This is a genomic window from Brucella pecoris (assembly GCF_006376675.1).
In the GTDB taxonomy this organism is placed as follows: domain Bacteria; phylum Pseudomonadota; class Alphaproteobacteria; order Rhizobiales; family Rhizobiaceae; genus Brucella; species Brucella pecoris.
Map to the genome: position 1 here is coordinate 114,864 of NZ_VEWK01000001.1, position 56,657 is coordinate 171,520.

The window sequence follows — 56,657 nt, forward strand, 5'->3', positions numbered from 1 at the left end:
GGAATTCCGAGCCGCGCCCGGATCTGCTTTTTTGAGGCACATAGGCCTGTGAAATATCCATAAAATTCCCGTTGGCCAACCGGTAACTGGTTGCCCCTTGCTCAGTCTCTTGCGTGTTTGCTTGAGAAGTTTCGCGACTATAACCAATCCCGTGAGCAATTTGGTTGCGAATTATGCCTCTTTGCATCAATGTTTGGCAGGGAATGCCAATAAGAGTGGCATAAATGGAATTGAGCGCTAATGAAGCTGGATGAGATTGACAAACGGATTCTGCGCGTGCTGCAACGCGACGGCCGCATCGCCAATAACGATCTCGCGCGCGAGGTCGGCCTGTCGCCGTCTCCGTGCCTGCGGCGGGTGAAGCTTCTGGAAGAAGCGGGCGTGATCGACCGCTATGTCGCGGTGCTGAACCCGGCCAAGGTTGGTAAAGGGCTGACTTTCTTCACCCGTATCCGGCTGGACAAGCAGGACGAGGAAACGCTTCAGACCTTCGCCAAGGAAATACTGAAGTTGCCGCAGGTACTCGAATGCTATTTCATGCTCGGCGATTATGACGCGATGATCCGGGTGGTTGCGGCGGATATCGAAGATTACCGCCGCTTCCAGTCGGAATATCTGAGCCGGATCAAGGGCGTTCAGAACCTGAAGACCGACGTGCCGAGCCAGACGGTCAAGCAGACTTCCGAAATGCCCCTGTAACCTCCTCTGCGGCAATGAGCGGATTGGGCCGCGCCAGTTCCGCATTGACCCGATCTGCCAGTTCAAAGAAACGCCTGCGCACCTGCGGAGCATAGGGATTGGCATGCTCGATGGCCTGAAACACTTCCGGCGCATCATGGCGGACCATGCCGATGGCCTGCATCAGAAGGTCGAAGCTTTTCGTTGTCATACGGGCGGGGAGCGGCTCCATCTGCACCAGAACCTTGGCGATCAGATGCGTCAGGCCCTGAACCATTGCCGCCTCGCGGTCATGGTCTTCTGGTGTTGTGACAATAACATCAAGGGCAAGGTGCTTTTTCAGGAAGGCCGCAACGCGGTGAAACCGCGTGCCGCGCACGGGGCAGACGGCGATTTTCAGACCAGCAATGCCGTCGCGCGCGCTCTGAGGGCCGAAGAGCGGATGTGTGGCGACAATATCGACATGCACAGGCAGGCCGCGTCGCATGATATCGGCAGGGCCGACCTTGACCGAGCCGACGTCGAGAATAAGCGCACCGGGGCGCAAATGCGGCGCGATCGTTTTCACCACGCGGTCAAGCGTCGCGACCGGCGTTGCAAGGATGACGATATCGCAGAGGGCGACCTGTTCCAGAGAGGTCAGGGTGACGCCATGCGTCTGGGCCGTCAGTTCCAAGCCCGCTGCGGGATCGTATGCATATAACAGGAAATACGGGTTCAGGTGACGGGCAATAAGCTGCCCGAATGCACCAAAGCCGATAATGCCAATTTTCATATGCTGATTGTTGTCGCGAGACATGGACTGACCTCTTTGTGGCCGCATGGCCAGAGGTGCTGTCCTTCAAACTCAACCGCTGGCAATGCAGCGGTTGAACTATGACAAAGCAAACCCGCCGCTATATGAGCGGGGCGTAATAAGACCGGGTGCTGATAAGTGCTTTGTTCATGCCGTCTAGCTATTCCTGCTTCATGCGGATGTCAACAGCCCGTCTATTTCATATAGGCGCGAACCACGTCGACCAGTTCGCCTGCACCTTCGTCGCGCTCTTTTTGCGGAAGGGAGCCATCGGCAACATGCATCAGAATATGGTCTTCAATCACCTCCGCCATCAGCCCGTTGACCGCGCCGCGTACGCCCGCGATCACTTGCATGACTTCCGCGCAGCCCTTCTCTTCTTCGAGCATCCGTTCAACACCCTCAAGCTGGCCGCGAATACGGCGCACGCGGTTGATGAGCTTCTGCTTTTCGCGGATCGTATGGGTCATGGGAGCCTTGGTCCTTCATGGCACTGTTGCTGGCATTCACGCATGTCTTTATACCAAAACCGGGTTCCCACTTTTGGGAGACATGCTCCATATTCAGGCGGCGCGCGCTTCCACCTCTACGGTCACATGCGACAAATCATGGATCGCTGCAAGCTTGTTCCGGTAATAGGAGGGGGCTCTCGGCTCTTCCGCTATAATCGAAACAATGGCCCCGTGATGACCCGGTCCGAGTTGCCAAACATGCAGATCGGCGATCTCTCCGCCTTCGCGACTGATGATTTCAGCGATCTCTTCCGGCAGGTCTTCACCTTCCGGCAGATAGTCCAGCAGTGTTGAACCGGTGTCCTTTATCAATCCCCATGACCAGTGCGCGATCACCGCCGCGCCGACGATACCCATTGCCGGATCAAGCCAGAGCCAGTCGTAAAGACTGCCCAGCAGAAGCGCTGCGATGGCAAGCACCGACGTCAGAGCATCGGCAAGCACATGCATATAGGCTGCACGCAGGTTCTGGTCGTGGCTTCCCTCATGACCATGACCATGACCATGACCATGACCATGATCATGGTGCCCGTGGTGGTGCGAATGATCATCCTTGAGAAGCCAGGCACAGACGAGATTGACGATAAGGCCGATGACGGCAACCAGAATGGCCTCGTGAAAATTTATGCTGACCGGCATGCTGAAGCGCCAGAAGCTTTCCCAGCCGATCAAGAGGGCGATCAGCGCCAGAACGATGGCACTGGCAAAGCCGGCCAGATCGCCGAGTTTGCCGGTGCCGAATGTGAACCGCGAATTATGTGCGTGCTTGCGTGCATAGAGATAGGCAAGGGCCGCGATCAGCATTGCCGCTGCATGGGTGGACATATGCCAGCCGTCGGCGGTCAGCGCCATGGAGCCATAAAGGTTTCCAGCAACGATTTCGATGACCATCATCGTTGCCGTGATGGCGATCACGATCCAGGTGCGCTTTTCGTTGCGCCGGTGATTTTCGCCCAGGAAGACGTGCTCATGTCTGGAATTCAGGTGATGGCCGGAATGGTTCGTATGATGATGCACGCTCATTGAAACAGCCTTTCTATTAAAATAGGGGGGTATACTATTTTATAGAGAGTTACAAATCACGCCTACAGGAGCGGGCTTAACCTCGATCAGCACGAACGCCCGCGGGCAACGCCTTTCAAGGGCCGAAAAACTCACCATTCGGCTGAGGGTCTACGCCTATTCGAGAAGGCTTTTGACCTGATTGCGGCAATTTTTTCGGAGTTGCGATCAGATAAGATCGGAATCGTTAGCGTACATCCCGAAAAGTGTGAAACGATGTTGGGACAAGATGTGCGTCAAACAAGACAATGAGCGCGGCGATCTGATTCAATCAGATCGAAATGCGCTCTGAATTGGGGCAAAGCATTGAAGCGCCGCTGATCCGCGCAACACGGAACGACGCTTCAGTTTTTGAAGCTGTGCATCGTGCTTTGCTAGAAATCCACGCTGATTTTCAGGCCGGTGCCGTAACGAGAAGAGCGGAGGGATTCATGTCTTCAGAAAAGAACGGGCATTCGCCGCGCAGTCGTGCGCGACGGCATTTTCTGGGTCTTACGGCAGCCACTGCCGCCAAGGTTGCGGCACTCGGGGTCCTGGCTTCAACGGTGTCGTCACGCCCGTCACAAGCCTTGGGCACCAAATGGTGGCATGGTGGTCACGGCGGCGGCGGTTCCGGCGCTAACTGCCTTTTGAAAGGCACACTCATCGAGACCCCAACCGGCCTGGTGGCGGTGGAGACATTGTCCGTCGGCGATCTTGTGACAACGGCTCGGGGTGAAACGCGCCCGGTCAAATGGGTGGGCTGGCAGAACCATAGAAAAGGCGGCACGCAATGGAATGAGAGCGTGATGCCGATCCGCGTCAAGCGCTATGCCATCGACAGCAAAACACCGCAGCGCGACCTTTATCTTTCACCCAACCACGCACTGCTTATCGACGGCGTGCTGATCCGCGCGAAGGACCTGGTCAATGGTCAAAGCATAGCGCGCGTATCGATGGACAAAACGATCGACTATTACAATATCGTTCTCGACAGTCATGAAGCCGTGCTGGCGGAAGGGGCAGCAGTCGAAACCTATCTGATGCGTGGCGACAGCTATAAGAGTTTCACCAATTTCTCCGAGTATCAGGAACTCTATCCGGAGGAAGCCAACATCATCATGCGGCCCTATGCGCCGCTCATGGGCTATGAGGGTGCCCGCCAGCACTTGCACGCATTGTTGTGCATGAGCGGCATTCTTCCGCTGCGTGACGTGGTTGAGGAAACCTATCAGCGTCTGGCCGCAAAAACCGGCGAGAGCGTAGCCTAGAATAGTGAATAGTACCGGGCGGTGGTAAGAAAGGCGGGGTGCCGAAGGGTGCTCCGCCTTTCTCTTGTGAAGCAGTTTAGCCAGCTTCCGCAGCGCGCAGGAAAGACTTTCGTTCCGTTTCACTGCCGATGATCTGGCCTCTCAGTTGCAGGAGATCTTTTCGGCTGACCAGTCCGCAGAGCTTTCCTTCGCGTGTCACAATGGGGATGCGTCCGCAATCGGTCGCGATCATCATGTCGGTGATGAAGGCTACGCTATCATCCTGATGGCCCACCGGAGTGGATGTGTCGGAAATCGAGTCTGCAAGCGTTTGGCCCGACAGTTCCGTCTTTCTCTGCCATTCCAGCGCATCCGCGCGTGTAACCACGCCGACAAGGACACGGTCGTTGTCAATGACCGGATAAAGCCGATGTCGCGCTGCCTCCGAGGCAAAGAAGGCGGAAGCTTCCTGCACGGTCATGCTTGCCGGTAACGTGTCCACATTCGTCACCATGACTTCATGCACGCGGACGGATTCAAACGGGCTGACGCCATATTCGCGCGTGATGTGCTGTCCGCGCCGTGCAATTTTCTCGGTCAAGATGGAGCGCTTGAGCAGAAGAACCGTCACTGCATAGGCGGTCACCGTTGCGACGAAAACCGGAACGATCTGGCCGAAATCGCCGGTAACCTCGACGGCAAAGAAGGTGCCGGTCAGCGGCGCGCGCATCGTTCCGCCCATCATGGCAGCCATTCCGAGAAGCGCCCAGAAACCCGGTTCTCCACCCGGCATGATCAGGCCAAGCAGCCAGCCCATTGCTCCGCCGAAGATCAGAAGCGGAGCCAGAACGCCCCCGGAAGTACCCGATGCCAGAGCGCAAAGCCAGATCGCGCTTTTGACGAGCAGAACCACCAGCACCGTGGTTGCCAGGAATTTATCGTTGAGGAAACCGTCGATGAGGTCATAGCCGACGCCAAGCGCACGCGGTTCGATCAGGCCGCCAATGCCGATGGCGATGCCGCCGATTGCCGGCCACCACATCCAGTGAATGGGCAGCCGCTCGAACGCATCCTCCAGCTTGTAGAGGAGTGTCGTGAGCAACCCTGATTGGAGCCCGGCAACGATGCCGACCAGTGCACATGCTGCTATTCCCCACCAGGGCAGGACCAGATGAAAATGGGTCTGAAACAGCGGACCTGTCTCGAAAAACAAGGGGCGGTTCGTGTTGGCAACTGCTGCGGCAGCCGCAACGGGAATGAAGCTGCGGGGCTTCCATTCGAAGAGCAGCAATTCGACGCCCAGCATCACGGCAGCAATGGGCGTGCCAAAAATGGCGGTCATGCCAGCGGCGGCACCGGCGACGAGCAAGGTTTTCCGCTCGGCTGAGCTCATCTGGAACAATTGCGCAAAGAGCGATCCGATCGCTCCGCCCGTCATGATGATCGGACCTTCGGCGCCGAACGGACCGCCCGTACCGATCGAAATCGCCGATGAGAGCGGCTTTAGTATCGCCACTTTAAGCGACATGCGGCTGCCACCGATCAGGATGGCTTCAATCGCTTCGGGAATACCGTGTCCGCGAATTTTCTCCGAGCCGTAACGTGCCATCAGCCCGATTGCCAGACCGCCCAATATGGGGATGAGAACGATCCAGACGGACGGTGAAAGATGCGCCAGCGTTGCCGGGTCAATGCTGACGCGGCCAAACCAGACCAGATTGGTGACGAAGGCGATCAGGCTTACGAGCACCCATGCGGCAGCGGTACTGACAGCGCCGATGACAATCGCCATCGCGATCAGGAGCAGCATTCGCCTGTCGGCGGTAAAATCGCCCGCAACGCGGCGCGCCACGCCTCCGGTGAAATCGTGGGGTCTTCGAAACTCGTTTTGCCGGGCCATAGCGAACTCCTTTTTTCCCTGGCAAGGAGGCAGATAGGGGGAAAAGCATCCTCAAACGGCTGGCTAGATATATCGTAATACGATATAAATCAATCGCACATCTTTGTGTTTGAGTAAGGGGCTTGCTATTGGGGAAGGGATTGCTGCAAAGCGTCTATGGAAAGACCCGAGCAGTGCGGCTTTGCAGATAGAAGGCGCAGGGGAGAAGCCTGTTGTGAAAAGAAATCCGGATGCTTTGACACAAGCCGACTATCAGGCGCTTGCGGAACTTCGCTATCGCTTGCGCCGGTTCATGAGTTTCAGCGCGACGGCTGCGGAAGCGGAAGGGCTTCCGGCGCAACAGCATCAGGCGTTGCTTGCGATCAAGGCCCATGCGGCTGATACGCCGATGACGGTTGGTAACCTTGCGGAGTGGCTTGTCATTGCTCCGCACACGGCAACAGAGTTGGTCGGCAGGCTGGCGGATGCCGATCTGGTGGTGCGGATGGTCGATCCTTCGGACCGTCGCCGCCACATATTGGCTTTGACCGACAAGGCCGAGCATGTTCTTGAGCGGCTCAGCGCCGCGCACTTAGCCGAGATACGCGAGCTTGCCCCCAATCTGATCGAGGTTTTGACCAAGCTGGAGCGTGCAGCGAACAAGCCGAAGTAACGGCCTATATTCTATCCATCAATGCATACCACGACAGGGCGAGGAACAGCAGCGGCGAGCGAAAGGTGCGACCGCCGGGGAAGGCGGGAATGCGCAGTTCTTCGAACAGTTTCAGCCTGTCGCGATTGCCTGCGACGGTTTCCGCATAGAGCTTGCCCATATAATTGGCCAGCATGACACCGTGGCCTGAATAGCCGCCTGCGGAAATCACGCCGGGCATCACTTCGCGCACGAAGGGCTGGCGCGGCATGGTTATGCCGACCGACCCGCCCCACGCATGGGTGATCTCGACCTTGTCCAGTGCCGGATAAATCTCGGCGATCTGGCGGCGGATATGCGTGCTGATGTCGCGCGGATTGTCGGCAGTATAGGCTTCGCGCCCGCCGAACAGCAGCCTGCCGTCCTTTGAACGGCGGAAATAACGCACCACGAAGCGGGAATCGTCGATGGATTCACCACCCGGAATAACCGGGCTATCGTCGCCGAGTGGCGCTGTTGCGCCGATGAAGGAGCGGATCGGCATGACATGCGATGCGCTGACCGGCTCCAGCAATCCGCCATAGGCATTCACCGCAATGAAGGCGTTTCGCGCGGATATGGTTCCACGATTGGTTTCGACTTCGACCCGCCCGCTCGCGGTGCTGATCCTGGTGGCCCTTGTATCTTCAAAAAGCTTCGCGCCTGCCGCATGTGCCGCCTTTGCGGCTCCGACAAGCAGTTTCAGCGGATGAATATGGCCGGTGCCCGCATCATAGACGCCGCCATAATAACGTTCGGAACCAAGCAGGCTCGCGGTTTCCCCACGGTCGAGCAAACGCAAATGCGGATAGTTGAAGCGGCTTGCCATTAGCTCGACATGGCGCTCATACGATTTCAGATAGCGCAGCTTGTGCACGACCGAAATCTGACCGGGCACATATTCCATGTCGATCCTGTGTTCGTCGGCAAAGGCAAGGAGATAGGCCTTGGCCTCCTCCGCGACGTCGAACAGGGCCTTGGCGCGTTCAAAGCCGTATTCCGCTTCAAGGTCTTCGGCCCATGTGCGCTGGCCTGTACCGAACTGGCCGCCATTGCGCCCCGACGCCCCATCGCCGAACCGTGCACCGTCGATGAGTGTGACATCCACGCCCTGCCTCGCCAGATGATAGGCCGCCGAAAGCCCCGTATATCCGCCGCCAATGACAACGACATCCGCCTGCCGCGAGCCGTCCATCTCGGGATATTGCGGTCTGTCGGGAACAGTCGCCTCGTACCAGGAATAGCCGGGCGAGATTGGGGACTGGTAGGGCATTGGCGATTCCGTTTTAAGGGAGTAGGGGAATAAGGGAATAGGTCAGGTTTCCGATAGTTTGCGAATAAGAAGCCGTAGCAGTTTTCCAACACTCGCACTCATAGCCATTATGGGTTCCGTTTTGTCGCTTCTGATGAAACCCAACCTTTCGGCGATGAGCAAGTGGGTTTCCATTTCTTTCAAGGAGCCTTGGGCGATACGGAGAAATTGCTGATAAGCACCGCGAGTATCGCGACCATAACCTTCAGCAATATTGACTGGGACAGAAACAGCAGCGCGCCTAACCTGGCTGGTGAGGCCATAAATCTCTTCTTTTGGCCAGGTTTCTGTCAATTTATATATAGCAGTCACGAGCTCCATTGCTTGTTGCCACACAAATATATCGCGATAAGAATTGATTGCCACAGCCACGCCCCCGCATATCTGCTTACTCCCTTACTCCCTTACTCCCTTACTCCCTTACTCCCTTACTCCCTTACTCCCTTACACATTGAGCAGCAAAAACTCGCGTTCCCACGGGCTGATGACTTCCATGAAGGTTTCGAACTCGGCGCGCTTGATGGCGGCGTAGGTCGTGACGAAGGAGTTGCCGAACAGGTTGCGCAGCTCTGCGTCCTCTTCGAACAGTTCCACCGCGTCGATCAGGCCGCGGGGCAGCTCGACTTCCTTGGTGTTGACGCTCGTGGTTGCAGGCTGTTCGGGTTCGATCTTGTTTACAAGGCCGATCAGTCCGCAGGCAAGCGAAGCCGCCAGAGCGAGATAGGGGTTGGCGTCGGAGGAGGGGATGCGGTTTTCCACGCGGCGCCCATTGGGGTCGGAGCGCGGCACGCGGAAAGCGGTGGTGCGGTTGTCGTAGCCCCATTTGACGTTGACGGGTGCGGAAGCATCCGGCGTCAAACGGCGGTAGGAGTTCACGTAAGGCGCGAACATGACAAGCGCATTCGGCACGTGACGCTGCATGCCGCCGATAAAGTGGCGGAAAGCTTCGCTTTCGCTGCCATCCTCATTGGTGAAAATGTTGCGTCCGGTCTTTTTGTCCACGATGGACTGGTGGATATGCATTGCCGATCCGGGCTGGCCCTGAATGGGCTTGGCCATGAATGTGGCATACATGTCGTGCTTGAGCGCCGCCTCGCGGATCGTGCGCTTGAACAGAAAAACCTGGTCAGCCAGTTCCACCGGATCGCCGTGGCGCAGGTTGATCTCAAGCTGACCGGCACCTTCTTCGTGGATCAGCGTGTCGATCTCCAGCCCCTGGCCCTCGGAGAAATGATAGATATCGTCGATCAGTTCGTCGAACTCATTGACGCCCGCAATCGAATAGCCCTGTCCGCCGCCAATGGCACGGCCCGAGCGTCCGACGGGCGGGGTCAGAGGATAATCCGGGTCGGGGTTCTTGCGGACCAGATAGAACTCGATTTCCGGTGCCACAACCGGCTTCAGACCGCGTTTGTTATAGGCGGCAACGACGTTGCGCAGCACATTGCGCGGGGTGAATTCCACCCCACGTCCGTCCTGATAGGCGAGATCGCAGATAACCTGTGCGGTCGGATCGGACTCCCATGGCACGACCGAAAGGGTCGATAGGTCCGGCACCAGCTTCAGGTCGCCGTCATCTTCGGGGTAATGGAAGCCGTAACCGTCTTCCGGATAATCGCCGGAAATCGTCGTCATGAAGACGGCGGAAGGCAATGCCAGCGACGTATTGGAGGTGAACTTCTTCGACGGCATCATCTTGCCGCGGGCAACCCCCGCCTGATCGGGGGTGATGCATTCGATGTCTTCGATATCGCGCCAGGCAAGCCATTCGGTTGCCTGCTTCCAGTTCTTCACACCGCGAAGAGATTTGACATAAGCAGGCGTACGGCGACGCGGGGCGCGCGTAACCTTCTTTTCCGTCGTATCAGCAGACATCCATCACCAGAGAATGATTTCGATAGTGGCATGATAGCTGCGACAGTCGGCAATGACAAATGGGTCCGGCAAGCTTTTGTGTGCGCTATCGCAGAAAGCGCACACAAAAGAAATTTGATGCGTCACACCAAAACTCGATGAGTTTGACTCATCGAGTTTTGGTTAAGCCTGTGCGGCGATTGAGCATTTTCAGGGCGTGATGCGTTAGCATCTCAGCGCCCTGGTATCAGAGGCCGAAATGGCCCTTGAGAGCGGGCACGTTCGTAACCAGTTGGTCAACCAGTTGCGGGTCATGATCGCGCACATAATTGATCACCTGTCCGCCTGCTTCGGTGATCTGGTCGCTCGAGAGGCCGCTGGAACGAAGCGTAGCGGCAGCTTTCAAAAGTGCGCTCATCTTTTCGCCCGCCACATTGTCCATCAGGCCCGAAAGCGCACCCATGATGCCACCGGTGCTCGAGGCAAGCACGTCGTGGGCGTTTGCCAGTTGCTGCGCATCCGGCAGCAGTGCGAAAATCTTGTTGCCGATTTCAGGCGCGCTGTGTTGCAGCACGGAAAACACCGAACCGGCGAGCTTTTCGGCAAGCTGCGGATCGATGTTGATCTTTGTGGCGATACTGTCGATGAGAGACTGAACAGACATGAAAATTCCTGTGTTCCTTGCCCCCGCAAGGGGATGTTTTCGTAGACGATCCCGGAAAGCATAATCATCCTCCCAGGTTTTCGTGCCAATGCACGAAGCAAGGTTTTGCCAGCATTGAGTGAATTTTCGATCAAGATTGTTCGGGATGGCGTTTGAACGAAAGAAAGGTGTATAGGGCTGCTGCCATCCATTTTTCCGGACTGAGTTGAGATGATCGTTCGCCCGCGCCCGCCTCTGTGGAAACTCTTCTTCATTCTGAAGGGCTCCATCATCCTGCGCATCCTGCCGCAGATCTTTGCGGTCTTTCTTCTGTCGCTATTGGTCGTGTGGGCGCATCGCGCCTTTCCCGGCTGGGTGCCCGCCGTCAACAACGGCACGGCCCTGGCGCTGCTCGGCATTGCGCTTTCGATCTTCCTCGGTTTTCGCAACAACGCCTGTTATGACCGCTGGTGGGAAGCGCGCAAAATCTGGGGAAAGCTCGTCTATACGACGCGCAGCCTGGCGCGGCAGACGCTGCTGCTGGAAAACACGCCGGAGCTTGAAGGCAGCCGGAAAAAGCTGCTCGATTATGCGATCGCATTTTCGCAGGCCATGGTCAGCCATCTTCGGCCAGAGGAAACCAGCGGCCCAAGCAAATACGACAAATGGCTGTCAGCAGAAGAGCGGAAGGCATTGGCGGAAAGCCGCAACAAGCCCGATTTTATCTTGCGCCAGCTCGGTGCCGTGCTTGCGGATATGCGGGTGAAGGATGGGCTGCATCCTATTGATTTTCAAACGCTTGATGGTTCAGTCTCTGCATTGGCAGAGGTTCAGGCGGCATGCGAGCGGTTGCGGTTCACGCCGGTTCCATTTGGCTATACGCTGCTTCTGCACCGCACGGCCTATCTGTTCTGTTTCTTCATACCGTTCGGCTTTGCCGATATGCTCGGTTGGGGGACGCCATTTGCGACGACGCTGGTGGCTTATACCTTCTTTGGACTGGATGCGCTGGGCGATGAGCTGGAAGAACCATTCGGGACACTGCCGAACGATTTGCCCATCGGGGCCATCGCCGACACAATCGAAATCAATCTGCGGGAAGCATTGGGTGAGGAAAACCTGCCCGCCCTTCCGCAGCCGGTCGATTATCTTCTGATGTAAAAAAAAGCCCCGACTGGCAGGGCCAGCCGGGGGAGGTCAGTTGAGGAAATCCGACCATAAAGCGAGTGGCAGATCAACCCCGTTTCATCGAATTTTACGGGCAACTGCCAGTTCGGACATTCTGTCGCTGCCAAAAGCAATGTGCATGAACATGGTAGCGACGACGGTGGTCAAGATCGTCGTCATTTGTCGTGGGTGACGATAACGGGGATCAACAGATCGCCCCAGTTGCCGTCTCCACCATGATGCCGGGCGGAGCGGACCAGTTCCACGGAGACGCCTGCCTCGACCGCCTTCATGACGGTGTAGTTGAGGCGATGCAGATCGTTGGCGAGCATGCGGATAACGGTCTGCTGATCCGTGGTCATGCTTGACGATTGTTCTTCTGCTCTTTCCTTGACGCGTGCTGGCGAATTCATGGAACTGTTCCTCCTGTTTGTCGCCGGGCTGTTATTCAGCAGCCGGTCTGAACTGTGCTGTTTCAGTCGATTCCTTCATGGCGGTGGTCGAAGACTGACCGCCGGTGATTGCGAGCGACACGGCATCGAAATAGCCGGTGCCGACTTCGCGCTGGTGCTTGGTCGCGGTGTAGCCATTGGCTTCGGCTGCAAATTCCGCCTGTTGCAGTTCGGAATAGGCTGCCATCTGCCGATCCTTGTAACCGCGCGCCAGTTCGAACATGCCGAAGTTGAGCTGGTGGAAACCGGCCAGCGTGATGAACTGGAACTTGTAGCCCATCGCGCCCAGCTCACGCTGGAACTTGGCAATCGTGGCATCGTCGAGGTTCTTCTTCCAGTTGAACGACGGCGAGCAGTTGTAAGCGAGCTTCTTGCCCGGATGCGCCTTGTGCACGGCTTCCGCGAAGCGGCGAGCCTGTTCGAGATCGGGCTTGGATGTTTCCATCCAGATCAGATCGCAATAGGGCGCATAGGCAATCGCACGGGCGATACATGGCTCGATGCCGTTCTTCACCTGATAGAAGCCTTCCGCCGTGCGGCCCGCATCGTAATCGACAAAGGGCTGGTCGCGCTCGTCGATGTCCGAGGTCAGAAGCTTGGCAGCTTCCGCATCCGTGCGGGCGATGACCAGCGTGGCCGTTCCCATCACGTCTGCTGCCAGGCGTGCCGCATTGAGGTTGCGGATATGCGCTGCCGTCGGGATCAGAACCTTGCCGCCGAGGTGGCCGCACTTCTTTTCCGAAGCGAGCTGGTCTTCATAGTGCACGCCGGCTGCGCCTGCCTCGATGAAGGCTTTCATGATCTCGAAAGCGTTCAGCGGACCGCCGAAACCTGCTTCTGCGTCGGCAACAATTGGCGCAAACCAGGTGTCGACGGAAAGCCCCTTGCCTTCGGCGGTTTCGATCTGGTCGGCACGCTGCAACGTCTTGTTGATGCGCTTGGCGAGTTCCGGGGCGGCATTGGCCGGATAAAGCGACTGATCCGGATACATGGCCGATGCCGTGTTCGCATCTGCTGCAACCTGCCAGCCGGAGAGGTAGATCGCTTTCAGTCCGGCGCGAACCATCTGCATGGCCTGATTGCCGGAGAGCGCGCCGAGCGCATTGACGAAATCTTCTTCGTGAATGAGTTTCCACAGACGGTTTGCGCCCATCTCGGCCAGCGAGTACTTGATCTCCACCGAACCGCGCAGCCTTTTTACATCTTCGGCCGTATGTGCACGCTGGATGCCGTCGAAACGACCTTTGGGTGCCGAAGGAATAAGGCTGTAAAAATCTGTCATTTCGGTGTCTCCTCATACTTTGAACTGGTTCGGGAAGAGCAATTTGTCTGCGCTCTTTCTGTGACCAGATTTACAATTGCGATGAGTGAAGCGCCAGAAAAACCGGAAAATACGTCTGATAAATGAGGTAATGCTGTCGGTTTTTTGACTGAGGGGCTATGTAAATTTGTAAAGATTGTCAAAATCAAACTTTGACGCTATTTTGTCATGAGTTGTAAAATTCACCGTCATGGGTTTGGGAGGACGGAGTTGAGCGAACGCAAGATATTTGCCGGTCCACGCATCAGGCGCATCCGCAACGAGCGATCCCTGACGCAGACCGCCATGGCCGAGGCGCTTGGCATTTCACCGTCTTACCTGAACCTGATCGAGCGCAATCAACGACCGCTGACGGTGCAGCTTCTGCTGAAGCTCGCCAGCGTTTACAAACTCGACCTCGACAGCCTTCAGGCCGAAAGCGGCTCCACGATCACGGGCCTGAAGGAAGTCTTCTCCGATCCGCTCCTGACCGGCGAATTGCCGGGCGATCAGGAGTTGGTCGAAATCGGCGAGGCTGCTCCCAATGCTGCCGTCGGGATCATGAAGCTCTATCGTGCCTATCGCGAGCAGCAGCAGCGCCTGTCCGATCTGTCGCAATTGCTGTCGCACGAGGGAAGCGGGGCGGAGCTTTCGGCGACGCGTCTGCCGCTGGATGAGGTGCGCGATGTGATGGCGCGGCGGCCCAATCACTATCCTCGCATCGAGGAAGAGGCTGAAAGTTTTTTCGCCTTGTTGAAGCCGGATGGTGACGTGTCGGCAGCTCTGAAGGACTGGTTGCGTCGGGAACATGGCATCACGGTTCGCACGCTGCCGGTCGCCACCATGCCCAACTGGCGCAGGCGTTATGACCGGCATTCTCAGCGGCTTTTCATTTCTGAGCGCCTGTCGCCCTTCGATCAGTTGCAGGAAATCTCGATGGAAGCGGCGCTGATCCGCATGCAGGTGGTGATCGGCGCAGAGACGGAGGGCTTGAAACTGTCATCGGGTGAGGCGAAGCGCATCGCGCGGTTCGAACTGGCGCGCTATGCGGCGCAAGCTTTGATGATGCCTTATCGCCAGTTTCGTGATGCCGCTGTCCGGGCCCGTTATGATGTCGACGTGCTCCGCACGCGCTTCGGCGTTTCATTCCAGCAGGCGGCGAACCGCCTCACCACCTTGCAGCGGCAGGGGGCAAGTGCACTGCCCTTCTTCGTGATGGAAATCGACCATGCCGGCAATCGCCTGCGTGTTGCAGGTGCGGAAGGTTTTCCGGTCCGCTTCTGCGGGCAATGCCCGAAATTGCCGGTCTATGCCGCTTTTGCACAGGCGGGCCAGGTGCTGGTCGAACCGGTGGAACTACCGGACGGTTCTGCATTTTTGACCATCGCACGCACTCTGGAAGGACCGCAGGGCGCATTCAGTGAGCGCCCGCGCCGGACGGCGCTATTGCTTGGTTGCGTGCTGGAAGCGGGTGCCGACACGGTCTATGGCGTGTCACTTTCAAAGGCTGGCAATACCGAGATTGGCCCGGCTTGTCGTCTTTGCGAAAGACAGGGCTGTATCACCCGTGCCGAGCCACCGCTGACACGCCCGCTCGGTCTGGACGAGATGGTGGCGGGGTTGTCTGCCTTCGACTTTCAATAGTGAGCTGATATTTCGACCCAGCATAACCAAAATCGCAACGCCCCTCGGGAAACCTCCAAGATGCAATTTTTATGTTCGTCCTGTCACGAGCCTGTTGACGAATGCTGTGCAATCTAAAAAGGTGCAATAAAGAAACAGTATATCCACCTTGAACCTGCACCGGAATTTATTGTGCAGATTGGAGCAAATGATGGGGATCAAATCCTTCCTTCTGGCAACGACCGTCGTGACGGGTTTTGTAGCGGCTGCCACTTTTTCCGCGAGTGCGCAGGAGCGGGTGGTCAATATCTATAACTGGTCGGATTATATCGACGACTCCATTCTCAAGGATTTCACCAAGGAAACCGGGATCAAGGTCGTCTACGACGTTTACGACTCCAACGAAATTCTGGAAACCAAGCTTCTAGCCGGTGGCAGCGGCTACGATCTGGTCGTGCCATCGGGGGAGTTCCTTGGCCGTCAGATTCCAGCAGGCGTGTTCCTGAAACTCGACAAGGACAAGCTGCCGAACCTCAAGAACATGTGGGATGAAATTTCGACCCGTGTTGCAACCTACGATCCGGGCAACGAATATTCCGTCAATTACATGTGGGGCACCACCGGCATCGGCTACAATAAGGCCAAGATCAAGGAAGCGCTCGGCACCGATACCATAGATTCCTGGGCTGTGCTTTTCGACCCGGAACAATCGGCCAAGCTGAAAGATTGCGGCATTTATCTGCTCGATTCTGCCAGCGAAATGCTGCGTCCGGCCTTGAACTATCTCGGCCTTGATCCGAATTCGCCGTCACCGGACGATTTGCAGAAGGCTCAGGATCTTTATCTCAAGATCCGCCCGAATATCCGCAAGTTCCACTCGTCGGAATATATCAACGCGCTGGCCAATGGCGATATCTGCATGGCGATCGGCTATTCGGGTGACATTTTCCAGGCACGTGATCGCGCCGAGAAGGCGAAGCAGGGCGTCGAGATCGGCTATTCGATCCCGAAGGAAGGCGCGCTGATCTGGTTCGACCAGATGGCGATCCCGGCAGACGCCAAGCACGTGCCGGAAGCGCTTGAATTCATGAACTATATGATGCGCCCGGAAGTGGCTGCCAAGGCTTCGAACTATGTGTTCTATGCCAATGGCAACAAGGCGTCGCAGGAGTTCATCGACAAGGAAATTCTTGACGATCCGGAAATCTACCCGACTGAAGACGTCATGAAGAAGCTGTTCGTGCCGACGCCTTACGACACCAAGACCCAGCGCGTGGTGACCCGCGCCTGGACCAAGATCGTCACCGGCCAGTAAGAGCCAACATAATATGGGACCGATATGTCCCGCCCGACATCGTGAAGAGCGGCCCACTGTGCAGACGGAGGGCCGCTCTGCGTCTTGTAACAAGTGGGTTTTGCCCGCGGGATCAGGTTCCGGTTAGTTTATAGGGGAACGGAATGGAATCTTTTGGCAGCTTTCGCCGCAAATTTGCGCCCTGGAACGATCCGGCGGCCAAGCCCTTTATTTCTTTTGAGAATGTGACGAAAATATTCGGCGATTTTACCGCCGTCGATGATCTGTCGCTGAATGTTTTCAATCGCGAATTCTTCGCGCTGCTTGGCGCTTCGGGCTGTGGCAAGACCACGCTGATGCGCATGCTGGCAGGCTTTGAGGAGCCTACATCCGGCCGCATCACGCTCGACGGTCAGGATATGCGCGGCATTCCGCCCTATAAGCGCCCCGTCAACATGATGTTCCAATCCTATGCGCTGTTTCCGCATATGACGGTCGAGAATAATATCGCTTTCGGCCTCAAGCAGGACGGCATGGCGAAATCGGAAATCGATGCGCGCGTCGCCGAAATGCTGAAGCTCGTGAAGCTGGAGCAATATGGCAAGCGCAAGCCGCATCAGCTTTCCGGCGGCCAGCGTCAGCGTGTGGCGCTTGCCCGGTCCGTTGCCAAGCGCCCGAAGGTGCTGCTGCTGGACGAACCTCTTGGCGCGCTCGACAAGAAGCTGCGCGAGGAAACCCAGTTCGAATTGATGGATTTGCAGGTCAAGCTCGGTATGACCTTCATGGTCGTGACTCACGATCAGGAAGAAGCCATGACCATGTCCGACCGCATTGCGGTGATGGACAAGGGCCGTATCAAGCAGGTGGCGACGCCGGCGGAAGTCTATGAGGCGCCGGGCTCCAAATTCGTGGCCGACTTTATCGGCAATGTGAATATCATCGAAGGCGAGGTGGTGAAGGCCGCGAATGGCGAGGCGGAAATCGCGACCGAAAAATTCGGTTTTCACATTCAGACCGAAACCCGAGAGGAACTCAATCCGGGCCAGAAGGTCTGGTATGCGGTGCGTCCTGAAAAGACGCGGATCACACGCGAAAAGCCGGACGATGCATCGGTCAATGCGGTAGAAGGCGAACTTTGGGATATTGCCTATTTCGGCGATATGACGGTGTTCCACGTGCGGCTCGACAATGGCCGCACGATCAAGGCCGCAAGCCTCAATGCCGTGCGCAGAACCGAAAATCCGCTGACCTATGACGAGCGCGTCTGGGTTTCTTTCGATACCGATGCCGGTCTGGTGCTGACCGCCTGAGGAGGCCACCATGCAGAAGCTCGTCGCTTCCATTGCCAGCCGTCTCGTCATCGCAGTGCCTTATCTCTGGCTGCTGGTATTCTTTCTGGTCCCGTTCTTCATCGTCTTCAAGATTTCCCTGTCGGAAGTTGCGATGGCGATCCCGGCCTATATGCCGACTTTCGATCTGGCGCAGGGGTTTGCTGCGACTTGGGAGAAAATCAAACAGCTCTCCTTCGACAACTATTTGTGGCTGCTTGACGATCCCCTTTATTACAAGGCCTATCTGTCGAGTGTCCGCATTGCGGCTATCTCCACCGTCCTGACGCTACTCGTGGCCTATCCGATGGCCTATGGCATAGCGCGTGCGCCAACGACGATCCGCCCGACATTGCTGATGCTGGTGATCCTGCCGTTCTGGACGTCGTTTCTGATCCGCGTCTATGCGTGGATCGGCATCCTGAAGCCGGAAGGCCTGCTGAACCAGTTTCTGATGTGGCTCAACATCATCGATACGCCGCTTACTATTCTCAATACCGATACAGCCATCTTCATCGGTATCGTCTATTCCTATCTGCCGTTCATGGTGCTGCCGATTTATTCGTCGCTGGAAAAGATGGATTATTCGCTCATTGAAGCGGCGCAGGATCTGGGTTGCACGCCGTTCGCCGCTTTCTGGAAGATCACATTCCCGTTGTCGCTGGCCGGGGTGCTGGCTGGTAGCTTCCTCGTGTTCATTCCGGCCGTGGGTGAGTTCGTCATTCCGGACCTCCTCGGCGGGTCGCAAACCCTGATGATCGGCAAGACGATCTGGAGCGAGTTCTTCTCCAATCGCGACTGGCCGGTCTCGTCGGCCGTGGCCGTGGTGCTCCTGATCCTGCTGATCGTGCCGATCGTGATCTTCCAGCAGGTGCAGGCGCGTCAGCAGGAAAAGGGGAAATAGGATGCAGAACAACTGGTCCCGCTTTAACATTGCATCGGTGGCTCTGGGCTTTGCCTTCCTTTATCTGCCCATCGTCCTGCTGGTCATCTACTCGTTCAACGAATCCCGGCTGGTCACGGTCTGGGCAGGGTTTTCGACCAAGTGGTATGTCGAACTGTTCCGCAACCAAGCTCTGATGGATGCGGCGTGGGTAACGATCCGCGTCGGCCTTCTGTCTGCAACGATTGCAACTGTTCTGGGCACGCTCGCCGCATTGGCGCTCACACGCTATACGCGCTTTCGCGGACGCATCCTGTTTTCGGGCATGGTCTACGCGCCGCTTGTCATGCCGGATGTCATCACCGGCCTGTCGCTGCTTCTACTCTTCGTGGCGATGAATTTCGACCGCGGCTTCTGGACGGTGACGCTGGCCCACATCACCTTTTCGATGTGTTTCGTGGCAGTCGTGGTGCAGTCGCGTCTGGTGAGCTTTGACCGCTCGTTGGAGGAAGCGGCGATGGATCTTGGCGCGCCGCCGGTCACGACGTTCATGAAGGTAACGCTGCCGGTCATCCTGCCCGCAGTGGTTTCGGGCTGGATGCTTGCATTCACTCTGTCACTCGACGATCTGGTGATTGCGAGCTTTACCTCCGGTCCGGGCGCAACCACGCTGCCGATGAAGATCTACAGCCAGGTGCGCCTTGGCGTGACGCCGGAAATCAATGCGATCTGCACCATCCTGATCGCGCTGGTGACGATCGGCGTCATCATCGCCTCGATTGTCAACAAGCGCCGCGAAGTGCAGCGTCGCCGCGATGAGCAGGCGGCATTCCGTATGGGATAAAACGGGAGTATTTGCCTGTTGGCCTTATCCGGTCAGTAGGCAAACCGTGCGGCGAGAAGCTTGCCCTGTGCCATGGTCGGCACTTCGACATAGCGATGCATCAGCGTTGCAAGGCCGATGCTCAGGATAATGTAGGCGGGTAGCAGTGCTATCAGAGCGACATGCCCGTAAAATACATGCACCAGTGCGAAGAGCACGGTGGCATGAACCAGATAGAGACTATAGGAAATGCGCCCGAGAAACTGTGGCAAGGGCCGCAGCAAGAAGCGGCGTAAGGTATCGCTTGAAGTTGCAAGCACGATGATCCAGACAAGCCCCGCCATCGTGGCCCAGTCTGTGAGATCTCCGAACCAGTTCTTCAGCATGGGCGGCCCGGCTCCATATGTAACCAGCAGGAGAGCCAGGCTATTGATTGCGACAGTCCTTCGGTTGGATAGTCGCCCGTAGAAGCTCTGTATGGCTGACAGGTTCTGCGCCATGAGACTGCCGAGCAGGAAGAAGCTTGCAAAATGCACGGTTATCCACCAGCCGCCAGTGTAGGGATCGGAGCGGAAGGCGTTGGCGAGAACGGAAAGCCCGAAAGCCACAGCAATCGCAGCCGAGGGCCGCAATGTCACGGTGATGACGAAGAGCAGCGGAAATATGATCGATATCCGCATCTCATAAACGAGAGACCAGAATGCCGTATTCACTTCACCATTGGGATAAGAGCCGATGAACAGCACATGCTGTGCGATCATCTGTGGCGTCACCGGTATGGTCCATGTGAGATTGAACCAGTTGCTGAGCTGCTGGATAGGCCCGTTCAGAAACAGGGCGCCAGCAAGCGCGAGCGAGAGTGCGACGAGATAAGGCAAGTATATCCGGCAGGTGCGCCGAACAAGATAGGCTGGATAGGATGGCGCGCGGCGCATGAATGGCAGCGTCAGAACGAAGCCGCTCAACAGGAAAAACAGCAGGACTGCTTCATGCGCAGCAAAAAAGAAACGGAGTGGCGATCGCAGCAGAATGAAAAAATAGGGCCCCATGGCATCATAGGGCCAGATATTCACAAAGTGCCGCAGCAAAACAACAGTCGCCGCCAGTCCGCGCAGCGCATCGAGTTCGGGATAACGTTCTGGCTGGGTATGTGTCGGCACAACCGCGCCCCCCGCACAATCAACTTGGTCTACGCATTGTCCGACGCAAAACCGCACCGCATTTTTGCTGGAAATGCTCCTATGAAAGACGCTGATTTTCGGGGGCACAGGCCAGTCGGTCAATTCGGGTCTTCGGCTGGCTCACATCACCGAAAGGCGTAAAGGGAGGTGGTTTTTGCGCCAGAGCATAATCCGACCGGTGTGAAACGAGGACGATCAAGATTATGCTTCAAATAGAAGAATTTAGAGCGCCGATCTGATTCATTCAGACCGAAACGCGCTCTCAGGAGGGCCGAGGCGTTCTGACCGGCAGGCCGCTTTGATTACTGCCCCGTTCCCATTGAAGACGGAGAAATAAATGGCCGGTCCCACGAGCCGCCGACGAAGAAATTGAGCGGTGGCTTGGCAGGCGGGGTTTCAGCAGGCGGCTGGCTGGCCTGGCCATCGGTGCCGCTTTCCTGCGGTTGTTGCGGCTGGCTGCTGGGAAAGACGACTTCGCCGCTCAGCGCCAGACTGCGATCCACGAAAGGCACGATGCCTGCAAGTGTCAGCGTGCCGTCGGACGTATCAAGGCGGGCATTTTCCAGCGTCGCAACGCCATCGGACAGGTTGGCCTTCACATCCAGACGATTGAATGCCAGCGCGACATTTTCCTTCCGCTCGAGAGCGAAAAAGCGCTGGCTTTGCGCCTTGGTGAGAAAATCCTGCACGGCAAAGCCCTGCATCTGACCATTGTTGAGCTGGATGGAAACATTACCTTGCGCATTGGTCAAAAGGCCGGACCAGCGATTGGCCGGACCTTTCATGAACAGAGAGACATTGCCCTTGCCGCTTATGAAAGGTTTGTCGAAGCCAAGTGCTGTGAAGAACTGCGAACTGTCGATATCCGAGGCGTTGAAGCGCAATTCGCCACTGGCGCTTTTCAGGTCGCGCACGATCTGCACATTGGCTTGCATGATGCCGTTGAAGGCCTTGGCGTCGCCGATATCGAAGATGGCGCGACCACCCCGTATCTGCACCGCAGCGGCCACACCCGTCATATTCACGGGGCCTGCTGTGGCATTCTGTGCCGAAAGCCGCAGATCCACTTCCGCGCGGTCTATGAAGCTCGTGTCGACGACATCGCGGTCGGGATTGTTGCGCTCGTTCGGCGAACGTGCACCGCTATCCGGTAACGGAATGAAGGCTGAAAACAGGCGGCCAAGATCAAGCTTGTCGAAAGCCAGCGTGCCTGTTACCGCAGGCTGATCCTGTTCGAGGCCGATCTCGATCACGCCCTTGGCAGGGCTGTCACTGGCGGTCATTTCCACATCCGCGAACTTCAGCCGTTTCGGCGTTGCTGTGATGGTGGATTCCAGCGAAAACGCACCGATTTCGGCGCTGCCCGCAATTGGCGGGAGACTGAGCCAACGTACCGCGCCGCTCAGCGATGGGGTTTTGGCCGTCAAATCACCTTCGAAAAAGCGGTCCTTGGAAATATTCGCCTTGCCCTGAAATGTGAGGCTTAACGGGTTGGCGGTCAGGCTTGCAGTCACATCCGATGTGCCGCCTGCCAGAAGCGGCAGAGCTTGCGCGGCGGTCAGGCTGAATTGGGAAGTCTCGTTGCGCCATTTGGCGTTGCCTTTCAGCGTCGCGGCGCTCGACGTGCGCGGCCATTCCAGCGTCGCGTTGACATCGGTGATCTGCTCGTCGCTGGTGATTTCCGGCTCGCTGCCCGGACGGTTGAACGCAATCGTCCCGTCGCGAACCACGACGCGGCCGAAGGGTTGCGAGGCTTGCTGTGCTGCCAGCGCATTATCGCCGGAACCGCTTTGCTGCAATGCACGCTGCGCGCGGATGGCGGTGCCGAGACGCCCATTGGAATTGGCGACAGCGTCGAGAAGCTGTGAGAAATTTGAAACGGGTCCGTCGAGGTTTATATGCGGACGGACAATCTGCGTTTCGGAGAACGAGATGTGCCCCATAATGGCATCGAGCGGCGATAGTTCCACATCGATGCGGTCCGCGCTCATGAGCGGTTTCTGACCTTGATCGGTGAGTTTGCTAAGCGTTACACCATTCAAGGATGCGCGCAGAACAGGGAACACTTTCAGACGAGGGGCTTGCCGCAGTTCAACGCTGTAGCCTGTCCAGGCACTGATTTCCTGCGCAACGCGGATACGGATGGCATCGGTAGAGACGATAAAAGGCACCACAGCCAGCAAGGTTGCTGCAGCCGCGGCGCATAGAATGACGAGCGCAATTATGAGGCGCATAAATCGGGGCCAGCGCATCAACCATCCAATCAGTGAGTTCTACCAAGCTTTAAACCAGCAATGGTCCAAAGCAAAGACGCCGGATGCATGACCCGTCATCTGCGGTGGCAGAAGACGGAATCAAATCACCAGTGCTGCTTCTATCCTATGGTTAATCAATTGCTGCACGGAAATTAACCCTGATTTTACAGTCGCTACCAATGTGTAAATTCTGAACGAAGAATTTAAGGCGTCGTTAACCGGCTTTACGCGATAACAAATGCAACACTGAGTGATGATCGAGCCGCCGTTTCCGGTGCTCCGTTGCGGATTGCTTTTGTGTCCTTTGTCTCTGAGATTCTGATAGCGTCGGTTCGTCCGGCGCTTTTTTTTGCTCACGCGAGGCCATAAAAAAACCTCCCGCGACGGGAGGTTTCTTGATTATTGACGATGCAGATCAGTCAGCCAGAACGCGTGTTGGCGGAAAGGCGATCTCAACCACCGTTCCGTGCCCCGGAGTGGAATCGATGGCGAATTGCGCACGATTGGCTTCCACCATGGCTTTTGTCAGAGGTAAACCCAGTCCGGTGCCTTCGCTGCGCCAATCCTTCGCGCTTTCAGCCTTGCGACGTTCCAGCGCGTTGATCTGGCGGAACGGCTTCAGTGCTTGCTCAACCTCGGATTTGGTCATGCCGATGCCCGTATCGCGCACCCGCATCACGACGTCGCCGTTCATCTCGTAGCTTGTCGAAACAATCACCTGACCGCCCGGCGCAGTGAAGCGCACGGCATTGGACAGAAGGTTCAGCGCCACTTGCTTGATCGAACGCGTATCGGCAACAATGTCGGGCAGGTTGGACTGGAAGCTCGAGCGGATAATGACGCGCTCGCGATTGGCCTGCGGCTGCATCAGCGCGATGGCTTCGGCAATGGCATCGTTGAGCGAGACTGCTTCGAATTTCATATCCAGAGCGCCGGCTTCGATCTTCGAAATATCGAGCAGATCGTTGACCAGTGCCAGCACGTGATTGCCGGAACGATTGATGTCGCGCAGGTAGTCCCGGTAGCGGTCATTGCCAATGGGACCGAATTTCTCGTCGGCCATTAGCTCGGAAAAGCCGATGATCGCATTGAGCGGCGTGCGGATTTCGTGGCTGATGCGCGCCAGAAACTCAGTTTTCTGGCTCGAGGCGCGTTCAGCTTCCTTGCGCGCATTGGTCAGCTCTTCCTCGGTGCGCTTCCACTGCGTGATGTCACGCAGAACGGCGCAGAACCCACGCGTATGCGGCAGCTTGCCGATGGTCATGAACAGCGGAATGAACCCGCCCTTGGCTTCGCGACCGATCACTTCGCGCCCATCATTGAGGACACTTAAAACTCCGTTGCCCGAAAGGCCGTGCAGATAGTCCATCGCGGCACGCTGGCTTTCGATGGCAAACAGCATCGAGAAGAACTTGCCTTCCGTCTCGTCGCGTTCGTAGCCGAACAGGGCCGAGGCCGAATGGTTCATAGAACGGATGCGGCCTTCCGGGTCGATAAGGACAACACCGTCCGTCGCCGTGTCGAGAATGGTCTTCAGTTCCTCGACATTATCCGCAAGCGCCTGCTTTTCGTCGTCCGCGTTGATCGCGACTGAGTCTATCGCGACTGGCGCTGTGGTCGGTGTGGCAATGGTCTCAACAGGTGCCGCTACCGGCATCAGGCTCAGCATAAGTGCACGGCCATCGCGCCAGGAAATGGCATTGAGGTGCGCATCGACAGGTTCTTCGCTGCCATTGGCGCGGCGCAGCACCATACCCTGTCGTGATTCACCATCGTCGCTATCGCTGTTGAACAGCACGTCGACGCCACCCGCATCGCGAATATCGTCGAGCGATTCATAGCCGGTGAGGTCGAGCAGGGCCTGATTGACGTAGTGGACGTTGTCACCCGAATGAATAATGACCGGTACCGGCAGATTGGCCAATAGGGCGGTTTCATTCGCATGGGTGGTCTCTCGCATCGAGAATGACGTATTTTCGGTGGCATCTGCACCGATGAGCGACGCTTTCACGTCAGTCTTTTCGACCGGCTGCGGGCGATCCGCAACGACTTCTTCCGGCATTGCATTCACGTCGCTTTCGGCGCGCGAGTTGGCAAGCCCCTGCTTGCGCAGACGGTCGGCGATTTCGCGGAATGCGTTGCGCTCGGTCTTGGTCAGCCCGCCTTCGGGACGCTTTTCATGTTCCCTCTCTTTCAGCATCCGGGCCTGATCCGCAGCGACTTTCTCTTCCGCACAGGCATTCAGCAGGCTGATGACCTTGTCGGAATCGCGGCGTCCGGGTGTCGGTGTAATATCGAGCGGCGGCTTGGGAAGCGTTGCGACAGGGCTGTCGTCATTGGCAACTTCTTCGGTGAATGCCAGAACGTCGTCGTCTTCTGCGGAGACGGCAGTTTCAACCGGCTCGCTGACGGGCTTGCGCGCCTGCGGAATACCGCCTGCAAGCACAAGTCCGATTTCTTCGGGGTCTTTCTCGGCCTCTGCCGGGCGCACCACACCAAAGCCACGGAAACCGATGAACTTCCGGTCGCGGGAATAGACGGGCAGGGCGGCAAGCTCGACCGGCACGCGCAGATCCGTACCTTCGACCGGCCACATCAACCGTTTTCCCGACCATGTATCGCGCTTGTCGAGCAGGGCTGTAATGCTGCCATCCGGATCGAAACCGAAGACATTGGCAACATCGGCAAAGCGCCGTCCGACGACATCAGCCGCATTCGGCCCGATCGTCGCGGCAAGGTCTGGCGATACTTCGCTGAATGCGCCGTCCGGTCCCACTTTCCAGATGAAGCGGGCAGGCGGTGCATCCTGGTCGAATACGAAGCCGCGGGGCTTCGGCTGCTCCGCAGAGGTATCATCCTTAGTCGCTTCGGCTTTCGGGGCCTCCACAGGCTCTGGAAGCATCTCTTCCAGTATCTCTTCGGCTTCCCCCTGCAGAACGACGGGTGCTTGCAATGTCGCGACAGGGGCGTCGCCGATGATGCAGAGAAGATGCATAGGCGGTATGTCGGTCAGCCGTGCAATCGCTCCCGGTACGGAGTGTTTTCCGGCACGGATGCGACGCTTGACGATACGGTCGGTTGCGTCTGCAGCCTCGATAACGAGGTCTTCCAGCGTGGTGGAGGAAATATCGAGTCCGGCGAAACGCGGGCTTGCCGCGATCACCCTGCTGTTCGCATCGATCAGGGCAATATGCGTGCTGTCGTCACTGAGGCCGGAAATGATGGCTTCTGCCTTAGCGTCCTTGCTGTCGGCAGTCAGCAGCAGTCCGGACACTCCGTCTGGAAGCGTGATATGAGAAACGTTGAAACGGGTAAGATCGGAACGCAACCCGCCGCCGAGCCGAACGGAAACGGTTCGGGCCGGACCGTCTGTATCTGCGTTGGACGAAGCAATCTGTCGGCGTGTGGCTATGGGCAAATCGAGACTGCCGCCGATCATGTCTTCCACGCGATCGAAGCCGAAAAGCTTCGCGCCGGGTCCATTGACCCAAAGCACTGCCGACAGGTCGTGCGTCAGCACGAGCTGCGCATCACCCTTTGCAAAGCCTTCGCGGATCGAATCCAGCGCGGCAATATCGATGAAGGGGTATGATCCTGACATACCAGTCCTTACCTGTTCTTTCGACCGCCCGCAGTACTTGTTAACGTCCTGTTAATAAGCCTCTTATGGGCGCGGGTCCACATTGCCATTGGGTATGGGCTGCATTTTCTGTTTCATTAGTTAATGCGGGAAAGGCAATTTTACATGCTCGAACCAATATTCGAGTTGTGCACAGCCGGTCGTGTGTAATGGTTACCAGCCTGTGACCATTATAAGCAGGATTAGATGTTAAATCCCGCAATTGGGAATTTCTCAAAAAAGAGAGCTATAATCACTTGCAATATGGATCGATTCTCCGTATGTGACCCCCTGTCGGCGATGCCAGAGCATCACGCAGCCGACACAAAGGTACGCGGTCGTAGCTCAGTTGGTTAGAGCGCAGGATTGTGGCTCCTGAGGTCGTTGGTTCAACTCCAACCGACCGTACCATTGCCCCCCCAGACACCTGTTGCGAGTTTTAAGAAAAGCGCTGGAGCGCATCCCGAAAAGTGTGAAACGGTTTTCGGATAAGATGCGCGTCAAAACAAACAGTTGAGACGCGTCGATCTGATTCAATCAGGTCGAAACGCGCTCTGGGTGGTTCGCTTTGTTTGGAACCAATGGCCTGTCCTTCCATTAGGTTTATAGCGGCAACTCTTATGTCGCTGAAACGAACAGGAGGATTTGATCCATGAAACAGGTCAACCCGACTGAGGCAAGGCAGGGGCGCGAAGGCAAGCCCGTTCTCGTGGTGTTGCTGGTCAGTATCGCGGCGGCGCTGGTCGTTTGGGTGCTGGTCGAAATCTACGGTGCCGTTATTTCCCCCGATGACAATACCCCGAATGGCGAGAATTCCTTGCCACCCGCTACGACGGAAACGGTTCCGCCAGCATCGGCGCAATAATCCATTCTCGTGATTTGATATCGATGACTGGCTAAGGGTTTTACGAAATAAGCAGGCGCGATGAGTGGTGGCGTTGTGATCACGCGCTCGCGCTCATCGGCACATATCAATATGCCCGCCGCCTGGGCCGCCTCCACAAACTGCCGACGTGCTTTGGCCGCAAGTTCCGCGTGTCCGTCCCAGCTAAGCAGGCAGGCCATGATGAGCGCATCACGATGTTCCGGCCTGAATCTTGGCCAATGACGCAGGAAGAATTGCTCAGCATCTCGCGTATCGCAGATGCTGTAAAAGGTGTCGTAAATATAAACTGCAACCGGACTGGACCATTTCATACTTATTACTTATATAATAGATTAAAATCGAACCGAAATATAAATGTGTTCGTTCTTATCGCAATAGTTTTTCTGTATTTGTTGTTAACAAAGAGGGTGTTTATTTTTGTATACCAAATAATATTCTTGTATAATAATCTAATATTTATGTGAGTGGCTATCGCTGGCACATCTGTCTTTCACGGAACCAAAGCCATTGGACCCCGTTGTGAGACATGGAACAATTCTGGGCTGAATTTACGCATGACAATGTGATTAGTTTGCCGGTGGTTCTGGCGCGGATGCTGCTGGCCACGCTGCTCGGTTCCATCATCGGCCTTGAGCGGGAATGGCGCAGGCGGCCGGCCGGGTTGAAGACCCATATGCTTGTCTGTCTTGCATCCGCTACCTTCACAATCGTTTCGCTGGAACTGGTCAATGTTCCGGTATTCAACGATCAGAATATCCGGATGGATCCTTCGCGGCTCGTGGAAGCGATTACAAGCGGCGTCGCCTTTCTGGCGGCGGGTTTTATCATCTTCGCACGCGGAAAAATAACCGGCATCACGACTGGCGCGGGTATGTGGCTTGCGGCGTCTGTCGGCCTCGCCAGCGGTCTCGGCCTCTGGCACATCGCAGTCATGGCGACGTTTATCGCGGTCACCGTTCTGATCGTGGTGGGAAAGATGGAAAACTCTGTCGGTCCGGACAACAGCAAAGTTGAGGACAAAGCCTCCTGAGCTGTTGCCGGGCCTATCATGTTGCTTGCGTTGACTGATCAGGCTCCGGCAAGCGCTTCGGCGATGTTATCCTTCAAGGCAAGACGCTGTTTGCGCAGGTTTGTTTCTTCTTCCTGGCTCACGGGCGCAATCTTCGTTTCGGCCCGGTGAATGCGGTCATTGATGGAATCATACTCTTCCAGAATGCTCGCAAAATGCGCATCCTTCGCCTTCAGTGCATGAATGGCGTCGAGCTGGCCGGGAAACTCTTCTCCAAGCGTATGGGGGGTATTCGACATTCTGTGGCTCCTTCCTTTGGTTGAAATGAGCTTCGCAAGCCAACGAGCGGACGGCATTGATCGCAATCAAGACGGGCTGAAAGGAGCATGCCGAAACTGCATGGCTGGCATGCAAATGCCGATCTTCTAAGTCGTTGGAGCGATCCCCATTTGATGGTCACGGACCAACAAAGTGTCCGTGATGGAGAGAAAAATGTTTACCCGCTTCAATAATCGTTTCGGTCGTGCATTCGCGCAATTCGGCAGTGCCGTTCGTGCTTCTGCTGCTGTGCGCGCCGGTCAGAGGCCAACTGCCCAGGACCTTGAGACGCTTGGCATCGACGTAGACCAGTTCCGTCGTATTCAGGGTTAAGCAGTTAAGTAAGCGTACGTGTATCTGAGTAAAAAAAAGCCCCGCTTTTGCGGGGCTTTTTTTGTTTAATCCTCATCCGTCGCCATCTGGCTCAGCAATTCACCCTTGCCGCGCTGGCGCATGATCATGGGGACGACGACTGCGGCAATCGCCAGTGCGATCAGCACAATCGATACCCAGGAATGCACCAGAGTCATCGGGTTGCCCTGGCTGATCTGCAGTGCCTGACGCAAGCTTTTCTCGGCCATTGGTCCGAGGATCAGGCCAACGACAACCGGCGCGATAGGATATGAGAAGCGCCGCAGCACATAGCCCAGCACACCAAATGCCAGCAGCAGGCCAAGCTCGAAGGAGACCGGCAGGCCGAAGAGCATCGAGGTGGAGGCATTCGCGCCGATTGTTCCAAGCGTGGCAAAAACCAGAATGCCGGCATAGAGCCAATGACGCGGAATGGTGAGCATCTTCACCCACAAACCGATCAGCGGCAGATTGAGAACCAGCAGCATCAGATTGGCAACGAGAAGGCTCGCAACCAGACCCCAGACCAGCGTGGCATTGGTCACGAACAGGAGAGGGCCGGGCTGCAGGCCGAATTGCTGGAAGCCAGCGAGCATGATTGCTGCGGTTGCCGTGGTTGGCAGGCCAAGCGTCAGAAGTGGCACGAGTGTTCCGGCAGCGGAAGCATTGTTGGCCGCCTCCGGTCCCGCAACGCCTTCGATGGCGCCTTTGCCGAATTCCTCGGGATGTTTCGAGAACTGCCGTTCCGCCGAATAGGAAAGGAAGCTCGACACATCGGCGCCGCCTGCTGGCATGGCTCCGATAGGAAAACCGATGGCGGTGCCGCGTAGCCAAGGCATCCACGAGCGCTTCCAGTCATTCTTCGTCATCCAGACGGAACCCTTGACGGCGATGACTTCGTCTTCCGGTCTGAGCTTCTTCGACACGACCGCCAGCGTTTCGCCGATGGCGAACAGCGCGACCGCCAGTGTCGTGACATTGATGCCATCGAGCAGGTTCGGCGTTCCCATGACAAGGCGTGCCTGACCGGTCAACTGATCGATGCCGACGAGACCAAGCGCCAGACCGATGAACAGGGATGTCAGGCCGCGAAGCGTGGAGTCGCCGAATGCGGCCGAAACCGTCATGAAGGCCAGCAGCATAAGCGCAAAATATTCGGACGGTCCAAAGGACAGGGCGAATTTCACGACCCAGGGCGCAACGAAGGCAAGTGCCAGCGTTGCGATCAGGCCCGCAATGAAGGAGCCGATGGCTGCTGTTGCAAGCGCCGGCCCGCCACGTCCGGCGCGGGCCATTTTGTTACCCTCCAGTGCGGTGACGATGGAGGCGCTTTCTCCCGGCGTATTCAGCAGAATCGACGTGGTCGAGCCGCCATACATGCCGCCGTAATAGATGCCCGCGAACATAATGAGCGAGCCGGATGGGTCCAGCTTGTAGGTAACGGGCAGAAGGAGCGCGACGGTGAGTGCCGGGCCGATGCCGGGCAAAACACCAACGGCTGTGCCGAGTGTGACGCCGATCAGCGCATAAAGAAGATTCGATGGTTCAAGCGCCACCAGAAGTCCGTTGGCGAGAAGTGCGACAGTATCCATGAAAGCGCTCCGTCTCTAAACGAATTGTTCGAGCCAGCCGGACGGCAGCGATAGCTGCAGGCCGCGCGCAAAGATGAACCAGATCACGAAGGCGAAGACGATGCCGACGGGAACGCTGATCCAGAATTTGCGATAGCCGAAGCCGCGCGCGGTTGCTGCGAAAAGCAGGCCGGTGGACAGGGAAAAGCCGACAGTCTTCATCGTTAGCATCTGGATGGCCAGACCGCCGATGATCCATGCCATAGGGGCGATTTCCTGATGCTCACGCTCGGGAAAGTCGCCGCGAAGCGCCTCGAACACGGTCCAGACGGCAAGGCCGAACAATCCGGCTGCGACGACATAGGGAACGGTTTTCGGACCAACCGGTGAGTAGCTCGTCACGTCGTTGCCGTAGGTCGTTGACCAGGCAATAGCAATGGCGACGGCAGCAAGAACGAGTGCGATGACAAGAGCGGCGAAATCTGGCGCCGCCCCTTCCGGGCGGCGCTTTTCCTGCGGTTGTGATCCTGTCATTTGACGAGGCCGATTTCCTTGAGGATGGTCTCAGTCGCGGCGACGTCCTTGGCAAGCTGCTCCTTGAACGCCGGACCGGCAAGATAGGTGTCCGCCCAGCCTTTATCCTTGAGGGCCTTCTGCCAGGATTCCGACTTCACCATTTTCTCGATATCGGCATTGATGGCAGCTTCCTGTTCGGCAGTGATGCCGGGAGCCGCACCCACCATGCGCCAGTTCTGAATCGAAACATCTACGCCGCCTTCCTTGAAGGTCGGTGCGTCGATGCCTTCCACGCGCTCGTCGCTCGAAATGCCGATGATACGCAGCGTACCGGCCTTGATCTGGGGTTCGAATTCGCCGTAGCCGGAAATGCCGACGGTCACCTGATTGCCGAGAATAGCCGCCAGTGCTTCGCCGCCGCCGGAGAAGGCGATGTAATTGACCTTGGTCGGGTCGACCCCTGCTGCCTTGGCAAAGAGGCCCGCGGTGATGTGATCGGTGCCGCCAGCGGAGCCGCCGCCCCAGGAAACAGAGCCCGGATCGGCTTTCAGCTTTGCTGCAAGATCGCCAAGGTTCTGGATATCGGAAGCAGCGGGTACGACGATGGCTTCATATTCGCCGGTAAGACGAGCGATCGGTGTGATGGCATCGAGTGTGACCGGCGACTTGTTGGTCAGGATAGCACCGACCATGACATAGCCGCCAACGATGAGCTGGCTTGGATCGCCCTTGTTCTGGTTCACGAACTGCGCGAGACCGATGGTGCCGCCTGCGCCCGGAACGTTGATGACCTGCACGCTGCCGGAAATCTTCTCGTCCTGAAGCGCGCTCTGCATCGTGCGCGCCGTCTGGTCCCAGCCGCCGCCAGGAGCGGCAGGCGCCAGCACTTTGTAGTCTTCCGCTGAAGCAGAACCTGCCATAGCCAACGCCGCTACCGACGTCAGGGCCAGAATAAATCTACGCATATGTCCTCCCAAATGGAATGTGTGCCGCCCTCCGGCGGACCTCCCCAAGTCCCGCTCCTCTAGCGGGAGCAAACTACATGGAGATTAGCGAAAACAAATTCAATAGGCCAGCACATGCGACAATAGTTTGGCCGCAATTTAAGGAACTGGCTTTCGAATCGCTTGAAAATAGCATGCCGAAATAGCGGGCGAGATGCGCTTGACGGCGACGATACGCCGACGTAATAGTGTAACGACGGTTCCCCGACCGAGAGCGAAGGGGATTAATAGGGAACACGGTGAGGACGACCCGAAAAGGGGCCAAGACCGTGGCTGCCCCCGCAACTGTAAGCGGATTGCCGTTCATCCTCGTGACGTTCAAAGCGTCATGCCACTGTGCCGGAGAAGCGCGGGAAGGCAGATGAACAGCAGATATTCGTGAGCCAGGAGACCTGCCGTCTAGTGTTGTCCATTGTCACGGGCGGGGATGCCCGGAGCAGGAGCCGGTTATGACAGATTTCCGCGTCGTAGGACGCATTCTTCCATCGTCATCGCATGATTTCGACATGTCCCCGGATATGCCTGTCCGTTTTCTGTGCCGGATTTTATCCGCCGTCTGACAGGGCGTCTTTCTCTCATTATTTCGGGGACTTTCATGAATATTCTCGGCAAGATGCCGTTTCGCGCCGCCTTTTGCGTGGCTGCATTTTTTCTCGCAGGCGGGGTATCCGCACAGGCAGCGGAAACGCAATATCCGCTGACGCTGAAGAATTGCGGTCGCGACGTCATGTTCAAACAGGCACCCGCCCGCGCTGTTGCAGTTGGCCAGAGCAGCACAGAAATTCTTTATAGTCTTGGGCTTGGCAACAAGGTTGTCGGCACGGCCGTGTGGTTCGGGCCTGTTCTCAAAGGCTTTGAAGAGGTGAATGCCAAGGTAAAGCGGCTCGCGGATAACGATCCGAGCTTCGAAAGCGTTCTGGCGCAGAAGCCGGATATCGTGACGGCGGATTTCCAATGGCATGTCGGTCCGACGGGCATCGTGGCCAAGCCTGAACAGTTCGAGGAACTGGGCATCCCGGCTTATACATCGCCATCCGATTGCGTCGGCAAGGACAATTCCGGCGGCGGTGACGGCATTCGCACGGCGGCGTTCAAGATGGATGTCGTCTATCAGGAAATCACCGAACTGGCAGAAATCTTCAATGTGCAGGACCGTGGCGAGAAACTCGTTGCCGACCTGAAAGCCCGTGAAGCTGCGGCACGCGAAAAGGTTGGGTCTGCTGGTAGCACGCTGTCCGCCGTCGTCTGGTTCTCCAGCACGCAGGTCGACGCCGATCCTTACGTCGCGGGCAAGTTCGGCGCGCCCGCCTATATTCTTTCGGCGCTCGGCATCAAGAATGTGATCGATAGCGAAGAAGAATGGCCGACGGTCGGATGGGAAACGATTGCAAAATCCAACCCTTCCATGATCGTTGCTGCAAAACTGGATCGCCGTCGCTATCCGGCAGATGACATTGCCGTCAAGCACCAGTTCCTGGAGAACGATGCGGTCACGAAGCTGATGCCTTCGGTTAAGGGCAAATATGTCTTCGACATGGATGCGCAATCGATGAGCACGTCGCTTCGCGTGATCGAAGGCATCGAAACGCTTGCCGCCGACATTGCCGCCTCGGACCTGAACAAGTGACGGCGCGGGTAGCGACAACAGGCTTCAAACAGAAGGGAAGGGCACGCTCCGGCGTGTTCTTTCTGGCCTTTTCGCTTGTCTTGCTTCTTCTGGCCCTTTGGCTCGGAGCCGCAATAGGCGAAACGGCAATACCGCTCGACGTGGTCGCGAAGACCGTGGCCAACCGGGTGTGGAATGCCGGATATCCGCTCGAACCCATCGATGAAGGGATCGTCTGGAGTTATCGCCTCAGCCGCGCGGTCATCGCTGCATGTTGCGGCGCGTCGCTTGCAATATCCGGGGTCATTCTGCAGTCGCTGCTTCGAAACTCGCTCGCTGATCCTTATATTCTGGGCATTTCCGCTGGCGCCTCGACCGGGGCTGTCAGCGTTGCCATCCTTGGCATCGGTGCTGGCGTGCTGACGCTATCGCTCGGTGCGTTCATTGGCGCCATCGTTGCTTTCTGCCTCGTGTCCTTGCTGGCACTGCGGGCGGGGCGCGGCAGCAGCGCGATCATCCTTGCAGGCATTGCCGGTTCGCAGCTTTTTAATGCCTTAACTTCGTTCATCGTCACCAAGGCTGCAAATGCCGAGCAGGCACGCGGCATCATGTTCTGGTTGCTGGGCAATCTTTCCGGTGTGCGGTGGCCGGATGTCACGCTCGCTCTGCCAGCCTGCCTGATCGGTCTTGCCATCTGCCTGTGGCATGCGCGTGCGCTTGATGCTTTCACCTTCGGAACGGAATCCGCCGCTTCGCTCGGCATACCGGTGCGTCGCGTTTATGGGGTGCTGATCGGTGTCAGCGCCATGATGACGGCGGTGATGGTTTCCATCGTCGGCTCTGTCGGCTTTATCGGGCTTGTCATTCCCCATGCGGCGCGAATGGTGGTCGGGGTCCGTCATGGCAGGTTGTTGCCAGCGGCAGCACTTATTGGAGCAATCTTCATGATCGTCGCCGATATCCTGTCGCGCATCATCATTCCGGGGCAGGTTTTGCCGATCGGTGTCATCACGGCTTTGTTCGGTGCGCCGGCCTTCGCCTTGTTGCTTGGACAAAGGAGGGCTTCGTCATGATCCTCTCAGCACGCAATGTCGGTTGGTCGGCAGGCAATGTCGAGATTTTGCATGATGTTTCGCTGGAAGTGACGGAGGGCGAGTTTCTCGGCATCATTGGCCCGAACGGCTCGGGAAAGACCAGTTTTCTGTCTTTGCTTTCCGGTGTTCGTCGATGCCGTGTGGGCGAAGTCAGCCTGTGCGGAGCGTCTATCGACAGTTTCAGCCGTCGAGAGATTGCACGGCAACTGGCGCTGGTCGAGCAACAGGCAGGAACGACGGAGCGCATTACGGCGCGTCAGGCGGTAGAGCTTGGGCGGACGCCCTATCTCGGCGCGCTGTCGCCGTGGTCGGCGGAAGATGATGCAATCGTTGACCAGGCGCTGGCCAATGTCGACATGGCGCATTTGGCAGACCGCTACTGGCACACGCTCTCTGGCGGAGAGCGGCAGCGTCTGCATATAGCGCGCGCCTTGGCGCAGGAACCACAGATACTGCTTCTGGACGAACCGACCAACCATCTCGATATTGGGCATCAGATCGGGCTGCTCGATCTTGTCAGCCGCCAGAAGCTCACGGTCGTGGCCGCCTTGCACGACCTGAACCATGCCGCAATGTTTTGTGACCGTATTGCCGTGATGGACAAGGGCAAACTCGTTGCGCTCGGTACGCCGCGCGATGTCTTGCGAGCGGAGCGCATCGCCGAAGTCTTCGGCGTAGAAGTCGACGTCGAATATCACGGTATCGATGACTGCCATATTCGTTATCGTGCACCGAGCCACCGTTCATTGGAACTTAGACACTCCGCCTGACTGGGACGTGTTATCGGCCCGCCGCAAGTCACTGTTACGGTTGATGCACATATTCTAATCAACGGGAAATAAATAGGATTATGAAGTAGGTATTGCTAATATAATTTCTTGGGTTATTCGGGTAACATCATGAAAGATTGTAGTTTTTACTGGTTTTCATCACAGTAATTTGACCCGTTTTGTTGACAATCTGTTTCCATCGCGTTGACGATTGGATTATAAAGGTTGTGCACATCAGGACATGTACCCATATGCGAGGCGTCGGCCTTACTTATCGAGCGCATGGCTGAAGGACAGAAGAGATCAGTCTTTGATTTGTTCCGTCATTCACTGTCCGGATATGTGGATCGCTTCGATTTTCGGTCGGAGAGATCCGTTTTGAATGAAGAAAGATTATTGGCATGCCCGTTTTACGGCGGTTGTTAAATCAACGGAGCATGCGGCGAATTTAGTTTCTCAATGAATTAATATACTTAATTATAGAGAGCGGCGGCTTTTCGTTTTGGAAAGCCGCCGTTATTTTTTAAGGGTATTGCGCACCGGTCACGGTGAGATAGACCGCATATAGCGATTTCGTGGCCGTGATGAACAAGCGGTTGCGGCGAGGGCCGCCGAAGGTCACATTGGCGGCCGTTTGCGGCGTCTTGATTTTACCGAGGAGTGTGCCTTCCGGCGAGAAGCAGTGCACGCCATCGCCTGCGCTGGTCCACAGATTGCCGTCCGTATCGAAGCGGAAGCCGTCCGGCAGGCCGTTGTCGATGGTGCAGAATATAGCGCCGCCCGTCACGCGCTTGCCGCCATCCACAACGTCAAAGACGCGGATATGGCGCGGTGCGCTCTCGTCGTGGCTATAGGCGCTGTCGGCGACATAGAGCCTGGTTTCGTCTGGCGAGAAGGCAAGCCCGTTCGGCTGGTGGAAATCCGTGACAACGGCATCGATTTCGCCTGTCTTCGGGTCGAGGCGATAGACATTGCGCGACGGCTGTTCCGGGTCGGCCTTGTAGCCTTCATAATCCGCCAGAATGCCGTAGGTCGGATCGGTGAACCACACCGTTCCATCCGAGCGCACGATGACGTCATTCGGCGCATTCAGCTTTTTGCCCTGATAGCTGTCGGCCAGCACGGTGATGCTGCCATCCGCTTCCGTGCGGGTGACGCGACGGCCGCCATGCTCGCAGGTGACGAGGCGTCCTTCGCGGTCGCGCGTATTGCCGTTGGAGAAATTGGACGGGTTGCGGAATACCGAAACGCCGCCGCCAACCTCGCCTTCCGGTACCCAGCGCAGGATGCGCTGGTTCGGGATATCGCTCCACAGAAGGCAGTTCAGGTCATTGAACCAGACCGGGCCTTCCGCCCAGCGGCAGCCGCTATAAAGTTCGTCCAGATCGGCGCTCGGCACGATCATCTGCTTGAAACGTTCGTCGTGGATTTCGTAGATCGAAACAGTCTGAGACAAGGGAGATACTCCAAGAGAATTTAGCGCTCTGCCCGTCGGCCACTGGCGAGGAAGATCACCGCGATAATGGTGAGGCCAGTCAGCACAAGGCGAACACCGGCGCCGAAGCCGTAGGTGTTGAGCATCGAGACGATGAGGAACATGAAGAGGGCGGCACCCCAGATGCCGGGGATGTTGGAATCGCCGCCCGCGACCGCCGTTCCGCCGATGATGACGACGGCAATCGACATCAGGAGATATTCCGTGCCCATGTTCAGCGCCGCACCGCCCGAAAAACAGGCAAGCAGGAAGCCGCAGAGCGAAGCCAGCACGGCGCAGAGCAGATAGGTGATGAAGCGGGTGCCATCGACAGGAACGCCCGCCATGCGAGCGGCGAAAGGATTCTGGCCGATTGCCGAAATCCAGCGTCCATAGATGCTCTTTTTCAAAAGTACCCAGCCAATGACCGACAGGATTAGTGCAACGATCGCGACATTAGGAATGCCGAGCGTGGAGGCGGTGGTGAATTGCGAAAGGCTTTCCGGCGGTTTTACGCGCAGGCCGCGATTGCTCCAGATGGCGGTGGACTGGATCAGGAAGCTCATCGACAAGGTGGCGATGATGGGCGGAATGCGCAGGAGCTTGATCAGCGCGTAATTGCAGATGCCGATGGCGATACCGATCAGGATGGCGACGGCGAGGCCCGCCAGCACCATGCCGTCCTGCGTATCCATGAGCTTCAGCGCCAGTGTGGCGGCGAGCGTCATGTTGGCGGGCACCGACAGGTCGATGTTGCCGGGGCCGAGCGTGATGACGAACATCTGTCCGAGCCCGACGATCACCGAAAAGGATGCGAAGGTGAAGGCTGCGTGGGAAAGCCCGTGTGCGCCCGCGCCACCGGTGAAGAGGATGGTGATGATCCACACCGCGGCGGTTGCGATAAACGACCATATCCACGGACGGCTGGTAAGAATGGCAAGGCCGTTCATTGCTTTTTCTCCCTCTTTTCGAGGCGGTTGAGGAAGAGGCGCAATGCCAGCACCACGATGAGAATGCCGCCTTGCGCGCCGATCTGCCAGTCCGGCGAAATGCGCATGAAGGAGAGGAACGAGCCTGCAAGCGTCAGCGTCAGCGCGCCGATGACGGCGCCGATGGGCGATACACGTCCGCCGACGAATTCACCGCCGCCCAGAATGACGCCTGCGATGGACAGAAGCGTATAACGCAACGCGATATTGGCATCCGCCGAGGTGGTGAGGCCGACCAGTGCGATCCCGGCCAGCACCGCGAAGAAGGCGGCCAGCGCATAGGTTGCGGCGCGGATGGCGGTGACCGACCAGCCTGCGCGCTCGATAGAGCGGGTATTGCCGCCCGCACCGCGCATCAGCACGCCGAAGGTCGAGCGCATGACGATGAAATGCGTGACGATGGCAATCACAATGCTGGCGACGATCGCCATGGGGATGAAAGGCGGCTTGGCCGTCATGATCCAGCGCGCCCAGTCCGGCGCCTGTCCACCCGGCGAGGGCAGCAGCAGCACGGCAAGACCGCCCCAGACGAAGCTCATGCCCAGTGTCACAACGATGGAAGGCAGATTGCGCAGGTGAATGATCGCACCGAGTGCCGCATAAGCGGCAATTGCGGCTGCGAGGATCAGCACACCGATAAGGGGAGCCGTGTTGAGCCAGGTCGCCGCAACACAGACGACAAAGCTCACAAAGGTTCCCATCGAAAGATCGAGATCATTGACGGCCATGATCAGCATCTGGGCGATGGTCGCCAGAGCGATAGGCACTGCCAGATTGAACAGCAGGTTCAGCCCCGTATAGCTCATGGCGCGCGGCTGCATGTAGAAGACGGCGGCAAGCAGCAGGGCCAGCGAGAATACCGGCGTCAGCAGGCGGATGGAGGAAGAGGAAAGGCGCATTATTCGTGCCCTCCCTCGAAGGATGCGGCAAGCACGTTCTTTTCCGTAATGTCTTCGCCGGTCAGTTCCGCAACGATAGCGCCGTCGCGGAAAACATAGACGCGGTCACAAAGTTCGATTTCATCCATCTCGGTGGAGTACCAGACAAAGGTGCGTCCGTTTTCGGCTTCATGACGCAGGATTTCATAGACTTCCTGCTTGGTGCCGACATCGACGCCGCGCATCGGATCGTCCATCAAAATGGCGTTGGCGCTGGTCGCCAGCGCGCGGGCGAAAAGCACCTTCTGCTGGTTGCCGCCCGACAGCGACAGGATGCGGTTGCCCATATCCGGTGTGCGAATCTGGATGCGGTCTTTCCACTGGCCGCCAAGCGCGTCTTCGCCCTTCTGGTCAACGAGCTTCAGCGACGACAGTCGGTCCAGTGAGCCGATGGTAAGGTTGTGCAGAATGCTCCACAGCGGGAAGGTGCCGTTGAGACTGCGGTCACCCGCTACGAAGGCGATTTCGCATGTGCGGGCTGGAACCCAGTTTGGCCGTCGCGCATAGTAAAGATCAAGCAGCATCTTGGTCTGCCCGTGTCCGGCCAGACCGGCGAGACCAATAACCTCGCCCTTGAATGCCTGAAACGGCTTGATGTCGCTGGCGCGCTTGGCGAAGGACAAAACAGGCGTGCCGCTCGCGTCGGTCTTTGCAACGCGGCGCGCAGCCTTTTCGCGCTCGACGCTGCCCATGGCTTCGACGAGGCTGCGATTGGTGAAATCTTTTGCCGCACGATTGGCGACGACCTTGCCGTCCTTCATCACGACGATGCGGTCCGAGGTCGTAAGAATTTCGCCCAGCATATGCGAAATCAGAATAACGGAGCCGCCTGTACCGACGAAACGGCGCACATAGGCCATCAACTGCGCGGCAATCCCTGCGTCGAGCGAAGAGGTCGGTTCATCGAGAATGACGAGTTTCGGCGCGGTGCCGGGCGCGGTGAAGTTGATGGCGATTTCCACCATCTGGCGCTCGGCGATGGAAAGTTCGTCGATGATGGCGGCGCAGTCGATCTTGTGGCCGGGAAAAATCTCGTCGAGCTTTTTTGCAATCAGTTCGATGGCCTTGCCGCGCCAGCTCGCGCCCGTCAGATCGCGCTGCATGATGCGCACATTTTCGGCAATGGTGAGGTTTGGAAACAGCGACAATTCCTGAAACACGCAGCGCACGCCATGCTTGCGCGCTATCGCCACGCCATGTCCCGGCTGGCCGTGATAGGAAATGCTGCCCTCATGCGGGGAAAGCCCGCCATTGATGACATTGACGATGGTGGATTTGCCCGCGCCATTGTGGCCGACCAGACCCACGCATTCGCCTTCGCGGATCACGAGTTCGGCACCATCCAGTGCTTTTACTGCACCGAACTGCACGCGAATATTGCGCGCGGCGACGACCTCCTGTTTCTCTGCTGTTTCTGTCATACGCTCAACTGATTGCTGGAAATGTGGAAGAACAAACGATGGAAAAGGGCGGGAGCGAAGCCCGCCCTTGTCATTTGATTATGTGAACGGCCAGGCTTATTTCGCGGCGTCGATGACCTTCTGCGCGTCTTCAAGCGCATATTCGACATTGGCCACGCCACCCTTCTGGGTATTGGCCAGATCCTTGTCGAGCGATTCCTGGCTGACGCTGAGGAACGGAACGACGAGATCCTTCTTCACTTCCTTGCCGTCGAGAATCTGCTGTGCGACCCAGAAAGCCAGCGTGGACACGCCGGGCGCAATCGAAACCGACATGGTTTCATAGCCATTGGCGTCTTTTTGGCTCTTCCACCACTGCAGTTCGTCTTCACGGTTGCCCATGATGATGGTCGGCGTTTCGCGCTTGGCGGCAGCAAAGGCCTGTGCCGCACCATAACCGTCGCCGCCTTGCGTCACGACAGCGTCGATCTTCGGCAGGCTCGGCAGGATACCGGCAACGGCGCGCTGCGCAACATCGGCGGCCCAGTCACCGTTGACGGAACCGACGATCTTGAATTTCGGGTTCTTCTTCACGCCTTCTTCGATACCGGCATGAATATTGTCATCGACTGAAACACCGGCAAGGCCGCGGATTTCAAGCAGGTTGCCGCCATCGGGGAAGCGCTTTGCGAGATAGTCGATCTGGCCTTCGCCCATGGCCTTGAAATCGACCGCGATGCGCCATGCACAAGGCTCTGTGACGATACCGTCAAAGGAAACGACAGTGATGCCCGCATCGCAGGCTTCCTTCACGGCGCCGTTCAGAGCGGTTGGCGAAGCGGCGTTGATGACGATGGCGTCATAGCCCTGCAGGATCATGTTCTGGATCTGGGCAGCCTGTTCCGTCGCCTGATTTTCGGCGGTCGTGAACGGATCGGCGGCAGCCACCACACCAGCCTTCACGGCTTCCTTGGTGATCTTGTCCCAGCTTTCCAGCATGGCCTGACGCCAGGAATTACCCGCATAGTTGTTCGAGAACGCTATCTTCTTCGATGAAGTGTCGGCGAGCGCGCTGCCTGCCGAAAGAACGCCTGCCAATGCCGCAGACGCAAAAAGGATTTTCCCAAGCTTCATTCTTTCCTCCCGTTTGCAAATATTCCGCCCCGCAGCGCCCCAGCGCTTCGGTTCGTTGAAATTGAATATGGTGCGAAGCCTCCCGCACCGCCGCTCCTCAACGGCACCAACCGCAATTGACTCGATTTCACTCTTGTCTAGCGGGCAATTTTCTGGTGAAGCGAGGATGAAAGAAGAGGAGCTTTCTGTGAAGGCCGAATGAAGCAACTGCGCTGCGGGTTCCCGTAGCAAAATTGCGGTTTCCCGCAAGACGCACCGAGGATGTCACGGCGTATTATAGAGCTTCATAAGCAGCAATTTGCGTTCTGGAGGAGAAACGCTTGGCCGAACTCGCGCCTCAAAGGTTGCTCGACCACTATCTGAATATTTCCAGATTGCTGGCCGGACAGCTCGATTTCGATTCCATCATTCAGGCCGTGGCGGCAGAGATCACGCATATCCTGCCGTACGACCATCTGGACGTCTGCATCAAGATGCTCGATGGAAAATTCCACATTGCGTACGAGGCTGGCATCGCCACCGCCTGGAGCCGCAATCCGCCAGCGCTTCTGTCCGGCAGTCCTATCCGTACTTTGTTGTCGGGTGAGGCTGGTTATCTTCTGACCGACGACGCACGCGCGGATCCGCGCTTTCATTTCGAAGGCTCGTTTTCCAGTCCGATTATCGAGCATGACCTGAAAGGGCGCCTGCATGTGCCTTTGAAGGCGCAGGGCGATATCATAGGCGCGTTAAGCTGTTCCAGTCTCACGCCCGCCTGCTACACCATGCGCGACGTGCAAAACGCCCAGTCGATTGCCGATCTGCTTGCGCCTTATTTCTACGCAATCCGCGCCGCAGAGCAGGCCAAGCGCTCCGCCATTGTGGAAACTGAAGCACGAGCCCGCGAGGAAGGCTTGCGTTTCGGCGCTTTGAAACTAACCGAGGCTCTTGAGACCGAACGCCACCGCATCGGCATGGATCTGCACGACCAGACGCTGGCCGATCTCACCCGGCTTGCCCGGCATGTGGAACGGCTCACGCATGTGCCAGACCTTTCCGGTGAACAGCTTGAGCCGCTGTTTCGTGGTCTCCAGCATTGCATGCACGATCTCAGACAAATCATTGAGGAAGCAAAACCTTCCATTCTCCAGCTTTTCGGTTTCGTGCAGGCAACAGAAAACCATCTTGGCCGTTCGGTGCGGGACAGCGGTTCGTTAATCGAATGGACATTGGATGACCGCAGCGACGGCATGGCTGATCGGCTGGAAGAAACGGTTGCAACCTCGCTGTTCCGCATTGTGCAAGAAGCTATCAACAACACGATCCGTCATGCCCATGCCAGCCAGTTGCTTGTGACGTTTCGCGATAAAGGCGGTCGTCTTCTCGTCGAAGTCGCGGATAATGGTATCGGCATGGATCGTCAGATGCAGCGTCCCGGTCCCGGTCATGGGATCGACAATATGCGTACGCGGGCGCGATTGATCTCTGCAAGTTTCGCTATCAGGAAGAACGGGGAAAGTGGCGGCACAAGTGTGACGATCCATCTCCCCGCGGAGATGTGCCGGGAGGTCGGAGGGTAAAATGCATGTTCTGATCGTGGAAGATGATCCATTGCATCGCGCCTATCTTGGCGAAGCTGTGCGGGCAGCGCTGCCTGAATGCAGTGACATCCTTGAAGCCGATAACGGATCGGCGGGCGAAAAACTGGCGCGCCAGCATCGTGCGGCCCATATTGTCATGGACCTGCAGATGAACGGCCGCAACGGCATTGAGGCTGCGCGTACCATCTGGAAGGAAAATCCCGAAACCCGCATCCTGTTCTGGTCGAATTATGCCGATGAAGCCTATGTGCGCGGTGTGTCGCGCATCGTGCCGGAAGGCGCTGCCTATGGCTATGTGTTGAAATCAGCATCCGACGACAAGCTGCGGCTGGCATTGCGCAGCATCTTCGTGGAGGCGCAATGCGTGATCGACCGCGAGGTGCGCGGTCTGCAACAAAAGAGCCTTGGTCATGCCAGCGGTTTCAGCGAAAGCGAATATGAAATTCTGGTCGATATCGCACTGGGCCTGACGGATCGTGTCATCGCCCGTCGCCGCAATCTGTCGCTGAGAAGCGTCCAGAACAGATTGCAGCAACTCTATGAAAAGCTGGGCGTTTATCAGGAGAAGGGGGAGCCCGACGAGGAGCGCTTCAACCTCCGGGCTCGTGCCGTGACTGTTGCGCTTTTGCGCAAACTGCTGAACTACAGCGCGCTGGAACGCGCCGAAATCGAGCTCAACGACTGGATTACAGCATCGGCCCGAAAATCGGATTCGATTTTCGGAAAGAACGATGCGTAGATTCAATAGGTTAGGGCGTCTTTTGTGCGTCCGAAAGGACGCACGGCGCTCAAGAGCATTTCCTGTTTTGATTGAATCATTGGGAATGCTCTATCTTTTTGTTTTTACGCGCATCTTGTTCCGAAAACCGTTTCACACTTTTCGGGATGCGCTCTAACCGACAGCCGCTTTCAGGCGGCGCTGATCGAGATTGAGGCCGAGTTCCGCCGCACGGGCGATGACCGGTGCGAAGCGGCGGTGCTTCTTTTCCTCGTGATTGGAAGCAATGTCTGCGATGCGGTGTTTGAGAAACGGATTGAGAAACCGCTCCCGCACCGAAGCCGCATAGGCTTCCGCCTGTTCGCCAAGGCCATCCGCGGCAAATACCGGCAGGACTTCCTCACGCCAGACCGCTTCCAGTTCATTCCGGATCGTCTCGTCCTGCATGGCTTCCAGTACGATCTCGTCTTTCGGACGGCTACCCACCAGCCATTGTTCCGCGATGAATGTATGACCAAGATTGAGCAGATAGAGCTTCAGATGCTCGTAACGTGCAAGATCGTCGGTGACGACGATATCGTCGTGTTCGCAAGGGAGCGTCAGGCCATCGGCTTTCTCGATGGCCCAGAGCGCGTAGGGCTCGGCAATGGCGCCGATTGGCTCTATGGGTTCGGAAACAATGCGGTCAACAAGGCTGTTGGCAAAGATGCACCGGGCTTCGAGCCATTGCACGAAACTGTCCGGCAATTTCCAGTCATGAGCCAGATCGATAAGGATCGAACGCAGCTTGTCGCCATTGCGCGAGATCAGCTCGCAGGGAAAGAGCGACAATGGCGTATCGGGGTTGTGCTGCCAGCGATGATGCAGAAGCACCAGAAGTTTGGCCGGAAAACTCTTCGGCAAGGCATCTGGGTTTGCAAGAAGCGAGCTGTCATCGGCTGGATCGAGCTCGTAACCCTTGTCGCCAGTGTTGGAAAGAATCACATCGACGGTGGTGCCGAGATCGAGAATCGCTGCCCAGTCATGATGAGCTGAATAGGCAGCGGTGACGCCCTTTGCCTGATGCACTTTCTCGGATGGCTTGCCGTCAATCAGGCCACGGATTTTCACCGGATAGCCGCTATTTTCGTTCAAAGCCGCAATACGCTGGCTGCTCTGCGGGTTTGAAGTCGTCTGCACGACGGCAATCGTTCCGATGGCTTTCCCGTTCGAAAGCGCCTCCGAAACAAAGAAATCGGCATGCGCCAACAGAAAGCGGCTGGTTCCGAACTGCAATATCGCGGGCTTCTCGTGCATGACTTTCTCCCATAAATCAGTGGTTTTAACTACGCGATGCAGGTCAAATTGGTCAAGCCAGTAGGATTCTTTATCGGGAGATTGGTTCGGGTCCTGATGTGGAAATGTGCTTTATGCCGCAATTCTTCGGGCTTTTAAGCATATTGCGCTTCTATCCGGTTGGAAATATGGTAAGGCCAATTCGAGGAGAGGCGAATTTGGGAGCACAATGAGCGAGTTTACGGCAACAGCGGAACCCCGCAGGCTTTATCAGCAGATCGCAGATCGGGTGAGAAGCCTTATCCAGGATGGTCAGTTTCCTGCTGGCAGCAGGCTGCCGGCTGAACGCGAGCTGGCACAACAGCTCGGCGTGTCGCGGCCTTCGCTACGCGAGGCGCTGATTGCGCTTGAAATCGCCGGTAGCGTCGAAATCCGCATGGGTTCCGGCATCTATGTCACGGTGGAGCCGGAAAAGCGTTCGCTTTCGCAAGGAGGCTCCATCGGCGAGAGCCCGCTTGAAATCATGCAGGCGCGCGAACTGGTCGAAGGCAGCGTGGTTGTCACGGCCTGTGCACGCATGACGCCTGAAACATTGGTCGAATTACGGGCAACGATTGACGCCATGAAGGTGAATGTCGATGCCGGGCGCAAGGCGATGGAGCTAGACAGGCAGTTCCACCTGCTCATTGCGGAGCAATCGGGCAATTCCGTGCTTGTGCGCATCGTGCGTGACCTTTTTGACGAGCGGCATAGTCCGCTGACGTCGCATATCAGGACGCGCTTCGAAACCAACGATACATGGGCTCTGGCACTGGCCGAGCACGAAGCCATCTATGCTGCGCTGGAAGCGAGGGATCCGCTTCAGGCGCAGGCAGCCATGCGGACGCATCTGGATCGATCCAAGCAGCGTTGGATGGATAATGAACCCCGTGACTGAATAGCCGGGAACGATTTGGGAGTGAGGTCAGACACATGAATGAATCCGTTGCTACAGCCGTTGCGCCGGTTATTCTGCTGCATCCATCGGATGACGTTGCGGTTGCGCGCGTTTCGGTTCGCGCAGGCGATCCGATCGGCCTTGACGGGATAAAGGCCCGCGAACTGATCGGACGCGGACACAAGGTTGCCATTCGCGATATTCCTGAAGGTAAGGAAGTCCTGAAATATGGTCAGGTGATCGGCATTGCGACGAAGGATATTGCGCAGGGCGAGCATGTGCATCTGCAGAACCTCGCCATGCTGCCCTCCGAACACGAGCATCAATTCTCCATCGATATCGAAGAGCGCGGCATGCTGCCGGAGGCCGAACGCCGTCATTTCATGGGCTATGACCGGGGCGCTGGCGGTGTCGGCACACGTAATTTCATCGGTGTGATTTCGTCGGTGAATTGCTCGGCCACGGTGTCGCGTTACATCGCTGATTATTTCAACCGAATGGGCGGTCTCGACGGTTTCGACAATGTTGATGGCGTCGTGGCGCTGACCCATGGCAGCGGTTGCGCGCTCAACACCAAGTCGGAAGGCTATCGCCTTTTGACCCGCACCATTCAGGGTTATGCCAAACATCCGAATTTCGGCGGCATATTGCTGATCGGACTTGGTTGCGAAACCAATCAGATTGCGCCGATCCTGGAACATTACCGCATGGAAGAAGGCTCACGCCTGCGCACCATGACGATCCAGCAGCATGGCGGTACGCGCAAAACCATCGATCATGCGATTGCCGAGATCAAGGAAATGCTGCCGCTGGTCAATTCGGCGGCGCGCACCAAACAGCCTCTTTCGAAGCTGAAAGTGGCGCTGGAATGCGGCGGATCGGACGGTTATTCCGGCATTTCGGCCAATCCGGCGCTCGGCTATGCCTCAGACCTTATCGTACGCAATGGCGGTACGACCGTTCTGTCGGAAACACCGGAAATCTACGGCGCTGAGCATCTTTTGACCCGTCGCGCAGTAACGCCTGTGGTGGCAGAAAAGCTGTTGCAGCGCATCGACTGGTGGCGTGATTACACAGCGCGCAACGGCGACGAACTCAACAACAATCCGTCGCATGGCAACAAGCTCGGCGGGCTGACGACTATTCTGGAAAAGTCGCTCGGCGCTGTTGCCAAGGGTGGCTCCATGCCGCTCAAGGCCGTCTATGAATTTGCTGAAACCGTGACTGAACCCGGTTTCGTGTTCATGGATACGCCGGGTTACGATCCCGTCGCAGTAACCGGACAGGTGGCTGGTGGCTGCAACGTCATCTGCTTTACCACGGGTCGCGGCTCGGTTTCAGGCTTCAAGCCGTCGCCTTGTATCAAGATCGCCACGAATTCCGAAATGTATGAACACATGAAGGAAGACATGGATATCAATTGCGGCGGCATCGTCACTGGCGATGAAACCATCGAGCAGTCCGGCACGCGGATGTTCGAACATATCATCGCGGTCGCATCCGGCGAGAAGACGTTGAGCGAAGTTTATGACTATGGCGACAACGAATTCGTGCCGTGGCAGGTCGGCGCTGTAACCTGATCCCCTTTGTATTCAATGATGAATGACAGGAATAATTCGATGGTCAAAGCTCTGCGTATCGAGAGCGAAAACGTCACACGTTTTGCCGAAATCGACGAAGCGCCGTTGCTGGCGGGTCATGTTCGCGTGCGGGTTCGGCATGTCGGTCTGTGTGGCAGCGATCTGAACACCTTCAAGGGGCTTAATCCACTGGTCCAGTTACCGCGTATTCCGGGGCACGAAATCGGCGGCGAGATTATCGAAGCAGGCGAGGGCGTGAGTGCTGCCTACGCCAAAGGCAAGCGGGTCATCGTGCTACCCTATACGAATTGCGGTGAATGTTCGTCCTGTCGCAAAGGTCGGCTTAATGCGTGCCGTTATAACAAAACACTTGGCGTTCAGCAAAATGGCGGCTTGGCTGACCAGATCGTGCTGCCTGCCGAAAAGCTGATCCTGAACGATACGCTGGCACCTCGTTATCTGGCGCTGGTCGAGCCGCTTTCGGTTGGCTTTCATGCCGTCGAGCGCGGACGTGTTCAGGCAGGCGATACGGTTGCTGTTCTGGGTTGCGGCATGATTGGCATGGGCGTTCTCATCGGCGCGCTTGCGCGCGGTGCGAAGGTTATCGCCATCGATCCGAGTGCCGAAAAGCGTGAGCTGGCACTGCAATTCGGTGCAACACACGCTCTGCCGGGCGGTGAGGATGTCGTCGCGAAGGTTCAGGAACTGACCAATGACGACGGTGTGGATGTTGCTTTTGAAGCGGTTGGTCTGCCGATCACCTTCACGCAGGCTGTCGATCTGGCAGGCTTTGCGGGCCGGGTGGTTTATGTCGGTTATTCCAAGGCCCCCGTCACCTATCAGACGCAGTTCTTCAACCTGAAGGAACTCGACATCATGGGATCGCGCAATGCGACACTCACGGATTTCGAAGCCGTTATCGCCCATCTGGAAAAGCTTGGGGCGGATGCCGACAAGCTGATCTCGAAGGTATTTCCGTTCGATGAAGCTGAAGCGGCGCTTCCCTATTGGGACGGCGACCGCAACGTTTTGAAGATCATCATCGAGCACGACTGAAATCGAAGCAAATGTTCGGTGCCAGCAAGGATGGCATCGGACGCTAGTGGAGGAAACCGGCCTCAAGGCCAATTGTTTAATGACCCCATACGGGAGGATACTGATGAAGAAACTCGTTACCGGCATGATCGCCGCCAGCATGTTGCTGGCTGGAAGCATGGCTGCATACGCTGCCAATGTGTCGATCAAGGTTGCCTATGAAAACAACCCCGGCGAGCCTTTCGATGAGGTAATGCATTACTGGAAAGATGATCTCGCCAAGCGCAGCAACGGCGAAATCACGCTCGAACTCTATCCAAGCTCGCAGCTTGGCTCCAAGAAGGATGTGACCGAGCAGGCCATGATGGGCCTCAATGTCGTAACCATTTCCGATGTTGGCTTTCTGGCCGAATATGACCCGGACCTCGGCGTACTTTACGGTCCGTTCCTGACTGACGATCCGGCGCAGTTGTTCAAGGTGTATGACGGTCCCTGGTTTAAGGAAAAGAGCGAAGAGCTGAAGAAGAAGGGCATTCACATCGTAATGCCGAACTATCTTTACGGCATTCGTCAGATCATTTCCAAGAAGCCGATCCGTACACCGGATGACCTGAAGGGAATGAAGATCCGCGTGCCGAACAACGTCATGCAGATCAAGACCTTCGAGGCCATGGGCGCGACCCCAACCCCGATGCCGCTGGGCGAAACCTTCCCGGCATTGGCGCAGGGCGTGATCGATGGCGTCGAGAACCCGATTTCGGTTCTTTACGGCCAGAAGTTCCAGGAAGAAGCCAAATATCTGAGCAAGGTTGGCTATCTGACCAACGTGGCGCTTATCGTCGGTGGTGAAGCCTTCTTCTCCACGCTGCCGGAAGATCAGCTCAAGATGATCCATGAGTCTGCCTATGATGCGGGCCTCTACAGCCAGAAGCTGACGATCGAAAAAGACAATGAAATGATCGAAAAGATGAAAGAAGCCGGTGTCGAGGTCATTGATGTCGACCGTGCCCCTTTCAAGGCACTTGCTGAAAAGGTCTACACCCAGTTCCCGGAATGGTCGCCTGGTCTTTATGACAAGATCAAAGCTGAACTGAACTGATCCATCCTTATTCGGATATCACCATGTCGCGGCGTTGCTGCGGCATGGTTCGCTCATGGAATTCAATCCGATGAAACTGTTTGAAAAACTGATCGAATGGCTGGCTGCAGTGCCGCTGTTCATCCTGCTTGCGATGTTCAACGTCGCCGTCGTCATGCGCTATTGGATGCATCAACCATTGCAATGGACGGAAGAAATGGCCGGCCTGTTGATGATCTGGATCGTGATGCTTGGCAGTGTTGCCGCAGAACGTAGCAATCAGCATCTTGCTATCCCGATGCTCGTGGACATGCTTTCGGAAAAAGTGCGCGATGTCGTCAATGCAATCGTCGCCATCCTGTCGGGACTGTTCCTGCTTTACGTGTCCTATGCTGGTTACAAGCTTTCGGTTGCCGCTCAGTTCAAAGTGACTGACGTGCTGAGGGTTTCCTATTACTGGATCGATATCGCCGTGCCTGTCGGCTTCGTGATTATTGCTCTTTATATGTTCGCAGGCGCATTCAAATCCTTGCGCGCCGCTTTTGCGGGAGGCAAGGCATGAGCCTGACGACTATCGTTCTTTTGATGCTGGCGCTGATCGCGCTCAATATGCGCCTTTATGTGGCCATTCTGATTGCGGTCTTCACCTATTTCACATTCTTCAACCAGATGCCGATAGCGATTGCCGTGCAGCGCTTCATCAGCCCGGCGCAGAATACATCGTTGCTCGCCATTCCGTTCTTCATCATGCTTGGCACGGTGATGTCGCATACCGGCATTGCAGAGCGTCTGATCAAGGTTGCGGATATTCTGGTCGGTCGTATGCGCGGTGGCATGGCGCTCACAAACATCATGGTTTCAACCCTGATGGGCGGCGTCAGCGCTTCCAATCTGGCTGATAGCGCCATGTTGACCCGCATGATGGTGCCGGAAATGGTCAAGCGCGGTTATGACAAGGCGTTTTCCTGCGCAGTAACGGCTGCAGGTTCGCTGATCACGCCGATCATTCCTCCAGGTATCGCGCTCATCATCTACGGTCTGATTGCGGATGTTTCCATCGGCAAGATGTTCATGGCCGGTGTCGTTCCGGGCATTCTGGGCGCCATTATCCTGATGATTGCGGCCTATACGACATCGGTCAAGCGCGGCTATAAGCCGAGCCGCGAAAAGCGGATGAGCGGTGCCGAGATTGCCTCGACGCTTGCTTCAGCGTGGCCTGCGGTTCTGTTGCTGTTCGCGATCATCGGCGGCATCCGCATGAACATCTTCACGCCCACGGAAGCCGGTGCAGTTGCTGTTACGCTGGTTCTAATCATTGGTTTCGTGATCTATCGCGAGATGCGTATCTCGCATGTGGTGGATTCGCTGATCGAAACGGCGAAATCGACCGCATCCGTCATGCTGGTTATCATGGCGTCGTCGGCGCTTGCATGGGTGTTTTCGCTTGAACAGGCCGGGCAATCGCTGATGCAGCTAATCTCGACGTTCACCAGCAACCCTTATGCATTCCTGCTGGCAGTCAATGTGATCCTGCTGATCCTTGGCGCTTTGATCGAGGGTACAGCCCTGATGATCGTTCTGGTGCCGCTCCTGATGCCGACAGTAAAGGCTTTGGGCATCGATCCGGTCCATTTCGGCATCGTCGTCATTGTCAATCTTTCGATTGGTACGCTGACGCCGCCGGTTGGTACGGTCATGCTGATGGTCTGTAATATAGCGAAGGTAAGGGTTGGAGATTTCACCCGTCAGGCCTTCAGCATGTATATGGCGCTGTTTATTCTTCTGGCGCTGGTTACTTACGTGCCGATTATCTCAACCTATCTGGCGCACTAGACCTGGCAGGTTGATCAAGGAGAAAAGCGCGGGAAATTCCCGCGCTTTTTCATCTGCTCACCATGGGTTCTCGACGCGGGGCCAGATGGCGCGGCTGAGCTTGCGATAATTTGTTGTGCGCGGATTGCTCGGATAGGAGCTGGGCGCCGCGACATAGACGATCTCGGCAGCAATCGGCACGAAGCCTGCATGAAAATGATTGGTGGATTTGACCACCAATATATCCTTCTTCATCGGATCGATGCCGATATTTGAAAAGATATCCGGTTCGAATGTCTGCGTCCGGTTGGTGTTGAGAATAATGTCGATCCCGGTACCTTCGATGCGCACGACCGCCGTAGGCCCAAGCGTTACGCGGCTTGGGCCAAAACTCTGCCAGCCTTCGGCAAGGGTTTTCATGACCGTCACACGCGCATCGATAGGCTCGCCGCCAAGTGGACCGGACTTGCCGCCGAAACGCAGGTCGATCACCGCACCTTCGCCTGCTGCATGGCAGAATGTTACTGCAACGGGATCCCAGATCGTGGCGACGCCGATATTATCTATACCGCGTTCGATCAGGCGGCGGAGGACGTAGGTTCCATCGCCCGCAACACCGCCGCCGGGATTGTCCCATACATCGGCGATCACGGCAGGCTTTGCAGGATTGGCGGCATGGGCAGCCAGTGCCCGATCGATGCCCTGGTCGGTGTCGAACATGGTCATCAATGTCTGTTCGCGCATGGCGATCAGTTCACGCCCGAGTTTTTCCGCAAGTGCGGCCCCCTTGGCTGGATCATTGTCGGTGACGACGAGAATACGAGTTCCCATTTCCGGCACATCGGCAGCCATAAAGCCATGAATGACGGAGATCGACAGAATCCCGTCCTTGCCATGCATCGCCTTGATACGGTCGACGAAGGAGCGCATCGGCTCCCTGCTTGTGGGAAACACGCTGATCATATGACAGTCGAAGGTGGATATGACCGGCTTGATGCGACCCTTTAGGGCATCGAGTGCAAGGTTGACCACATGCTCGCCGCGTTCGTAAAAATCCGTGTGAGGAAATTCGAGGAACGACGCGAAAATATTGAGGTTTTCGACCCGCTTCGGCGTCAGGTGGCTATGCGGATCGAATTCGCTGGCAACCAGAATATCCGGCCCGACAATGGCGCGCACGCGCTCCAGAAGATCACCCTCGCAATCGTCATAGCCTTGGGCGACCATGGCGCCATGCAGGCCGAGAACGACTGCATCAACGGGCATTGCCGCCTTAAGCTGATCGAGAATTTCATCGCGCAATTCCTCGAAAGTCTGCCGCTGCAACAAACCGCCAGGTTCCGCCCAGGTGGCAGTGCCTTCAATGACGGTCAATCCTTCCGCCGCCGCACGTTTGCGTAATGCGACGATGGGCGAAGAGCAAAGCGTCGGCGTTTCCGGATGCTTGCCCGGTGCAGCATAGAAGGCCATTTCGAACGAGGCCCTGTCGGTTGGAACCGGTGAGAACGTGTTGGTTTCTGTCGCAAGCGACGCGGTAAAAATGCGCATGGAAAAAACTCGGTAAGGGGGAGGTGGCGTGTTTATTTCAGCGGTGCGTAGGCGATGGCTTCGACTTCGATCTTGATGTCGATCATCAGGCGGGATTCGACCGTAGTGCGCGCTGGAGGCTCTTTTGGAAAATAGCTGCCGTAAACGGCGTTCATTCGCCCGAAATCCCGAGCATCTTCCAGCCAGATTGTGGTTTTGACGACGTCTTCCATGGTGGCGCCTGCAAGTGCCAGTGCGGCCTTGACGTTCTCGAGCACCTGTTTGGTCTGGGCCTCTATGCCGCCTTCAACGATCTGGCCGTTTGGTCCGACCGGCACCTGACCGGAAATGTAGACGGTGTCGCCTGCGCGAACCGCAGGGGAAAGTGGCACATGCGATGCGCCGAAGACCTGTTTTCTGGACATGATTTTCTCCGGTTATTTGACTGCTCCAAGGGCTAGTCCCCTGATGAGATAGCGCTGGAGCCAGATGAAAAGGATAGCGACCGGTAGTGTGGCAAGGAGGGTTGCCGCCATCACATAATGCCATTCGACAGTGTAACGCCCGGCTACCAGCGAGAAGACCTGAATGGGCAGCGTGTAGCTCTCCTGCCTGCGCAGCATTGTCAGCGCCACGACAAATTCGTTCCACGCATTGATGAAGGTGAAGATAGCGGTCACGGCGATGGCAGGCAGGCAAAGGGGCAGGAACACTTTTATCAGTGTCTTGCCGCGTCCGGCTCCTTCCATCCACGAGGCCTCTTCCAGATCGCGCGGTATGGTGTCGAAATAGCTTTGCAGCATCCATACGGTGAAGGCGATGTTGAAAGCCATATAGACCGCACCGACCGCAGAGACGCTTTCGATCAGCCCATAGGCAGCGAGCAGCCGGAAAAGGCCCAGCACCAGAACGATGGGCGAAATCATCTGCGAAATGAGCAGGAATTGCCGGAATGCACCGTGGCCTGCAAAGCGGAAACGCGACATGGCATAGGCCGCAGGAATGGAGACAATGATCGCGCCGACGGAAGCAATGACCGAAACGTAAAGCGAGTTCAGAAGTGCTTGCCCGAATTTGGTCTGAACCCACATTTCCGAAAAATTCTGCCAGCGGAAGGTACTTGGCCACCACGTTGGAGAGAGAACTTCCTGTGGCGGTTTGACGGCGGTGAAAAACATCACCGCAAAGGGAAACAGTGTCAGCACGATAAGTGGTGACAGAACGGCCCAGGCAATGATTGTGCGTTTCAGCTTTGAGCCGGTCATGAGCGTTCTCCCCGCATTGCAAGGCGGATATAGATCGCCGTGAAGACGAGGAGTATTGCCAGCATGATAAGCGATACGGCGGAGGCTTCTCCCAGCTTTCCGAGGCGGAAAGCGAGCTTGTAGAGATGCGTCACCAGAATATCGGTGGAGTTTGCCGGTCCGCCCTGCGTCATGACCCAGATGATCGGGAAAGAATTGAAGACATAAATTGTATTGAGCACGATGGCGATATTCACGAAGGGCTTGAGCAGCGGAAAGGTGATTTCGCGAAACTGCTGCCACAGGCTGGCACCTTCCAGCGACGATGCTTCGTAGAGATCCTCCGGGATGGATGACAGTCCGCCGAGAAAGATCGTGGTCGTGAAAGGCACCGTGACCAGAATACCGACCAGTATCTGCATGGGAAAGGCGGTAGCTGCGCTCGCCAGCCATTGAATATTGCTGTCGATGATACCGAGATTGCGCAGTGCGGAATTGAGCATTCCGCTTTCGCCGTTGAGCGCCCAGCGCCAGACAATGGCTGTCATGGTGAGCGAAACCGCCCAGGGCAGCATGACGATGACGCGCGCTACCGAACGGCCATAGAAATCCATGTTGAGAATGATGGCGACTGGAATGGAGACGATCAGTGCGCCGCCGACCACGGCGACGGTCCAGCCTGCGGTGCGCCAGAGTGCGTTGAGAAAGTCAGGTGTTGCGAAAAGCGCAGTGAAATTTGCGCCGTCATTGAAATCGCGAAGCTGCCCGAAGCGGTTCACGTCATGGCTGGCAATTTCAACGAGATGCACCACGGGCCAGAAGATCACCACCGCAGCCAGAAGCAGGCTCGGCAGGATCAGGAGATAGGGCAGGGTGCGGCTTTGCATCGGCAATCAATATCCCGGAAAAGAAAAGAGCCCGGCGGCGCGAGGGCACCGCCAGGCAGGCGGGGAGTGTTACTTCTTCAGGATCGCGTCCGCCTTGGCAGCAGCTTCCTTCAGCACGGCATCAGGTTCCCCCTTGCCGAGATAGATGCTCTGCATGGCATTGGACGTGATGTCGGCAATTTCTTCCCAGCCCGGAATGATCGGCGCGAAGCGAGCGTCCGGCAGTAGCGCAGTGAAGGCGGCAAGATCGGCATTATTGACGTAATAATCCATCTTCGCCTCTTCCTTGTTGACCGGAAGGAAGCCTTCGCCCTGAGTGAACTTGGCACGCCATTCGGTCTGGAACAGGAAGTCGAGCACCTTCCAAGCTTCCTCCTTGTTTTTGGAATTCTGGAACATGATGACGGAATCGGTCACGCCATAGGTGCCGCGCGCGCCTGTTGGCCCGGCAGGAATGGCTGCGACACCATATTTGAGGTCCGGCGCTTCTTCCTTGATCTGGTTGGAAAGGAAAGGCGCGGTAATCATCATGCCGACCTTGCCCTGCTTGAACAGATTCTGAACGTCTTCGCGGGCATAGGAGGTGACGCCGGGCTGGGTCAGGCCATCGTCGATCAGCGACTTGTAAAGTTTCGCGGCTTCGAGCGCGCCGGGTGTGCTGAGGCCGGAGGTGCCGTCCTTGTTCAGGATTTCCGTGCCATAGGACCACATGCCGTAATAGTAATAAACGTCGGTCTCGATTTCCTTGCCCTGCAGGCCGAAACCGTAATTCTCTCCGCCGAGCGCCTTGATCTTGGTGGCGGCGGCTCTCAGTTCGTCCCAGGTTGCGGGCGGATTTTCGACGCCTGCCTTGGCCAGCAGATCCTTGTTGTAATACATGGCGCGGGCAGATGCTGCGATCGGCAGGCCGTAGGTCTTGCCTTCAAGAACGGACGGCGACAGGAAAGTCTCGATGAAGCGGCCCTTGAATGCGTCATCCATATAGCCGTCGAGGGGTTCAGCGATACCTTGCTGTACGAAATCGATTAGCCAGCGCGTGCCGATGATCGAAAGGTCCGCATTGGTGCCTGCCGAAATATCAGTTGTCAGTTTCTGCAGAAGCACATCCCACGGAACCACTTCGAAATTGAGTGTAATGCCGGGATTGGCAGTCTCAAACGCCTTCTTGACCTCCTCAAAATAAGGACCGGTCTTGGAGCTGTACTCCGCCACGGTCATACGTACTTCGCCGGCATTTGCGACCGACGACAGCGCCAGAATGCTCAATCCGGCCAGCAGGCCAGCCTTCCATTTGTTGATAGACATCTTCCCGTTCCCTTGTTTTGCCCCGCATTGGTGCGATG

At 56.9% G+C, this 56,657-nt stretch carries 53 protein-coding genes, 1 tRNA gene and 1 riboswitch (1 of these 55 only partly in view); of the genes, 24 read left to right on the forward strand and 30 right to left on the reverse strand.

Features of this window, described 5'->3' with window-relative positions; translation table 11 throughout:
• Nucleotides 1-61, reverse strand: the 5' portion of a protein-coding gene (locus tag FIB18_RS00535) for an AzlC family ABC transporter permease (RefSeq protein WP_140018896.1). Its footprint begins 680 nt before the window's first position; the window shows 61 of its 741 coding nt (coding positions 1-61); the start codon lies at nt 59-61; its stop codon lies off the left edge, out of view.
• 179 nt (nt 62-240) lie between these two features.
• Between FIB18_RS00535 and FIB18_RS00540 the strand changes: the two genes are divergently transcribed.
• Entirely contained in the window at nt 241-699 is a 459-nt protein-coding gene (locus tag FIB18_RS00540; protein ID WP_061346941.1) for an Lrp/AsnC family transcriptional regulator, read from the forward strand.
• Here FIB18_RS00540 and FIB18_RS00545 read toward each other — a convergent pair.
• From FIB18_RS00545 to dmeF, 3 genes are all read right to left on the reverse strand, one after another.
• On the reverse strand, nt 671-1,477 hold the full coding sequence (locus FIB18_RS00545; RefSeq protein ID WP_140018897.1) for a prephenate dehydrogenase: 807 nt from the start codon (nt 1,475-1,477) through the stop codon (nt 671-673). The two genes, FIB18_RS00540 and FIB18_RS00545, sit on opposite strands and share 29 nt — an antisense overlap.
• Before the next feature lie 191 nt (nt 1,478-1,668).
• A complete protein-coding gene (locus tag FIB18_RS00550) occupies nt 1,669-1,944 on the reverse strand; it encodes a metal/formaldehyde-sensitive transcriptional repressor (RefSeq protein WP_105544021.1) in 276 nt (91 codons plus the stop codon).
• 93 nt (nt 1,945-2,037) lie between these two features.
• Nucleotides 2,038-3,009, reverse strand: coding sequence for a CDF family Co(II)/Ni(II) efflux transporter DmeF (dmeF, locus tag FIB18_RS00555; RefSeq protein ID WP_140018898.1), 972 nt, complete (start codon nt 3,007-3,009; stop codon nt 2,038-2,040).
• 470 nt (nt 3,010-3,479) lie between these two features.
• Here dmeF and FIB18_RS00560 point away from each other — a divergent pair, with 470 nt between their 5' ends.
• Nucleotides 3,480-4,298, forward strand: coding sequence for a Hint domain-containing protein (locus FIB18_RS00560; RefSeq protein ID WP_140018899.1), 819 nt, complete (start codon nt 3,480-3,482; stop codon nt 4,296-4,298).
• 76 nt (nt 4,299-4,374) lie between these two features.
• Here the strand turns inward: FIB18_RS00560 and FIB18_RS00565 are convergent, their stop codons facing one another.
• Nucleotides 4,375-6,177: a chloride channel protein gene (locus FIB18_RS00565; protein WP_140018900.1), complete on the reverse strand. Its 1,803-nt coding sequence runs from the start codon at nt 6,175-6,177 to the stop codon at nt 4,375-4,377.
• 292 nt (nt 6,178-6,469) lie between these two features.
• Here FIB18_RS00565 and FIB18_RS00570 point away from each other — a divergent pair, with 292 nt between their 5' ends.
• Nucleotides 6,470-6,829 carry a MarR family winged helix-turn-helix transcriptional regulator gene (locus tag FIB18_RS00570; protein WP_235894815.1) on the forward strand — a complete coding sequence of 120 codons (360 nt, stop codon included), beginning with the start codon at nt 6,470-6,472 and terminating at the stop codon, nt 6,827-6,829.
• Nucleotides 6,830-6,833: 4 nt separating this feature from the next.
• Here FIB18_RS00570 and FIB18_RS00575 read toward each other — a convergent pair whose 3' ends face one another.
• From FIB18_RS00575 to FIB18_RS00590, 4 genes are all read right to left on the reverse strand, one after another.
• Nucleotides 6,834-8,120 (reverse strand): NAD(P)/FAD-dependent oxidoreductase, encoded by a 1,287-nt coding sequence (locus FIB18_RS00575; RefSeq protein WP_140018901.1) that lies wholly within the window; start codon nt 8,118-8,120, stop codon nt 6,834-6,836.
• 42 nt (nt 8,121-8,162) lie between these two features.
• The gene (locus tag FIB18_RS00580; protein WP_140018902.1) at nt 8,163-8,525 is read right to left on the reverse strand and encodes a four helix bundle protein; all 363 of its coding nucleotides are present in this window, start codon (nt 8,523-8,525) and stop codon (nt 8,163-8,165) included.
• Between the two features lie 78 nt (nt 8,526-8,603).
• Nucleotides 8,604-10,034, reverse strand: coding sequence for a glutamine synthetase family protein (locus FIB18_RS00585; RefSeq protein WP_140018903.1), 1,431 nt, complete (start codon nt 10,032-10,034; stop codon nt 8,604-8,606).
• A 226-nt stretch (nt 10,035-10,260) separates the two neighbouring features.
• Nucleotides 10,261-10,677, reverse strand: coding sequence for a DUF2267 domain-containing protein (locus tag FIB18_RS00590; RefSeq protein ID WP_140018904.1), 417 nt, complete (start codon nt 10,675-10,677; stop codon nt 10,261-10,263).
• A 210-nt stretch (nt 10,678-10,887) separates the two neighbouring features.
• Here FIB18_RS00590 and FIB18_RS00595 point away from each other — a divergent pair, with 210 nt between their 5' ends.
• The gene (locus FIB18_RS00595; RefSeq protein ID WP_140018905.1) at nt 10,888-11,817 is read left to right on the forward strand and encodes a bestrophin family protein; all 930 of its coding nucleotides are present in this window, start codon (nt 10,888-10,890) and stop codon (nt 11,815-11,817) included.
• A gap of 182 nt (nt 11,818-11,999) precedes the next feature.
• Here the strand turns inward: FIB18_RS00595 and FIB18_RS00605 are convergent, their stop codons facing one another.
• Together FIB18_RS00605 and aceA are read right to left on the reverse strand one after the other, a co-directional pair.
• Complete coding sequence (locus FIB18_RS00605; protein WP_010659117.1) at nt 12,000-12,236, reverse strand: SMc00767 family acetate metabolism repressor; 237 nt, start codon at nt 12,234-12,236, stop codon at nt 12,000-12,002.
• 31 nt (nt 12,237-12,267) lie between these two features.
• Nucleotides 12,268-13,557 (reverse strand): isocitrate lyase, encoded by a 1,290-nt coding sequence (gene aceA / locus FIB18_RS00610; RefSeq protein WP_010659116.1) that lies wholly within the window; start codon nt 13,555-13,557, stop codon nt 12,268-12,270.
• 249 nt (nt 13,558-13,806) lie between these two features.
• Between aceA and FIB18_RS00615 the strand changes: the two genes are divergently transcribed.
• The 5 genes from FIB18_RS00615 (at nt 13,807) to FIB18_RS00635 (ending at nt 19,547) form a co-directional block, all read left to right on the forward strand.
• The gene (locus FIB18_RS00615; protein WP_140018906.1) at nt 13,807-15,219 is read left to right on the forward strand and encodes a helix-turn-helix domain-containing protein; all 1,413 of its coding nucleotides are present in this window, start codon (nt 13,807-13,809) and stop codon (nt 15,217-15,219) included.
• A 190-nt stretch (nt 15,220-15,409) separates the two neighbouring features.
• Nucleotides 15,410-16,513 (forward strand): polyamine ABC transporter substrate-binding protein, encoded by a 1,104-nt coding sequence (locus FIB18_RS00620; RefSeq protein WP_140018907.1) that lies wholly within the window; start codon nt 15,410-15,412, stop codon nt 16,511-16,513.
• Between the two features lie 143 nt (nt 16,514-16,656).
• Nucleotides 16,657-17,802: an ABC transporter ATP-binding protein gene (locus tag FIB18_RS00625; protein ID WP_140018908.1), complete on the forward strand. Its 1,146-nt coding sequence runs from the start codon at nt 16,657-16,659 to the stop codon at nt 17,800-17,802.
• A gap of 10 nt (nt 17,803-17,812) precedes the next feature.
• A complete protein-coding gene (locus FIB18_RS00630; protein ID WP_140018909.1) occupies nt 17,813-18,724 on the forward strand; it encodes an ABC transporter permease subunit in 912 nt (303 codons plus the stop codon).
• Between the two features lies 1 nt (nt 18,725).
• Nucleotides 18,726-19,547 carry an ABC transporter permease gene (locus FIB18_RS00635; RefSeq protein WP_140018910.1) on the forward strand — a complete coding sequence of 274 codons (822 nt, stop codon included), beginning with the start codon at nt 18,726-18,728 and terminating at the stop codon, nt 19,545-19,547.
• Between the two features lie 32 nt (nt 19,548-19,579).
• Here the strand turns inward: FIB18_RS00635 and FIB18_RS00640 are convergent, their stop codons facing one another.
• The 3 genes from FIB18_RS00640 to pdhS form a co-directional block, all read right to left on the reverse strand.
• Nucleotides 19,580-20,686 carry an acyltransferase family protein gene (locus FIB18_RS00640; RefSeq protein WP_140018911.1) on the reverse strand — a complete coding sequence of 369 codons (1,107 nt, stop codon included), beginning with the start codon at nt 20,684-20,686 and terminating at the stop codon, nt 19,580-19,582.
• 323 nt (nt 20,687-21,009) lie between these two features.
• The gene (locus FIB18_RS00645; protein ID WP_140018912.1) at nt 21,010-22,959 is read right to left on the reverse strand and encodes an AsmA family protein; all 1,950 of its coding nucleotides are present in this window, start codon (nt 22,957-22,959) and stop codon (nt 21,010-21,012) included.
• 418 nt (nt 22,960-23,377) lie between these two features.
• Nucleotides 23,378-26,563, reverse strand: coding sequence for a cell-division control histidine kinase PdhS (pdhS, locus tag FIB18_RS00650; RefSeq protein ID WP_140018913.1), 3,186 nt, complete (start codon nt 26,561-26,563; stop codon nt 23,378-23,380).
• A 352-nt stretch (nt 26,564-26,915) separates the two neighbouring features.
• Here pdhS and FIB18_RS00655 point away from each other — a divergent pair.
• Together FIB18_RS00655 and FIB18_RS00660 are read left to right on the forward strand one after the other, a co-directional pair.
• A tRNA-His gene (locus FIB18_RS00655) sits at nt 26,916-26,992 on the forward strand.
• Nucleotides 26,993-27,233: 241 nt separating this feature from the next.
• On the forward strand, nt 27,234-27,446 hold the full coding sequence (locus FIB18_RS00660; protein ID WP_140018914.1) for a hypothetical protein: 213 nt from the start codon (nt 27,234-27,236) through the stop codon (nt 27,444-27,446).
• Here FIB18_RS00660 and FIB18_RS25430 read toward each other — a convergent pair.
• Nucleotides 27,347-27,778, reverse strand: a complete 432-nt coding sequence (locus FIB18_RS25430) for a DUF982 domain-containing protein (protein ID WP_140018915.1) — start codon at nt 27,776-27,778, stop codon at nt 27,347-27,349. The genes FIB18_RS00660 and FIB18_RS25430 overlap by 100 nt on opposite strands.
• A gap of 215 nt (nt 27,779-27,993) precedes the next feature.
• Between FIB18_RS25430 and FIB18_RS00670 the strand changes: the two genes are divergently transcribed.
• Complete coding sequence (locus FIB18_RS00670) at nt 27,994-28,497, forward strand: MgtC/SapB family protein (protein WP_140018916.1); 504 nt, start codon at nt 27,994-27,996, stop codon at nt 28,495-28,497.
• 38 nt (nt 28,498-28,535) lie between these two features.
• On the opposite strand, the gene FIB18_RS00675 is transcribed toward FIB18_RS00670, so the two are convergent.
• Nucleotides 28,536-28,775, reverse strand: a complete 240-nt coding sequence (locus FIB18_RS00675; RefSeq protein WP_140018917.1) for a YdcH family protein — start codon at nt 28,773-28,775, stop codon at nt 28,536-28,538.
• Nucleotides 28,776-28,968: 193 nt separating this feature from the next.
• Here FIB18_RS00675 and FIB18_RS24915 point away from each other — a divergent pair, with 193 nt between their 5' ends.
• Entirely contained in the window at nt 28,969-29,127 is a 159-nt protein-coding gene (locus FIB18_RS24915) for a hypothetical protein (protein ID WP_168436736.1), read from the forward strand.
• Between the two features lie 65 nt (nt 29,128-29,192).
• On the opposite strand, the gene FIB18_RS00680 is transcribed toward FIB18_RS24915, so the two are convergent.
• Genes FIB18_RS00680 through FIB18_RS00690 form a run of 3 tightly spaced genes read right to left on the reverse strand, consistent with a single transcriptional unit; the run spans nt 29,193 to nt 32,197 of the window.
• Nucleotides 29,193-30,737 (reverse strand): tripartite tricarboxylate transporter permease, encoded by a 1,545-nt coding sequence (locus FIB18_RS00680; RefSeq protein ID WP_140018918.1) that lies wholly within the window; start codon nt 30,735-30,737, stop codon nt 29,193-29,195.
• A gap of 15 nt (nt 30,738-30,752) precedes the next feature.
• A complete protein-coding gene (locus tag FIB18_RS00685) occupies nt 30,753-31,250 on the reverse strand; it encodes a tripartite tricarboxylate transporter TctB family protein (RefSeq protein WP_140018919.1) in 498 nt (165 codons plus the stop codon).
• Nucleotides 31,247-32,197: a Bug family tripartite tricarboxylate transporter substrate binding protein gene (locus FIB18_RS00690; RefSeq protein WP_140018920.1), complete on the reverse strand. Its 951-nt coding sequence runs from the start codon at nt 32,195-32,197 to the stop codon at nt 31,247-31,249. Before FIB18_RS00690 ends, FIB18_RS00685 begins: the two co-directional genes overlap by 4 nt.
• A 219-nt stretch (nt 32,198-32,416) precedes the next feature.
• A riboswitch (cobalamin riboswitch) is annotated at nt 32,417-32,650 on the forward strand.
• A 181-nt stretch (nt 32,651-32,831) separates the two neighbouring features.
• On the opposite strand from FIB18_RS00690, the gene FIB18_RS00695 reads away from it, so the two are divergent.
• From FIB18_RS00695 to FIB18_RS00705, 3 genes are read left to right on the forward strand one after another with little or no spacing between them, the layout of a single operon-like run.
• Nucleotides 32,832-33,863, forward strand: coding sequence for an ABC transporter substrate-binding protein (locus FIB18_RS00695; protein WP_140018921.1), 1,032 nt, complete (start codon nt 32,832-32,834; stop codon nt 33,861-33,863).
• Nucleotides 33,860-34,915 carry a FecCD family ABC transporter permease gene (locus FIB18_RS00700; RefSeq protein ID WP_140018922.1) on the forward strand — a complete coding sequence of 352 codons (1,056 nt, stop codon included), beginning with the start codon at nt 33,860-33,862 and terminating at the stop codon, nt 34,913-34,915. The genes FIB18_RS00695 and FIB18_RS00700 overlap by 4 nt, the downstream gene beginning before the upstream one ends.
• On the forward strand, nt 34,912-35,706 hold the full coding sequence (locus tag FIB18_RS00705) for an ABC transporter ATP-binding protein (RefSeq protein WP_140018923.1): 795 nt from the start codon (nt 34,912-34,914) through the stop codon (nt 35,704-35,706). The genes FIB18_RS00700 and FIB18_RS00705 overlap by 4 nt, the downstream gene beginning before the upstream one ends.
• Nucleotides 35,707-36,229: 523 nt before the next feature.
• Here the strand turns inward: FIB18_RS00705 and FIB18_RS00710 are convergent.
• The 5 genes from FIB18_RS00710 to FIB18_RS00730 form a co-directional block, all read right to left on the reverse strand.
• Nucleotides 36,230-37,111: an SMP-30/gluconolactonase/LRE family protein gene (locus tag FIB18_RS00710; protein WP_140019376.1), complete on the reverse strand. Its 882-nt coding sequence runs from the start codon at nt 37,109-37,111 to the stop codon at nt 36,230-36,232.
• Nucleotides 37,112-37,182: 71 nt separating this feature from the next.
• The gene (locus FIB18_RS00715) at nt 37,183-38,130 is read right to left on the reverse strand and encodes an ABC transporter permease (protein ID WP_140018924.1); all 948 of its coding nucleotides are present in this window, start codon (nt 38,128-38,130) and stop codon (nt 37,183-37,185) included.
• On the reverse strand, nt 38,127-39,068 hold the full coding sequence (locus FIB18_RS00720; RefSeq protein ID WP_140018925.1) for an ABC transporter permease: 942 nt from the start codon (nt 39,066-39,068) through the stop codon (nt 38,127-38,129). The genes FIB18_RS00715 and FIB18_RS00720 overlap by 4 nt, the downstream gene beginning before the upstream one ends.
• Nucleotides 39,068-40,528, reverse strand: coding sequence for a sugar ABC transporter ATP-binding protein (locus FIB18_RS00725; protein ID WP_140018926.1), 1,461 nt, complete (start codon nt 40,526-40,528; stop codon nt 39,068-39,070). Before FIB18_RS00725 ends, FIB18_RS00720 begins: the two co-directional genes overlap by 1 nt.
• A 96-nt stretch (nt 40,529-40,624) precedes the next feature.
• On the reverse strand, nt 40,625-41,641 hold the full coding sequence (locus FIB18_RS00730) for a substrate-binding domain-containing protein (RefSeq protein WP_140018927.1): 1,017 nt from the start codon (nt 41,639-41,641) through the stop codon (nt 40,625-40,627).
• A 320-nt stretch (nt 41,642-41,961) separates the two neighbouring features.
• Here FIB18_RS00730 and FIB18_RS00735 point away from each other — a divergent pair, with 320 nt between their 5' ends.
• A complete protein-coding gene (locus FIB18_RS00735) occupies nt 41,962-43,200 on the forward strand; it encodes a GAF domain-containing sensor histidine kinase (RefSeq protein WP_140018928.1) in 1,239 nt (412 codons plus the stop codon).
• 1 nt (nt 43,201) lies between these two features.
• Complete coding sequence (locus FIB18_RS00740; protein ID WP_140018929.1) at nt 43,202-43,960, forward strand: response regulator transcription factor; 759 nt, start codon at nt 43,202-43,204, stop codon at nt 43,958-43,960.
• 153 nt (nt 43,961-44,113) lie between these two features.
• Here the strand turns inward: FIB18_RS00740 and FIB18_RS00745 are convergent, their stop codons facing one another.
• Nucleotides 44,114-45,235, reverse strand: a complete 1,122-nt coding sequence (locus tag FIB18_RS00745; RefSeq protein WP_140018930.1) for a mannitol dehydrogenase family protein — start codon at nt 45,233-45,235, stop codon at nt 44,114-44,116.
• Between the two features lie 208 nt (nt 45,236-45,443).
• On the opposite strand from FIB18_RS00745, the gene FIB18_RS00750 reads away from it, so the two are divergent.
• The 6 genes from FIB18_RS00750 (at nt 45,444) to FIB18_RS00775 (ending at nt 51,677) form a co-directional block, all read left to right on the forward strand.
• Nucleotides 45,444-46,151 (forward strand): FadR/GntR family transcriptional regulator, encoded by a 708-nt coding sequence (locus FIB18_RS00750; RefSeq protein ID WP_140018931.1) that lies wholly within the window; start codon nt 45,444-45,446, stop codon nt 46,149-46,151.
• A gap of 35 nt (nt 46,152-46,186) precedes the next feature.
• Nucleotides 46,187-47,731 (forward strand): UxaA family hydrolase, encoded by a 1,545-nt coding sequence (locus tag FIB18_RS00755; RefSeq protein ID WP_140018932.1) that lies wholly within the window; start codon nt 46,187-46,189, stop codon nt 47,729-47,731.
• 39 nt (nt 47,732-47,770) lie between these two features.
• Nucleotides 47,771-48,787, forward strand: a complete 1,017-nt coding sequence (locus FIB18_RS00760; protein WP_140018933.1) for a zinc-binding alcohol dehydrogenase family protein — start codon at nt 47,771-47,773, stop codon at nt 48,785-48,787.
• 103 nt (nt 48,788-48,890) lie between these two features.
• Nucleotides 48,891-49,865, forward strand: coding sequence for a C4-dicarboxylate TRAP transporter substrate-binding protein (locus FIB18_RS00765; protein WP_140018934.1), 975 nt, complete (start codon nt 48,891-48,893; stop codon nt 49,863-49,865).
• 70 nt (nt 49,866-49,935) lie between these two features.
• Nucleotides 49,936-50,406 carry a TRAP transporter small permease gene (locus FIB18_RS00770; protein WP_174977371.1) on the forward strand — a complete coding sequence of 157 codons (471 nt, stop codon included), beginning with the start codon at nt 49,936-49,938 and terminating at the stop codon, nt 50,404-50,406.
• Nucleotides 50,403-51,677: a TRAP transporter large permease gene (locus FIB18_RS00775; protein WP_140018936.1), complete on the forward strand. Its 1,275-nt coding sequence runs from the start codon at nt 50,403-50,405 to the stop codon at nt 51,675-51,677. The genes FIB18_RS00770 and FIB18_RS00775 overlap by 4 nt, the downstream gene beginning before the upstream one ends.
• Nucleotides 51,678-51,734: 57 nt before the next feature.
• Here FIB18_RS00775 and FIB18_RS00780 read toward each other — a convergent pair whose 3' ends face one another.
• From FIB18_RS00780 to FIB18_RS00800, 5 genes are all read right to left on the reverse strand, one after another.
• The gene (locus FIB18_RS00780; protein WP_140018937.1) at nt 51,735-53,204 is read right to left on the reverse strand and encodes a M81 family metallopeptidase; all 1,470 of its coding nucleotides are present in this window, start codon (nt 53,202-53,204) and stop codon (nt 51,735-51,737) included.
• Between the two features lie 32 nt (nt 53,205-53,236).
• Nucleotides 53,237-53,608 (reverse strand): RidA family protein, encoded by a 372-nt coding sequence (locus tag FIB18_RS00785; RefSeq protein WP_140018938.1) that lies wholly within the window; start codon nt 53,606-53,608, stop codon nt 53,237-53,239.
• Nucleotides 53,609-53,620: 12 nt separating this feature from the next.
• On the reverse strand, nt 53,621-54,448 hold the full coding sequence (locus FIB18_RS00790; protein WP_140018939.1) for a carbohydrate ABC transporter permease: 828 nt from the start codon (nt 54,446-54,448) through the stop codon (nt 53,621-53,623).
• Nucleotides 54,445-55,314 (reverse strand): carbohydrate ABC transporter permease, encoded by an 870-nt coding sequence (locus tag FIB18_RS00795; protein ID WP_140018940.1) that lies wholly within the window; start codon nt 55,312-55,314, stop codon nt 54,445-54,447. The genes FIB18_RS00790 and FIB18_RS00795 overlap by 4 nt, the downstream gene beginning before the upstream one ends.
• Before the next feature lie 69 nt (nt 55,315-55,383).
• Complete coding sequence (locus FIB18_RS00800) at nt 55,384-56,619, reverse strand: ABC transporter substrate-binding protein (RefSeq protein ID WP_140018941.1); 1,236 nt, start codon at nt 56,617-56,619, stop codon at nt 55,384-55,386.
• Nucleotides 56,620-56,657 lie beyond the last annotated feature (38 nt).

Bases quoted from the DNA above. Each gene is read 5' to 3' on its own strand.
- FIB18_RS00540 (WP_061346941.1), top strand. From the start codon at position 241: ATGAAGCTGGATGAGATTGACAAACGGATTCTGCGCGTGCTGCAACGC.
- FIB18_RS00545 (WP_140018897.1), bottom strand. From the start codon at position 1,477: ATGTCTCGCGACAACAATCAGCATATGAAAATTGGCATTATCGGCTTT.
- FIB18_RS00550 (WP_105544021.1), bottom strand. From the start codon at position 1,944: ATGACCCATACGATCCGCGAAAAGCAGAAGCTCATCAACCGCGTGCGC.
- dmeF (WP_140018898.1), bottom strand. From the start codon at position 3,009: ATGAGCGTGCATCATCATACGAACCATTCCGGCCATCACCTGAATTCC.
- FIB18_RS00560 (WP_140018899.1), top strand. From the start codon at position 3,480: ATGTCTTCAGAAAAGAACGGGCATTCGCCGCGCAGTCGTGCGCGACGG.
- FIB18_RS00565 (WP_140018900.1), bottom strand. From the start codon at position 6,177: ATGGCCCGGCAAAACGAGTTTCGAAGACCCCACGATTTCACCGGAGGC.
- FIB18_RS00570 (WP_235894815.1), top strand. From the start codon at position 6,470: ATGAGTTTCAGCGCGACGGCTGCGGAAGCGGAAGGGCTTCCGGCGCAA.
- FIB18_RS00575 (WP_140018901.1), bottom strand. From the start codon at position 8,120: ATGCCCTACCAGTCCCCAATCTCGCCCGGCTATTCCTGGTACGAGGCG.
- FIB18_RS00585 (WP_140018903.1), bottom strand. From the start codon at position 10,034: ATGTCTGCTGATACGACGGAAAAGAAGGTTACGCGCGCCCCGCGTCGC.
- FIB18_RS00590 (WP_140018904.1), bottom strand. From the start codon at position 10,677: ATGTCTGTTCAGTCTCTCATCGACAGTATCGCCACAAAGATCAACATC.
- FIB18_RS00595 (WP_140018905.1), top strand. From the start codon at position 10,888: ATGATCGTTCGCCCGCGCCCGCCTCTGTGGAAACTCTTCTTCATTCTG.
- FIB18_RS00605 (WP_010659117.1), bottom strand. From the start codon at position 12,236: ATGAATTCGCCAGCACGCGTCAAGGAAAGAGCAGAAGAACAATCGTCA.
- aceA (WP_010659116.1), bottom strand. From the start codon at position 13,557: ATGACAGATTTTTACAGCCTTATTCCTTCGGCACCCAAAGGTCGTTTC.
- FIB18_RS00620 (WP_140018907.1), top strand. From the start codon at position 15,410: ATGGGGATCAAATCCTTCCTTCTGGCAACGACCGTCGTGACGGGTTTT.
- FIB18_RS00625 (WP_140018908.1), top strand. From the start codon at position 16,657: ATGGAATCTTTTGGCAGCTTTCGCCGCAAATTTGCGCCCTGGAACGAT.
- FIB18_RS00630 (WP_140018909.1), top strand. From the start codon at position 17,813: ATGCAGAAGCTCGTCGCTTCCATTGCCAGCCGTCTCGTCATCGCAGTG.
- FIB18_RS00635 (WP_140018910.1), top strand. From the start codon at position 18,726: ATGCAGAACAACTGGTCCCGCTTTAACATTGCATCGGTGGCTCTGGGC.
- FIB18_RS00645 (WP_140018912.1), bottom strand. From the start codon at position 22,959: ATGCGCTGGCCCCGATTTATGCGCCTCATAATTGCGCTCGTCATTCTA.
- pdhS (WP_140018913.1), bottom strand. From the start codon at position 26,563: ATGTCAGGATCATACCCCTTCATCGATATTGCCGCGCTGGATTCGATC.
- FIB18_RS00660 (WP_140018914.1), top strand. From the start codon at position 27,234: ATGAAACAGGTCAACCCGACTGAGGCAAGGCAGGGGCGCGAAGGCAAG.
- FIB18_RS25430 (WP_140018915.1), bottom strand. From the start codon at position 27,778: ATGAAATGGTCCAGTCCGGTTGCAGTTTATATTTACGACACCTTTTAC.
- FIB18_RS00670 (WP_140018916.1), top strand. From the start codon at position 27,994: ATGGAACAATTCTGGGCTGAATTTACGCATGACAATGTGATTAGTTTG.
- FIB18_RS00675 (WP_140018917.1), bottom strand. From the start codon at position 28,775: ATGTCGAATACCCCCCATACGCTTGGAGAAGAGTTTCCCGGCCAGCTC.
- FIB18_RS24915 (WP_168436736.1), top strand. From the start codon at position 28,969: ATGTTTACCCGCTTCAATAATCGTTTCGGTCGTGCATTCGCGCAATTC.
- FIB18_RS00680 (WP_140018918.1), bottom strand. From the start codon at position 30,737: ATGGATACTGTCGCACTTCTCGCCAACGGACTTCTGGTGGCGCTTGAA.
- FIB18_RS00685 (WP_140018919.1), bottom strand. From the start codon at position 31,250: ATGACAGGATCACAACCGCAGGAAAAGCGCCGCCCGGAAGGGGCGGCG.
- FIB18_RS00690 (WP_140018920.1), bottom strand. From the start codon at position 32,197: ATGCGTAGATTTATTCTGGCCCTGACGTCGGTAGCGGCGTTGGCTATG.
- FIB18_RS00695 (WP_140018921.1), top strand. From the start codon at position 32,832: ATGAATATTCTCGGCAAGATGCCGTTTCGCGCCGCCTTTTGCGTGGCT.
- FIB18_RS00705 (WP_140018923.1), top strand. From the start codon at position 34,912: ATGATCCTCTCAGCACGCAATGTCGGTTGGTCGGCAGGCAATGTCGAG.
- FIB18_RS00710 (WP_140019376.1), bottom strand. From the start codon at position 37,111: ATGATCGTGCCGAGCGCCGATCTGGACGAACTTTATAGCGGCTGCCGC.
- FIB18_RS00715 (WP_140018924.1), bottom strand. From the start codon at position 38,130: ATGAACGGCCTTGCCATTCTTACCAGCCGTCCGTGGATATGGTCGTTT.
- FIB18_RS00720 (WP_140018925.1), bottom strand. From the start codon at position 39,068: ATGCGCCTTTCCTCTTCCTCCATCCGCCTGCTGACGCCGGTATTCTCG.
- FIB18_RS00725 (WP_140018926.1), bottom strand. From the start codon at position 40,528: ATGACAGAAACAGCAGAGAAACAGGAGGTCGTCGCCGCGCGCAATATT.
- FIB18_RS00730 (WP_140018927.1), bottom strand. From the start codon at position 41,641: ATGAAGCTTGGGAAAATCCTTTTTGCGTCTGCGGCATTGGCAGGCGTT.
- FIB18_RS00740 (WP_140018929.1), top strand. From the start codon at position 43,202: ATGCATGTTCTGATCGTGGAAGATGATCCATTGCATCGCGCCTATCTT.
- FIB18_RS00745 (WP_140018930.1), bottom strand. From the start codon at position 45,235: ATGCACGAGAAGCCCGCGATATTGCAGTTCGGAACCAGCCGCTTTCTG.
- FIB18_RS00750 (WP_140018931.1), top strand. From the start codon at position 45,444: ATGAGCGAGTTTACGGCAACAGCGGAACCCCGCAGGCTTTATCAGCAG.
- FIB18_RS00755 (WP_140018932.1), top strand. From the start codon at position 46,187: ATGAATGAATCCGTTGCTACAGCCGTTGCGCCGGTTATTCTGCTGCAT.
- FIB18_RS00760 (WP_140018933.1), top strand. From the start codon at position 47,771: ATGGTCAAAGCTCTGCGTATCGAGAGCGAAAACGTCACACGTTTTGCC.
- FIB18_RS00765 (WP_140018934.1), top strand. From the start codon at position 48,891: ATGAAGAAACTCGTTACCGGCATGATCGCCGCCAGCATGTTGCTGGCT.
- FIB18_RS00770 (WP_174977371.1), top strand. From the start codon at position 49,936: ATGAAACTGTTTGAAAAACTGATCGAATGGCTGGCTGCAGTGCCGCTG.
- FIB18_RS00775 (WP_140018936.1), top strand. From the start codon at position 50,403: ATGAGCCTGACGACTATCGTTCTTTTGATGCTGGCGCTGATCGCGCTC.
- FIB18_RS00780 (WP_140018937.1), bottom strand. From the start codon at position 53,204: ATGCGCATTTTTACCGCGTCGCTTGCGACAGAAACCAACACGTTCTCA.
- FIB18_RS00785 (WP_140018938.1), bottom strand. From the start codon at position 53,608: ATGTCCAGAAAACAGGTCTTCGGCGCATCGCATGTGCCACTTTCCCCT.
- FIB18_RS00790 (WP_140018939.1), bottom strand. From the start codon at position 54,448: ATGACCGGCTCAAAGCTGAAACGCACAATCATTGCCTGGGCCGTTCTG.
- FIB18_RS00795 (WP_140018940.1), bottom strand. From the start codon at position 55,314: ATGCAAAGCCGCACCCTGCCCTATCTCCTGATCCTGCCGAGCCTGCTT.
- FIB18_RS00800 (WP_140018941.1), bottom strand. From the start codon at position 56,619: ATGTCTATCAACAAATGGAAGGCTGGCCTGCTGGCCGGATTGAGCATT.